Consider the following 57,671-nt stretch of genomic DNA (forward strand, 5'->3'; position numbering starts at 1 on the left):
CGCCACAGCGTTCTCCCGATGCCGACCGGGAGACCTGCTCGGCTGTGCAGGACTCGTCCTCGCTCGCCGAATGTCGGGTGGCTGACCGCTGAGTCCCCTGCTGCAATGGGGTCAGGCCACGCCGAGACCCGGGAGGAACAGGTGCGTGCTCGGTCCGTCTCCGTTCTCCTCGTCCTCGCCGTCGTCGCCTTGCTCGTCACGCCCATGCGTGTGGCTTCCGCCCCGATCCCGCTCGGCCCGCCGCCCGTGGAAAGCCTGCCGGAGGCGTCTCCGGGCGAGAGAGCAACAGTGCTTACCGCCCCCGCTGGTGTGGGCGCTGCGGTCTTCGACGAGGGGTTGGAGACGGCACACGCGGAGTCTCCGGTCGCACCGGGCCTGACGTTGCGGGAGTTCGACCGTTTCGACGCGAGGGGCTGGATTCGTGGCGACGTCCTGATGGTCGATCTCGACCAACCCGCACTGACCACCCGCTACCTCAACCCTGGCGTGGTCGCTGACCGGAAACCGCTCTCTCAGCAGGCGGCCGAAGCTGGAGTGGTTGCGGGTGTCAACGGCGACTTCTTCGACATCTTGGCCACCAGCGCGCCGGAGGGGATTGGCGTGTCGGCCGGCCGAATCCTGCACGGTGCGAGGAGCGGTCACAACACCGTCGTGGCGTTCGACGCCCGCCGGAGAGTTGGTCGCCTCGCCGAAGCCTTCCTCGAAGGAACCATCACTTTACCGGACAACGAGAAGATCGCTGTCAGCAACCTGAACTCGCCCCGCGTGGCCGAGAACGGTGTCGGGATCTACACGCCACTGTGGGGGTCGGCCTCCCGGCGAACGGTTGTTGTCGGGGCTGGGGCGGTCACCGAGGTGGAGGTTCATTCCGGCAAGGTGGAAGCGGTTCGCGACGGACCGCGGGACGGTCCGGTTCCGTTCGGGTCCGTCCTGCTCCTGGCGCGTGATGCGGTCGCTGGCTATCTGTCCGAGCTTCGTCATGGCGACTCGGTAGATGTCCGTTACCGGTTGCGGGCGCGGAACGATATCGACGTCGCCCTGGGCGGCATGCAGGTCCTGGTTCGGGACGGCGAGGTGAACCAGCTCGACGACACAGCGATGCATCCCCGTACTGCGGTCGGATTCTCGGCTGATGGAAGCCGGATGTTCATGGTCACCGTCGACGGTCGGCAACGCGACAGCCGAGGAATGACGCTGTTGGAACTCGCCCGCCTGATGCGATCGCTCGGGGCGGTCAACGCCCTCAACCTCGACGGCGGAGGTTCCTCGACACTGCTCGCCCGTCGAACAGGGGAGAGCGCAGCCGCGGTGCGGAACGCACCATCGGAGGGCGAGGAACGTCCTGTTCCCAATGGGTTGGGTGTTGACACTGCGCTCGGGAGCGGGAAGTTGCTCGGGTTCCGCGTCGCGCCCACAGTGGTGTCGGAACACTCCGACCGAGTGCTGACGGGCCTCACACGACGCCTCACCGCGTACGGACACGACGAGATGGGCGCTCCGGTCGTCTCATCCCCGCATTGGTACGTCGTTCCGAATTCTGGTGGAAAGGCGGTCGCCACGCGGGAGACGGCGGTGTTCCACGCCGAGCAGCACGGCACCGCGAGGGTGCATGTCAAACAGGGCCTCGTCAGTGGTGAGACGGAGCTGGCGGTGCTGGGAACTCTCTCCCGGGCCGAAGCGAGCCCGCAACGTGTCGCACTGTCCGGGCCTGGGGTGACGAGCCGATTCCAGGTTTTCGGCCAGGATTCCGAGGGGTTCGGTACCTGGATCGAACCCACCGACGTGACCTTGGACTACGACGAGACGCTGGTGCGGGTCAGCCCGGATCGGGACGGCTTCGAGGTCGTCGCGCTGAAGGCCACGGGTTCGACCACGGTGACGGTGCGGGTGGGGGACGTGACGTCCCGCCTCGCTATCACGGTGGGGACACGTGACCGGAGCCTATCCACAATGGATGATTTGGAGAGGTGGCAGGTCAGGGTCTATCCCGCTGTTGTGGGTGCTCACGTGTCGTTGGGGCGTGGGCATGACGACGGTAAGGCGCTCGTTCTCGACTACCGGCTCACCGGGACACGTGTCGCACGGGCCGCATACCTGAGCGCGGAGCCGCCAATACCGCTGCCTGCGGGGACTCAACGGGTAGGGCTCTGGGTGAACGGAGACGGGAAGGGCGCTTGGCTCCGGTTGACGATGGTCGACTCGACGAACACGGCCGCCACGGTTGACCTGGCCCGCCACGTTGACTGGACCGGATGGCGTTTCCTCGACGCTGCGGTTCCGTCCGCACTGGTGGGGGCAGTACGACTTGAGCGGCTGTACGTCGTGGAACCCGATGGGAACCGGCAGTACGAAGGTCGGATTGCGCTTGATGAGCTGACCGCGAAAGTGGCGCCGCCAACAGACCTGCCGCCCGCTCCACCGCACCGGGATCCCGCGGTGGTGACTCAGGGGGAGCTGCCGCCGGTGCCCGGCGCGTTGCGGGTCGCAGTGGTGAGCGATGCTCAGTTCACTGCGGACAACCCGCAAGGTCCCCTGGTGCAGCAGGCACGTCGTACCCTGCGCGAAGCGCTGGCGGCCAATCCGGACGTGGTGCTGATCAACGGCGATCTGGTCGATCGCGGAACCAACGCCGATTTCGTGCTTGCGCGACGGATCCTGGACGAGGAGCTCGGCGACCAAGTGCGCTGGTACTACCTGCCCGGCAACCATGAGACGTACGGTCCCGGTGATACGTCGGAGTTTCGCAAGGTGTTCGGCGAGACGTATCGGGTGGTTGACCTGGCTGGCTTCCGGATGGTCCTGCTCGATTCCGCTCTGGGCTCACTCCGTGCCGGAGGGTTCGACCAGATAAGGGAACTGCGAGCGGCATTGCGGGGCGTAGTGGAGAATCCCGCCGTACGGGGCGTGTTGGTCGCAATGCACCATCCGACGCACGACCCTGGACCCACCGGACAGTCCGCGCTGTCGGACAGTAAGGAGGCCAGGCTGGTCGAACGTTGGCTGGCCGAGGTTCGCGCCTCCGGGAAGCCGGCCGTGCTCGCCACCGCCCATGCCGGGCTCTTCCACGCGAGTCGGGTTGATGGCGTCTCCCGTCTTGTGAATGGCAATGCGGGTAAGTCGCCGTCCGTCGCTGCAAACAAAGGCGGCTTCACCGGGTGGACGCTCGTGCGGCTGGATCCTACGACGGGGGTGCGAGCGGAGATGCGGCCGCACGTTGACCAACTCGAGCTCGATGTTCCGGAACGGATGCGGGTGGGTGAGGTGCGTCCGGTGCGGGCCGATGTGGTGCAAGCGGGCCGGAGGGTGCCCGTCGCGTATCCCGTTAATGCGACGTGGAGCGGGTCCCCCGGCCTGCACGTCGGACCTCCGGCTGCGGCGGGGCCGCATCACGTCGCCGCCTTCGACCTGGAGACAGGCCACCTGGTTGCGCTTCGCCCGGGGAAAGCCGAGGTGAGGGTCACCGTCAACGGCGTCCGGCGCTCCGCTCCGGCGACCATCCAGTTCTGAAAGGCAGAGAGACAAATTCTACCAGGATGACAGGAATTCTTGACATGATCACCCATTAGTGAGTCGAGTTATCCACAACCCCCGAACTCCTCCACAGCCCAACAGGTCGCATTGGCCAACCGGCTTGCGGACGCGTCATCGTCGACCCATGACAACGCCCATCAAGCCACACCTTCGACTCAGCGATCTCGGCGACGTGATCGCCGCCGTACCGCACCTCCTCGGGTTCCATCCCGAGGAGTCGGTCGTCCTTGTCACCCTGTCCGGAGAACGACGGTCCCGAATAGGTATGTGCCTGCGGGTCGACCTGCCGCCACCCGAACACCATCAGGACCTGGCCGAGCAACTGCTGAAGCCGACGCTCACCTGCCGTGCCAACGCCGCGATGCTGCTGGTCGTCGGTGGCGGATCGGCCGATCCACCGGTGGACCTGCCCTATCGCGACCTTGTCGCCATCGTCGGCCGCGAGTTCGCCACCGCCGGACTACCGGTGATCCACTCACTGTGGGTCGCCTCGATCAGAAAGGGAGCCCACTGGTGCTGCTACTCCGAGCCGGACTGCGCCGGCGTCCTACCCGACCCGAGGTCCAGCGCGGCCGCGGCCGCGACAGCCGCGGCCGGCTGGGTCACCTTCGCAAACCGGAAGGAGCTTGCCGACCAGCTCGCCCCCGACGAGGACGAGGTACTCGCCCACCGGGCCGCGTTGCTTTCCGAGGCCCTGGAGACGACCGAGCAGGATCGCGCCCTCGCCGGCGGCGCCGCGGCGCGCCGTGACCTGGCGGTGGTGCACCGCGCCCTTCGCTCGATGACCGAGCACGGGCCACCCCTCGACGACGAGGAGATCGTGCGCTTGGGCCTGGCACTGTCCGACTTCCGCGTCCGCGACGTCTGCCTCGGCCTGACCGCAGGTGAGCACGCCCTGGCCGCCGAGCGGCTCTGGACGACACTGGTTCGGGCGCTGCCCGCACCCGAACGCGCCGAGCCGGCAATCCTGCTCGCCTTCACCGCATACCTGCGCGGAGACGGCGCGCTCGCGACCGTGGCGTTGTCGGTGGCCGACGAAGCCCGACCCGGCCATCACCTGGCCCGACTCATGATCCGCGCCCTCCAGGCAGGCATCACACCCGCACGCATGGCCACCCTCGCCCAGGACGCAGCCGCCGAAGCCCGCATCCGTATCGAGGAGGAGCCCACGTGGTGAGCAGCGTAACGAGCCGATCCGCTCGGCACGACGACCGGATGGTCGACTGCAGCGACCATCGCAACGCCAGCCATGACCAGGAAAGCCGAGCCCCGCCCGGACGGATCCGGCCACCACGGCCGTGCCATCCGCCGGGACGACAGCGACAACCGTCGAACCGGTAACCGGAAAGCCCGCGCACCACCTAACAGTGACCCGGGCCGGGCCAGGCTGGGGCGGACAGGGAAAGGGAAGGGGGCGGGGTGGGAGGGGAGGGGGAGGGGAGGCCCCCACCGCCCCCGAAGCTCACAGCTGTGGGACTCCAGAAGAGCCGGCGCACGTGATCTCCCAGGCATACGGGCCCTCCGGGCTGTCGAGCCGCAGCGTCTGCTTCCCGGCCGTGGCGGTGAGGCCGAATCGTTCCCACTTTGGTCGGCCGAGGTCCTCCCACAGCGTGTAGGCGTGTTCGATGTCGGTCCAGAGTGACCGGGGTCCCTCCTTCGGCGACCTGGCGCAAGTCCAGGCGCTCGGCCGGCAACGGCCACTGCGTTGAGGTAGCGGCGATCAAAGAAGCCGCAGCGCTGCGCGACAGTAAGAACCCGAGCGGCCCTGCTCTCGTCGTTGGGGCGGCCGCGTTCGGCGCGTTGATCGGGAGCATCAAGACCGGCCGACTCGACCTGAGCTGACCGGAAAATCACGGTGGGGGCCAGCGACGCTGGCCCCCACCGTCGCGTCTCAGCGCCCCCGCGTGCCGTCTCAGGAGAACTGCGACTGGGTGAAGCCCCAGGCGTCGCGCACGATGTCGGCCAGGTCGGCGCGCTGCGGCTTCCAGCCCAACTCGCTCTGCGCCAGCTCGCTGGAGGCCACCAGCACCGCGGGGTCACCGGCACGACGTGGCGCCACCACCGCCGGGATGGGGTGGCCGGTCACCTCGCGGCAGGTGTCAACGACCTGCCGGACCGAGAAACCGGTGCCGTTACCGAGGTTGTAGATCCGGTGTCGGCCCGCCACGGCCGTCTCCAGGGCGAGCAGGTGTGCCTCGGCCAGATCCAGCACGTGGATGTAGTCGCGGATGCAGGTGCCGTCCTCGGTCGGCCAGTCGTCGCCGTAGATCTGGATCTGCTCCCGCTGGCCCGTGGCGACCTGCAGCACGAGCGGGATGAGGTGCGTCTCGGTGGTGTGCCGTTCCCCAAACCGACCGTAGGCGCCGGCCACGTTGAAGTACCGCAGACTCGTCGCGGCGAGCCCGTAAGCCTCGGCGTAGGAGGTGATCGCCTGATCAATGGCCAGCTTGGTGGCGCCATAGGGGTTGGTGGGCCGCGTGGGTACGGTCTCCCGGATCGGCACCTGGTCCGGCTCCCCGTAAGTGGCCGCGGTGGAGGAGAACACCAGGCGCGGCACACCGGCGTCCCGCATCGCGTCCAGCAGACGCACCGAGGTCACCACGTTGCCGTGCCAGTACTTGCTCGGGTCCTGCACGGACTCACCGACCAGCGACTTCGCCGCGAAGTGCAACACCCCGTCGAAGCCCTCGGCGAGCAACACGCCAGCCTCGCCGACATCGCCCTGTACGAACCGGCAGTCCTCGGGCACCGCGTCCGCGTGGCCGGTGGACAGGTCGTCCAGCACCACCACCTCGTGCCCCGCCGCGAGCAGCCGCGCCGTGCACACGCTGCCGATGTAGCCGGCTCCGCCCGTCACGAGCAGCTTCACGCCATTCCCGCCTTCCTGGTTGCTCTGCTGCCGGTGGGTACCACCCACACCCGCCAGCGGTTGATGACTCGATCGTCGTACCGCGGTCACTCCTCGCGCCCCGCACCCGCAGCGGGCACCACGGTGAACAAGCGAGGCGCACCATAGCCGCGCTCGGCAAAGGCCACAGCCACCGCCCTCTCGACGCTCGCCAGCCCTGCCGTGGGCACCAACGCGATCGCCGAGCCCCCAAAACCACCGCCGGTCATCCGCGCGCCCGCGGCACCGGCCGCGAGCGCGCTGTCCACCGCCAGGTCCAGCTCCGGGCAGGACACCCGGTAGTCGTCGCGGAGACTCGTATGCGAGCCGGTGAGCAGTGGCCCCACCTCGTCCAGCCGGCCGGCCCGCAACGCCGCAACGGTCCGCAACACGCGCTCGTTCTCGGTCACCGCATGCCGGACCAGCGGCCGCAGCTCCGCCGGCAACCGCCCCAACGCCTCGTCGACGCCGGCGGGGTCGATGTCCCGGAGCGCGGGCACCCCGAGCAGCTCGGCCGCGTGTTCACACCCGCGCCGCCGGTCGGCGTAGCCGGACTCGCTGTGCGAGTGGCTGGCCCGGGTGTCGATGACCAGCACCGCCATCTCGTCCGCGGCCACGTCGAAGGGGATCTGCTCGCCACACCCGGAGCGGACGTCGAAGAAGAGCACGTGCGCGGCGGTACAGCACAGCGAGGCCGTCTGGTCGAGCAAACCGGTGGGGGCGCCCACGAAGTCGTTCTCGGAACGCTGTACCCACCGGGCCACCTCGGGCCGGCCCGGTGCGCCCTCGGCGCCCACCTCACGACCCGCGAGTCCGAGCAGGGCGAGCGCCACCGCGCACTGCAGCGCATGGGACGACGAAAGCCCGGCCCCGGCCGGGACATCGCTGGCGATCAGCAGCTCGACGCCGCCCACCGGCACCCCGGCCGTCCGTAGCGCCCACGCGACCCCCATCGGGTAGGCCGCCCACCCCGTCACCCGGCCCGGCCCCAGGTCGGACACGGCGACCGGTTCGGTCCGGTGCAGGCGCCCGTCGTCACCCAGGCTCGCCACCGACAACCGGCCGTCCGAGCGCGGTTCGGCCGCCACCGCGACCCGGTTCGGGAGGGCGAACGGCAGCACGAAGCCGTCGTTGTAGTCGGTGTGCTCACCGATGAGGTTCACCCGGCCGGGGGCGGACCACACGCCGACCGGTGCGTGGCCATGCGCCGCGGCAAAGGCCGCCGCGGCCCGCTGGCCCGGCCTCACCTGGTCAGCACCAGCACCGCGTGCGCGACCTCGGCCGGCAGCTCCACGGTGGTGTCGCCGTTACGCACCGACACCGGTCCGCCCGGGCCACCACCGGCCACCACCTCGACCGACCCGCCCGGCACCACGCCGCCCCGCCGCAGGTCGGACATCAGGTCTGGGTCGGGCTGCACGTGCTCGGCGATGCGGCGGATCTCCACCTTGCCGCCCCCGGCGCGGGCCACCTCGTCCAGCCGGCGCAGCTCCGGCTCGGCGGGCGGCGCCGGCTCGCCCACGCCCAGCTTGTCCAGTCCCGGGATGGGGTTGCCGTACGGCGAGGTGGTCGGGTGGCCGAGCAGCGCGATGAGCTTGCGCTCGACCGCCTCGCTCATCACGTGCTCCCAGCGGCACGCCTCGGCGTGCACGTGCTCCCACTCCAGTCCGATCACGTCCACCAGCAGCCGCTCGGCCAGGCGGTGCTTGCGCATGACCGCGATCGCCCGCGCCCGGCCGGCCTCGGTCAGCTCCAGGTGCCGGTCCTCGCCGACCACGAGCAGCCCGTCCCGCTCCATCCGCGCCACGGTCTGGCTCACCGTCGGGCCGCTCTGCTCCAGCCGCTCGGCGATCCTTGCCCGCAGCGGGACGACGCCCTCTTCCTCCAGCTCGTAGATCGTGCGGAGGTACATCTCGGTGGTGTCGATGAGCTCGTTCACGGCGCCATCCCCTGCCCTTGCCTTGCCTCACCGTCGATGCTAGTCGCCCCCACCGACACCGTGGTCGACCGCCACCGGCCCGAGCGTGCAGGATGGGCATCGTGTCGCCGTTGATCTCCACAGCCGACCTCGCGGACGCGCTGGCGGCCCCGAACCCGCCCGTCGTGCTGGACGTGCGGTGGTCCCTGGCCGGCCCGCCCGGCCGCGAGGACTATGACCGCGGCCACCTGCCCGGCGCGGTCTTCATCGACCTGGACACCGAGCTGGCGGCCCCACCCGGCCCCGCCGGCCGCCACCCGCTGCCCAGCCCCGCCGACCTGGAGCGGGTGCTACGCGCGGCGGGCGTGCGGGCCGGGAGCGCGGTCGTGGTCTACGACGCCAGTGACGGTTCGGTCGCGGCCCGTGCCTGGTGGCTGCTGCTCTGGAGCGGCCACGAGCAGGTGGCGGTCCTGGACGGCGGTTACGCCGCCTGGGTCGCCGAGAACCGCCCGATCAGCACTGCGGCCCCCACCCCGGAACCGGGTGACTTCCTGGTGCGGCCGCGGTCGCGGCCGGTGGTCGACGCCGAGGCCGCGGCCACCCTGGCCCGCACGGGCCTGCTGCTGGACGCCCGCGCGCCCGAGCGGTACCGCGGGGACGTGGAGCCGATCGACCCGCGGGCCGGCCACGTGCCGGGTGCGGTCAACGCACCGTTCTCTGCGCACGTCGACCAGACCGGGCACTGGCGATCCCCGCAGGAACTGCGGCAACGGTTCCGCGAGCTGGGCGTGACCGCGGAGCGGGTGACCGCCGCGTACTGCGGCTCCGGCGTCACCGCCTGTTCGGTACTGCTCGCCCTGGAGGTGGCGGGCCTGTCCGACCGGGAGCGACCCGCCGCGCTCTATGCGGGATCGTGGTCGAACTGGTCCGCAGACCCCTCCCGCCCGGTGGCGACCGGCGACCAACCGGGCTGACCGGCCCCGCAAACGGGAACGTTCCAGCCCGCGAGATCGGCTGCTCTCGACGCCGAAACCGTCCCGTACCCCGCATATCGCGAGTACGTTCACGACATGGGTGCACGGGCGGTCGTCGTGTGGGACGGGTCCTTCCTCGAGTACAAGCTGAGCGAGGACCATCCCCTCAACCCGATCCGGCTCGACCTGACCATCCGGCTGGCCCGCGAGCTGGGCGTGCTGGACGGTGTCGACCTCCTTCCACCCCGGCCGGCCGAGGACGAGGAACTGGAGCGGGTGCACGAGCCCGGCTACCTCGCCGCCGTGCGGGCCGCACCGGCCGCGGACTGGGACGTCGGCCACGGCCTGGGGACCCCGGACAACCCGGTCTTCGACCGCATGCACGAGGCATCCGCCCTGGTCGCCGGTGGCTCGGTGGCGGCGGCCGAGCAGATCCTCAACGGAAGTACTCACCGGGCGGTCAACATCGCCGGCGGCCTGCACCACGCCATGGCAGACCACGCGGCCGGCTTCTGCGTCTACAACGACTGCGCGGTCGCCATCGCCTGGATGCTGGCGCAGGGCGTGGAGCGCATCGCCTACGTCGACGTGGACGTGCACCACGGCGACGGCGTGCAGGCCGCCTTCTACGCCGACCCCCGGGTGCTGACCCTCTCGCTACACCAGAACCCGCTGACGTTGTGGCCGGGCACCGGTTATCCCGAGGAGCTCGGCCTGGACGGCGCCGAGGGCTGCGCCGTCAACCTGGCGCTTCCACCCGGCACCAACGACGAGGAGTGGTTGCGGGCGTTCCACGCCGTGGTGCCGTCGCTGCTCGCCCGGTTCCGGCCGCAGGTCCTGGTCACCCAGTGCGGCGCGGACACCCACCGGGAGGACCCGCTGGCCGAACTGTCCCTGTCGGTGGACGGCCACCGCACCATCTACCGGGCGTTGCGGGATCTCGCCGAGGAACACGCGCAAGGGCGGTGGCTGGCGCTCGGGGGCGGCGGGTACTCGCTGTTCCGGGTCGTGCCCCGCTCCTGGACGCACCTGCTCGCCACCGTGCTCGACCGCGACCTCGACCCGAACACGCCGGTGCCGGCGGGCTGGGTGGCGCGGACCGCACCGATCGTGCCGCACGTGCCGTTGCCGGCCAGCATGACCGACGGGTGCGACCCTGGCTGGGTGCGGTGGGAAGGAGCAGCCGACACACCGGTCGACCGAGCGATCCGGCAGACCAGGCGGGCCGTGTTCCCACTGCACGGCCTCGATCCGGACGACCCGCGCGACTAGCGACCAGGTGGACGGAGTCTGCTGTGGACGGTGTAGGACCCAACGGGGCGGCGGAGGCGCACACCCTCGCCGCGGGTGACGGCCGGACGGATGCCGCGCCCGCCGCATCGAATAAGGCGGAGCCCGGTACCCACGACTACCCCCGGCACTGGGAAGCCGACGTCGTACTGTCCGACGGCGGCACCGTCCACCTGCGCCCCATCACGCCCGGCGACGCCGAACGCCTCATCGCCTTCCACGGCAGGCTCAGCGAACGCACCCGCTACCTGCGTTACTTCGGCCCCTACCCGCGGATGCCGCAGCGCGACGTCCGCCGGTTCACCACGGTCGACTACCGGGACCGGGTCGCGCTGATCGCGTTGCTGGGCGACGACATCGTCGCGGTGGGCCGCTACGACCGGCTGGGCGGCGGCGACTCGGCCGAGGTCGCCTTCGTGGTGGCGGACGCCCACCAGGGCCGCGGCCTGGGCTCGATCCTGCTCGAGCACCTGGCCGCGGCCGCGCGCGAGTGCGGCCTGCGCCGGTTCGTCGCCGAGGTGTTGGCCGAGAACAGCCAGATGGTGCGGGTGTTCCGGGACGCCGGATACCGGGTCAGCCGCGCGTTGGAGGAGGGTGTGCTGCACCTGGAGTTCGCCATCGACCCCACCGAGGAGTCGGTCGCGGTGGCCAGGGCCCGGGAGCAGGCGGCCGAGGCACGCAGCGTGCACAACTTGCTGCATCCCCGTTCGGTTGCGGTGATCGGTGCATCGACCGACGAGTCCAAGATCGGTCACGCGGTGCTGCGCAACCTGCTGGCCGCCAACTTCACCGGCCCGGTCTACCCGGTCAACGCCGAGCACCGCTCGGTGCGCGGGGTGCGCGCCTACCCCTCGGTGCTGGACATCCCGGACGAGGTTGATCTCGCCGTGGTGGCGGTTCCGGCCGCCGGGGTGGACGAGGTGATGGACGCCTGTCTGGCCAAGGGCGTCAAGGCACTCGTCGTGGTGACGTCGGGGTTCGGGGAAAGGGGCCTGGACGGGCTGACGGCGGAGCGTCGCCTCGTGGCGGAGGCCAGGGCGCACGGGATGCGTGTGGTGGGCCCGAACGCGTTGGGCGTGGCCAACACCCACCCGGAGGTGCGGCTCAACGCCACACTGGCGCCGGTGCTGCCTGGCCGCGGCCGGGTCGGTTTCTTCGCGCAGTCCGGTGCCCTGGGCATCGCCATCCTCGCCGCCGCGGCCGAGCGCGGCCTGGGCCTGTCCACCTTCGTCTCCGCCGGCAACCGCGCCGACGTCTCCGGCAACGACCTGCTGCAGTACTGGGAGACCGATCCGGCGACCGATGTGGTCCTGCTCTACCTGGAATCCTTCGGTAACCCGCGCAAGTTCGCCCGGCTCGCCCGCCGGCTGGGCCGCAGCAAGCCGATCGTGGTGGTGAAGTCCGGTCGGCACGCGGTCAGCCCGGCGCTGGCGGCCACCGGCGTGGAGGTCGACGAGGCCAGCGTGCGGGCGTTGTTCGAGCAGGCCGGCGTGATCCGGGTGGAGTCGCTGGCCCAGCTGTTCGACACCGCGCTGCTGCTGGCGCACCAGGCGCTGCCGGCCGGGAACCGGGTGGCGATCGTCGGGAACTCCACGGCGCTGGGGGTGCTGGCGGCGGACGCCGCACTGGCCGGTGGGCTGGAGCTGGCCGCCGACCCGGTCGACGTCGGTTCCTCGGCCCGGCCCGCCGAGTTCGCCGCCGCGGTGCAACGCGCGGCGAGTCAGGACGACGTCGATGCATTGGTCGTCGTGTTCGTGCCGCCCATCGCCGTACCGGGCACGTCCTATGCGCGGGCCCTGCGCGTGGCGTTGCGCGGTTCGGGAAAGCCGGTGGTGTCGACGTTCCTGGCGGCGGAGGGCGTGCCTGCCGAGCTGGCCGTGCCGGGCCCGGACGGCTCACCCGGGCCGGGCTCGATCCCGTCCTATCCCAGCCCGGAGCGGGCCGTGCTCGCCCTCGCGCGGGTGGCCCGCTACGCCCGGTGGCGCTCGTCCCCACAAGGACACTTCGTGCGCCCGGAGCGGGAGATCCGGCCGCAGGCGGCACGCGCACTGGTCACCGACTGGATGTCCGACGGCGAGCGGCGGCTCACCGACGGTGAGGCCGTCGAACTGTTGTCCTGCTACGGAATTGATGTCGTTCCGTTCCGGGTCGTGTCCGATGTGGACGCTGCGCTGGCCGCGGCCGACTCGCTCGGTTACCCGGTGGCCCTGAAGTCGGCGAGCCCACGGCTCCGGCACCGCGGTGACCTGGTGGGGGTGCGGCTCGACCTGGACACCCCCGCGGCGGTGCGCACCGGCTACACCGCACTGCGCGAGGTCTCGGGCATCAACGAGGTGTACGTCCAACGCATGGCACCCAAGGGAGTGTCGTGCGTGATCGGCCTGCAGGACGACCCGTCGTTCGGAACCCTGGTGTCCTTCGGGCTCTCCGGCGTGGCCAGCGACCTGCTCGGCGACCGTGCGTACCGGGCCGTCCCACTGTCAGATGTGGACGTTGCGGCCCTGGTTCGGGCGCCCAAGGCGGCACCGTTGCTCACCGGCTACCGGGGCGCGGAGCCCGCGGACCTGGCGGCCCTGGAGAACCTCGTGCTCAGGGTCGCGACGTTGGCCGAGGATGTGCCGGAGGTCCGTTCGCTGGCGCTGGAGCCGGTGCTCGCCTCGGCCGCCGGCGCCTACGTCGCCAGCGCGCGAATCACCCTTGGTCCACCACCGTCGCGACCCGACACCGGACCCCGTCGGCTACGCCGGTCCTACTGACCGCAGCCGACCCACCGGTGCCGGCTCGCTGAACGTGGTGCTGTCGGAAGCGGATGAGCGCAGTGCGCGAACCGTGACTTTCACCTTGCGTGCAGGCCGGGCAGCCAACCGAGTGGGTCGGTGAGTGGAGGTAACTGGCCAGGGTGGGTTTCGTTGCTTGATGCCGCAGCCATGCGTTGACTTCTAGGCGTTGGTCACACCAACGAACTGGAGGTTCTGGATGGCTCTGCTCGCCCGCGCCGCCAAGGTTGCCGTCGTTGCCTTCGCGGCCGTCGCGTTCCCGCTCGCCGCCGCAACGCCCGCCCAGGCCGACCCGGAGATCATCTACTACTACCCGTACGGAACTTACGCCGTTGCGGTGGTCGACGGCGTGCCCGTCTACTACGCGCCCTACCTGCTGCTGATCTGATTCCCTCTCCGGTGGCCCGTCCGCGTGCCCGACGGGCGGGCCACCGGCCCGGGGACACTGCCGTGGTCCCCTGCGGGGCCGAATCCCCTACCGGGAGTGGCGCCTCCTCGCTAGCGTCACCGCATGTGGGTTCCCGAGCTGCTGACACCCAGGCTTCGGCTTCGGCCCCTCCGGCTCGCGGACAGCGGTGATCTTTACGAGCTGTTGCGGGAGCCGGCTGCTACGCGCTTCCTGCCGTTCGAGCCCACCCCGGAGTTGGTGTGGGAGCACGTCCTGGAGTCGGTCGCCGCGCGGTACACCCCGGGGATGGGCTCCTTCGTCTGGGAGGAGCGGGAAACCGGGAGATTCGTGGGGCACGGCGACCTGCGTCCATCGCAGGAAACCGAGGACGAGCGGATCGAGACAGGGTGGTACCTGATGCGGCGATACCGGGGGAGAGGACTGGCCGTGGAGGCGACGCGTGCCATCCTGCGGCACGCGTTCCGAACCATGGACCTGCCGGAGGTCATCGCGCTGGTGCACGAAGAGAACGAGGCATCACGACGAGTTGCCCGCCGGCTCGGCTTTCGCATCGAGCAATGCGGGACTTACTACGGGGGACCACACCTGCTGTACACGGTGGATAGTCGGAGTGGACAACAGGATCCTGAGGCGGTGCAGTGATCTCTGTCGACCCCTTGCCGTAATGGACGTCAGGCATGACCGCGATGTGTTTGACCACCCACGGCAGCGTCGCGATGTTTCGCAGCCGCTGCATCGCCTGCGATTCCACGTCATCGGCGCGGGTCTACAGCCGGATGTCCACGTGCTTGCCAGGGATGGTCTCGATTGCCATGCCACTACCGTAGGTAACTCGGTTCAGTGATTTTTCTTGCTGATAAACACTTTATGCGTTTCGTCGTCTTCTGTAGACGGTTCGTCCCGTCTCGCTTCCGGACGGTGTCCGGGCCTTTCCCGGCCTGAGGATCTTTCAGCGCCACCAGCAACGGAGATCCGTGCATACCACCTACGAAGTAGCGGTCTCTGGCTTGATGCCCGCCCCGCACCTGCGTCCGGCTCGAGGCGATCGTTGTGAAGGTGACGAGGCGCAACAGCACGAGTCTGCTGCGTCACGTTCCGTTCTGTGACGGTCATCCGCCATTGAGCTCCTGCACCGTGCAACCGAGTTCGGTTCGGGCACCGTCCTTGGGGCATGAGGAGGCTTGCGACCCTGATCGGTGCGGGCGGGCTGGTCCTGCTGGCCACGGCCTGTGCCAACGAACCGCGCGACGTCGGTTTCGGCGCCTCGCCCCCGCCGGTGACGAGCTCGGCGCCGTCCACGGAGCCCGAACTCGTCCCGAGACCGCCCGAGGGCGGCAATGAGGTCCCCAAGGGCCAGGTGGACGTCAGCGCGCTCCCCGAGGACTACCCGCGCCTGGTCTGGCTGCAGGGCGACGACCGGACGGTTGGCGTCCACGGCCAGGAGGGTGGCTGCGGCAAGGTCTCCGCTGCGGTGACCGAGCAGAGCGCGGAGAAGGTCCGGCTCCACCTCACGGAGAAGGTGCCGGCCAACAGCGGCCCCTGCACGATGGACCTGCGCTACCCGTCGCTGACGGTGTCGTTGGACCAGCCCCTGGGTGACCGCACGGTCGTGGTCACTGCGGAAACCGTCCAGGAGTAACCGAACGAGCGCATCCGAGCCCGGCGCGACCCTACTCACCGAGCTGGTTGTCCGCAGCGAGTGCCGTATTGCCAGCATGGGCACAGACCACCCGGGCCGCCGTTTCACGGCTATCGATGGCGAACGCGCTTACCGGAGCATCAGTCCGATTCCGCAGCACATGCGCTTCCGGTGAATGCTGGGCGCCAACACCGTGTCGATGCCTCGTGGCTGGACCGACGCCCCGGCCCAGCCACGAGGCACAGACCGGGTCAGCGCCGGAAGGAAATCTGCAGTGCCGGCTGCCCGGACTCGGCGAAGAAGTCGTTCCCCTTGTCGTCGACCACGACGAAGGCCGGGAAGTCCTCGACCTCGATCCGCCACACCGCTTCCATGCCCAGCTCGGCGTACTCCAGCACCTCGACCTTCTTGATGCAGTCCTGGGCCAGCCGGGCCGCCGGGCCACCGATCGAACCGAGGTAGAAGCCACCGTGCCGGGCACACGCCTCGGTCACCTGCCGGGACCGGTTGCCCTTGGCGAGCATCACCAGCGAGCCGCCGGCCGCCTGGAACTGCGCCACGTAGGAGTCCATCCGCCCCGCCGTGGTCGGACCGAACGAACCCGAGGCGTAGCCCTCCGGGGTCTTGGCCGGGCCCGCGTAGTACACGGGGTGGTCGCGCAGGTACTGCGGCATCTGCTCGCCGGCGTCGAGCCGCTCCTTGATCTTGGCGTGCGCGATGTCCCGCGCCACCACCAGCGGCCCGGTCAGCGACACCCGGGTCTTGACCGGCAGCGTCGCCAGCGTGGCCCGGATCTCGTCCATCGGCCGGGTCAGGTCGATCCGCACCACCTCGTCGGAGAGCTGGTCGTCGGACACCTCGGGCAGGAACCGGGCCGGGTCGCGCTCCAGCTGCTCCAGGAACACCCCCTCCGGGGTGATCTTCGCCCTGGCCTGCCGGTCCGCCGAGCAGGACACCGCGACACCCACCGGGCAGGAGGCGCCGTGCCGCGGCAGCCGGATGACCCGCACGTCGTGGCAGAAGTACTTGCCGCCGAACTGTGCGCCGATCCCGAACTGGCGCGTCATCTCCAGCACCTGTTGCTCCAGGTCGACGTCCCGGAAGGCGTGCCCGAGCGGGGAGCCCTCGGTGGGCAGCTCGTCGAGGTAGCGGGCCGAGGCCAGCTTGGCGACCTTGAGGTTGTACTCGGCCGACATGCCGCCCACCACGATGGCCAGGTGGTACGGCGGGCAGGCGGCCGTCCCGATCGAGCGCAGCTTCTCGTCCAGGAACCTGGCCAGCCGCGTCGGGTTCAGCAGCGCCTTGGTCTCCTGGTAGAGGAAGGTCTTGTTGGCGCTGCCGCCGCCCTTGGCCATGAACAGCAGTGCGTACTTCGGGTCGGTGCCCTCGGCGCTGTACAGCTCGATCTGGGCGGGCAGGTTGGTGCCGGTGTTGCGTTCCTCCCAGAAGGTGAGCGGCGCCATCTGCGAGTACCGCAGGTTGAGCTGCTGGTAGGCGTCGAACACCCCGCGCGAGAGGGCCTCGGTGTCGGTACCCCCGGTGAGGACCGTCTCGGTGCGCTTGCCGATCACGATGGCGGTGCCGGTGTCCTGACACATGGGCAGCACGCCACCCGCGGAGATGCAGGCGTTGCGCAGCAGGTCCGTGGCCACGAAGCGATCGTTGGGGCTGGCCTCCGGATCGTCCACGATCGCCCGGAGCTGGGCCAAATGCGAGGGCCGGAGCAGGTGCTGGATGTCCTGCACGGCCTCCCGCGCCAGCAGCGTCAGCACCTGCGGGTCCACCTCGAGGAAGCGGCGACCGGCGGCCTCGACCGGGCGCAGGCCCTCGGTGGTAACCAGGCGGTACTCGGTCTGGTCCGGGCCGAGCGGCAGCACGTCGGTGTGCTGGAACGTCGTGGTGGTGGCGGTCACGTCGCGAGCTCCCTTGCGCGCGTTCGGGTACCTGCTGGACCGTACCCCGCGCTCCCTCCGCCCCGGACGCTGCGGTGATGTGATCCCTGTCGGCCGCCGCCGGTCACGGACCGGTGGTTCGGAACTCGCCGATGTGACCGGCGAGCTACTGGGCGCGGCCGAAAGGCGGGACGGCAAGGGGATGCCGGCCATGGGCAGGTGTCCCGCGTGCGCTGCGCAACCGCCCCAATGTCCATGTGCACCAACAAAGTTCGGAGCCTGGGAGAACGGAGCTGGCCGGTGACGGTGGGGCCGGACGGCGGGGTACCGCCAGCACCAGATGATCATGGTGAGGCTTTGTCACGATTCGACATAGCTACAGTCGCCGATGTCTCCGTCAACGAAGGAAGGCCCGCATGACCGTCATCGAGGTCCCGCCCGCCCACCAGCCCGCCGACCGCATGGTCAACCTGCGCGACCTCGGCGGCCTGCCCACCGAGGACGGCGGCCGGACCCTGGACGGTGTGCTCTATCGCGGCGACGCCCCGCACCCGGGCGACCACACCCCGACGGGGCTGGCGCACTGGCCGCCCCGCGTGGTCGTGGACCTGCGCGCCACCATCGAGCACAACGGGCACCCGCACCCCTTGGCCTGCAACGGCACCCGGGTGCACCGGATCCCGCTGCTGGACGACATCGCGGCCGCACCGCAGGACACGCCGGTCACGTTGCCCACCCTGGTCACGATCTACACCCACCTGCTGGACGGGTCGGCCGTGGATCTCGCCCGCGTGGCCGGCATCGTCGCCGCGGCGGAGGGCCCCACCCTGATCCACTGTTCGGCCGGCAAGGACCGCACCGGTGTGGCGGTCGCGTTGCTGCTCCGCGCCGCCGGTGTCCGCCGGGACGCGGTGGTTGCCGACTACGTCCGGACCGATCGGAACATGCCTGGGGTGATGCTGCGGATGGCCGGCAACCCGATGCTCCCGCCGGGGGTGGACCCGCAGGCCGTCCGCGAGCTGATGTCCGCGCCGGCCGCGGCGATCGGGGTCGTGCTCGACCGGATCGACGCGCACCCGGGCGGGGCCTACGGCTGGCTGCGCGACCACGGCGCCCGCACCGCCGACCTGGACCGGTGGCGTGCCCGGCTGGTGGACGTTCACCGGCCGACGCGGCTGTCGACCCGGTGAGCGGGGCAGGAGCAACGAGAACGTCCCGCGAACCACCGGCGAAGAGCACGTGGGGAAACCAGCGAGAGAGCAACGGGAGAACGGGGCGCCTCGTGGGCGGTGTTGCCGTATGCCCACGAGGTGCCCGCAAAGTTCGGAAGGCCGGGCCGGCCCCCGACCGTCCCGACCTCCCGGGGGTGGCGACCGCGAAGGGTTGCTGATCCGTCGCGTCGCGTGGTCCATCGTCGACGCCCGACGTTGCCGTGACGACTGTCACAAGTCAATGCGGCCGTTCGTGTGAGTTCGCTGGGCGGTGCGGCGGCGGGGCGCCTGCCCCGTGCCTCCCCGGATCCGGGCCGTCAGCTGGCGTAGGCGCGCAACCGCTCGGCGCGGTCGCCCTGGCGGAGCTTCGCCATGACCTCGCGCTCGATCTGCCGTACCCGCTCGCGGGACAACCCGAACCGCTTGCCGATCTGGTCGAGCGTCTTGGGCTGGCCGTCGTCCAGCCCGTAGCGCATCCGGATCACGCTCTGCTCGCGCTCGTCCAGCGTCGCGAGCACCCGCCGCAGGTCGTCCTGCAGCAGGCCGGAGATGACGGCGTTCTCCGCGTCGGTGGCCTCGGCGTCCTCGATGAAGTCGCCCAGCGGGGCGTCCTCCTCGGCGCCCACCGGCATGTCCAGGCTCACCGGGTCGCGCGCGTGGTCGAGCAGGTCGGAGACCTTCTCCGCCGGGATGCCCGACTCGCTGGCCAGCTCCTCGTGCGTGGCCTCCCGGCCGAGCTGCTGGTGCAGCTCGCGCTTGATCCGGGCGAGCTTGTTCACCTGCTCCACCAGGTGCACCGGCAGCCGGATCGTGCGGCCCTGGTCGGCCATCCCGCGCGTGATCGCCTGCCGGATCCACCAGGTGGCGTAGGTGGAGAACTTGAAGCCCTTGGTGTAGTCGAACTTCTCCACGGCGCGGATCAGGCCGAGGTTGCCCTCCTGGATCAGGTCCAGCAGCGGCATGCCACGGCCGGTGTAGCGCTTGGCGAGGCTGACCACCAGCCGCAGGTTGGCCTCCAGCAGGTGGTTCTTGGCCACCCGGCCGTCGCGGACGAGCTCCTCCAGCTCGGCCCGGCGCCTGGGGGCCAGCTTGCGGGCGGTCTCCAGCATGTGCTGGGCGAACACGCCGGCCTCGATCCGCTTGGCGAGCTCGACCTCCTCCTGGGCGGTGAGCAGCTTGGTGCGGCCGATGCCGTTCAGGTACACGCGCACCAGGTCGGCTGACGGCCCCTGCGCGTCGAGGTCGACCTCGGGCATGATGACCTCAGGGTCGAAGGCGGTCTGCGGGACGGTCATCGAGCTCCCTCCCCGGTGCGGGCGGCAGGTGTGCGGGGCGTCGCACACCGGCGCTGCGCTGCGCGGTGAGCTTCGTCGCGACGCTCATCGCTGTTCGGCTGGACATCAGGGGAACGCCCGCGTTCGCGAAATCGTTCCCGAACCTTCTGTCTGCAGGACGTCGCGGCCGTCACAAGGGTTGCTCGCCCAAACCTGAAGAAAACCTGAGAGTGGGACCCCGGGTGGGGTTCGCCCCGCCGGGGCTTACACCTCGACCAGGACGGTGAACGGGCCGTCGTTGACGCTCTCCACCGTCATCATCGCGCCGAACCGGCCGGTCTGGACGTGGGCGCCCCGGGCCCGGAGCTCGGCCACCACCGTCTCCACGAGGGGCTCGGCGTGCTCCGGGCGGGCCGCCGCCGTCCACGATGGACGACGGCCCTTCCGGGTGTCTCCGTACAGAGTGAACTGGCTGACAACGAGCAGGGGAGCGTCGGTGCTGGCGCAGGACTGCTCGTCCCGCAGGATGCGCAGTTCGTGCAGCTTGCGAGCCATGGTGCTCGCGTTGTCTTTGTTGTCCGAGTGGGTGATTCCGAGTAGGACGAGCAAGCCCGGCTCCGCCAGCTCGCCCACGACCTCTCCGTCCACCGACACGCTGGCCCGCGTCACGCGGGTCACCACAGCCTTCACGCACGCTCCAACCACTCGGCCGGCACCAGCATGCCGTGCCGCACCAGCTCGCGGACGGCGGGCACCGCTGCGGCCGCGAGTGCGTCCGCCGGCTGGTCGTAGGCGGCGGAGAGCAGGGTGAGCAGGTCACCGACCGGAAGTGCTCCGTTGCACCCGGCGAGCAGTGCCTTGGCCAGCTCGTCGACCTCCTGCTGCCAGCCCGGGCCGTCGGTGCGGTGCAGCCGGCGCACCACCGGGGCCCAGCCCTCCGGCGAGGGATCGGAGACCTCCTCCAGCACCACCGACGGCGGCACCGCGAGCCGCGCGGCCAGCAGGTCGTCCGGGCCCGGGTGCAACCGCAGCCAGGACACCCGGTCCAGCCAGGCCGCGGCCTCCGGGCCCAGCGGGTCGTCGTAGGCGTGCCGCAGGTCCTCGCATACCACATCGCTGTCCGTCGCACCGTGGTAACGCAAGGTGACGAACCCGAACCCGATGCCCTCGACATCGTTGGCGTCGAACCAGTCCAGCCACCGCGCCGACTCCTCGGTGCCCAGCGGCGACCGCGGGTCCACGCCCGCGTCCCGCAGCCAGGTGCCCACGTAGTGCGCCGGGTCGGCCACGTCCCGCTGCACGAACCAGGCGTCGACTCCCGGCGGCAGCCACGAGGCCACCCGCTCGGCCCAGTCCTGGCCCCGGACGTGCAGCCAGGACGCCAGCATGTGGCCGCTGCCACCGTCGGTGAGGAAGGCGGGGAGCTGGCGCACGACGAGGGCGCTGGCGTAGTCACCGGCCAGCCCCGAGTCCCGGTAGACGTACTCCACGCGTGGCGGCCCCACGACGAACGGCGGGTTGCACACCACCTGGTCGAAGCGGCGCCCGCGGACCGGGGTGAACCACTCACCGCGCCGCAGCTCGACGTCGAGCCGGTTGAGCCGGAACGTCGCGGCGGCCAGGGTGAGCGCCCGTTGGGACACATCGGTCGCGGTGACCCGGTGGGCGTGCCGGGTGGCGTGCAGCGCCTGCACCCCGCAGCCCGTCCCGAGGTCCAGCAGCGTCCCCACCGGGCGGCGCGGGGTGGCGCGCACGAGGCTGAGTGACGCCTGCCCGATACCCAGCACGTGCTCGCTGGGCAGTGGCGCGCCGCGCTCGGCACCCGGCCCGCGGCGCAGCTCGGCGTCCTGGTCGGAGACCACCCACCAGGAGCCGCGGTCGTCGCCGTAGGGCCGCACGTCGAGCTTGGCCCGTAGCCCGCCCTCGGCGTCGGCGAGCAGGCCCGCGCTCACCGCGTCGTCCAGGTCGAGCGGAACCAGCGCCGCCCGCACGGCGCTCTCCGGTTCGACGTCGCCGAGCAGGAACATCCGGATCAGGGTGCCCAGCGCGCCCGCGTCCCGGGTCACCCGACGTACCGGCTCCGGCTCGCCCCGCCCCAGCGCGGCGTGCGCGGCGGGGCCGAGCAGCTTCAGCACTCCGTCCGCGTCGTAGCCAGTGGTCTCGAAGGCGTCGCGCAACCGGTCGCAACGCTCGTCGGTGAGTTCCGGAAGCATGTCGAAATCCTCACACGGCCGAAGTTGGGACGCGCTTCCTGACATTGTGAGCCTGGGCAGGTCAGGGGCAGGAAAGCGATCTCTGCGTGCTGGGGAAACGACGTGCGGGAGGCTGTCGCCGGTGCGGGCCCTTCGCGGTGCGCTGGTACCGACCACTGGGCGGGGACGGCGGTTCGAAGTGCATGGTTCGTGCTTGTTGGTCGATTAGGTCCGTTTTCTCACAGCGGGTGGAACGCCTCCATACGTCATGAGGAGCATTCGCGGCACAGCGGCCTTCTCGTACACCTCAACGCACGGGAGATGCCGCCGGCCTACCGGGGGAGTTCGGCGAATGTGGGGTGACGAACCCAAAAATCCCCGCACGATGCCATCCCACAGCACCGGCCTACGTCGGTCTCGACTGTCCGGTCTGTGAACGGCGCCGTGATCGGGCCGGGCAACAACGTCACGCCTCCAGGGGATTGCGAAATCCCGTCCCGTGAGCAGGTGAGTGGTGGTGGCCGTTCACGTGACCGAGTGGACGCTCCCAGTCGGCATGACTTTCCCCTGCCCCCACAAGGAAATTCCGCCTCGCAGCGAGACCGCACTTGTGGTCAACCGTCATGGAGGACAGCTGGACGCGGTAGCTCGACGGAACGGACGACCGCATATCGTGTCCGCGCCCACACGAGAGATGAGCGGAGTCGTGCGCGGGATCGACTACTACGAACTGCTCGGCGTGGACCGGACCGCGTCGTCGGCGGAGATCAAGTCTGCGTACCGGTCGCTGGCCAAGGTGATGCACCCCGACGCGGGTGGCACACCGGGAACCTTCCGCCTGCTGCGGGAGGCATACGAGACGTTGCGGGACCCGAGGCGGCGTGCCGCCTACGACCGCGGCAAGGACGACGGTGCGCAGGCGTCATCGCCGACACCTCCGTCACCTCCGACACCGCCACAACCCCGGCGCACCAGGGGAACCACGACCCGCCCCTGGATGGGGAGGACAACGGGCTTCGGCCGGCAGCGGGAGTTCGGCGTGGACCCGGATTTCGTGCCCACCCTGCCGCGGCTGGGACCGGAGGTGATCCCGTGGTGGCACGAGGTGGACCCGGGCGAGCGGGTGCGCTACGTGCCCTCGACCGCACCGAGCCCCGAGTCGGTGTTGGCGGCGCTCGGCGGATGGCTCCTGCTGCTGGTGGTCGGTCTTCTCGTCGATCTGTCACCGCTGCTGGTGGCCGTGTGGTTGGTGCTGGTGGCCGGGGTGACGACCGTGGTGGTCGGGCTCGGGCGGCGGCTGCTGGCCGCGCGGGGCGTCGACCGTGGCTTCGCCCTGGAGTTCGGCGGCCGGCGGGTGTTCGGCCGGCCCGCGGCCGAGCCGACACACCTGGCCGAGCAGCTCACCGCCGAGCTGCTGTCCCGCTACCTCACCCGGCTGCCGGGCGTGCGGATCTTCCACGGGCTCGCCTGGCCGGGTTCGGTGTTCGCCGATGTGGACCACGCCGTCCTGTGTGGGCGACGGCTCGTGCTCATCGAGTCGAAGACGTGGCTTCCCGGTCACTACACGGCCGACGAAACTGGAGCGTTGTGGCGCAACGGCCACCCGTTCCGCGGCGGTGCCGTGAGACTTCCGGATGGTGTCGCCGCCTACCGGGAACTGTTGCCCGACGTCGAGGTGCGCGGCGCCGTACTCGTCTACCCGAGCCGCGCCGGAAGCGTCACCACGGACGAGCCGGCCGACATCTCGGCACCGCCGATGAGCCCGGAGCTCTTCGTCGAGCACATCGGTGACTGGCTGGCCGAAGAACCGGCCACGGTCGACCGCAACCTTTTCCGCACGCTCCTCCGCCAGGTCGTCTCCGAGGAGCCCTACCCGGACTGCTGACCCTGCGACACCTCACTGCCGGAAGAGGAGGGACCGGAAGCCACGGGCGAGATTCCGAAGTTGCTCGCCGGCTTCCAGCCGGGTCGTGACACTGGCCGCCGCTGCGCTGCTGGTGGACCGCCACGTCGCGCCGAGGGTGGCGCCCACGCATGATCCCGCCATGTGGACCGCGCCTGGCGGAACCACTGGGTTCCCTGACCGCGTCCCGTGGGGCGTCCGATGCGTGCTGTGACGATTGTCCGGTACGACCAGGGCCGATGTGCGGTCGCGAGTGGACCGTGTCAGGCTTGCCCACCATGACCGCGAGGTTGTGTCTGGCGCAGGAACCGGGGGCTGACGCGTTGCTGACCCGGGAGCCCCTCGCGCTGCTTTTTGGGATGCTTCTGGACCAGCAGGTTCCGATGGAACGGGCGTTCGCGGCGCCGAAGCTGCTCGCGGACCGCATCGGCGGGCTGGACGCACACCGCATCGCCGCCATGAACCCCGACGAGTTCGCCGCCGCCTGCGCGGGACCGCCCGCGATCCACCGGTTCCCCGGCTCGATGGCGCGGCGGCTGCAGGCCCTGAGCGAGTACCTCGTCGAGCGCTACGACGGCCGGGTCGAGGCGCTGTGGTCCGACGGCGACCCCGACGGCGTCGAGGTGCTGCGACGGCTGAAGGACCTGCCCGGCTTCGGTGACCAGAAGGCACGCATCTTCCTGGCACTGCTGGGCAAGCAGATGGACGTGCAACCGGAGGGCTGGCGCGGGGCCGCGGGCCCCTACGGCGAGGACGGCGCCCGTCGCTCGGCCGCGGACGTGGTCGACGACCGGACCCTGCAGGAGGTCCGCGCCTTCAAGAAGCAGATGAGGACCGCCGCCAAGAAGAGCTAGCCGGAACTTCGCGCCATCGCCGACATTCCGCTGTCCAGCAACGCTCCCGGACCAAACGGGTGTACAGGCTGGCACGGCTGACCCATACTCGGCGCGTGGTCGCATCGCCACGGGACGCCACCGAGCGGTTGCGGGAGCTCCTCGCCCCCGGGACGGCCCAGCCACGGGCCCATCAGGGCTACCTCGACCTCCTCGGCGACGACACCCCGCTGCGCTCCGGGGTCGCGCAGCGCCTGATGGCCAGCCGGCTCGTACCGCTGATCTACGAGCGGTGGTGGCGCCCCGCGCTCGGTCGGGTCGCCAAGGGGCTGGCCGGGCCAAGTATGGCCGAGGAACACCGCTGGCTGACCGAGCAGCTCGCCCTCGAACCCGGCGCCCTCGTCCTCGACCTGGCCTGCGGACCCGGCAACTTCACCCGGCGCCTGGCACCCCTGGTCGGCCCGACCGGGCTGGTCGCCGGGCTGGACGCCTCGGCGACCATGCTCGCCGAGGCGGTCCGCCGGACCACCCAACCCAACGTCGCCTACCTGCGCGCGGACGCGGTGCGCCCGCCCCTGCGCGAGGGTGCCTTCGACGCGGTCTGCTGCTTCGCCGCGCTCCACCTGTTCGCCGAGCCGTTCCGCGCCCTGGACCACGTCGTCGGTCTGCTGCGCCCGGGCGGCCGGATCGCGCTGCTCACCAGTCGGCGTCGCCCGTCCGGACCACTCCGGGCGCTGGACCGGGCCCTGGGCGCGACCAGCGGCATGCGCATGTTCGATCCGGACGAGATCCGCGCCGCCCTGGCCGAGCGCGGGTTTTCCGGCCTTCGGCAGCGGGTCGCGGGGGCGACCCAGTTCGTCGCCGGCCAGCACCTAAGCTGATCAGATGAGGCGCTCGGGTTTGCCGTCCGCCGACCCAGTGGGACGATGAAGGCGGGAGGTGGTGTCGTGAAGGGCTCGCAGCGGGACGACACCCCGGTCCTGATCACCGAGGCGGCTCCGTCCTACGACGACCAGCACGCCGCGCGACGACGCAAGTACGCGATCATGATGTCGCTGCGGTTCCCGTTCCTGATCGCCGCCGGGCTCAGCTACCAGGTGCCGTGGCTGGCGGTGTTGCTGGTCCTGCTCTCGGTGCCGTTGCCGTGGATGGCGGTGCTCATCGCCAACGACCGCCCGCCGCGCAAGGCGGAAAAGGCGAGCTGGTTCCGGCGGCGCCAGAGCCGCGCGCTGGAAGCGCGGCAGCATCCCGTCATCAACACCTGAGGCGTTCGGTGGTCGCGCCGGCCGCAACGGCCGGCGCCGTCATTTCGCGCGTCGGCCACGCGCCAGCTCCACCGCCACCTCGGCCGCCAGCTGCGCGTTACCCAGCACCAACGCGGTGTTGGCCGCCAGGCTGGCGCCGCCGCTGCGCTCGTGGAAGTACGCGAGCAAGGCGGGGGTGACGTCCTTGCCGCGCACCCCACGCCGCCGCACCAGCTCCTCGCCCTCGACCAGCAGCCGGTCGTGCAGCTGGCGATCCATCTCGTGCTCCACCGGCACGGGGTTGGCCAGCAGCACCCCGGAACCGTTCGACGCCACCCGCCGGTGGGCCAGCACCGCCGCCGCGACCTCCTCCGGGCCCTCCGCCCGCCACGGCACCTCCAGGCCTGAGTCCCGCAGGTAGAAGGCGGGGAAGCGGTCGGTGCGGTAGCCGAACACGGGAACCGACCGGGTCTCCAGCTGTTCCAGCGTCGCCGGCAGGTCGAGCACCGACTTCGCCCCGGAACAGACGACGAGGACCGGGGTGTCGGCCAGCACGCCCAGGTCGGCGGAGACGTCCCAGACCGTGTCGCGGTGCACACCACCGAGCCCACCGGTGGCGAACACCCCGATGCCGGCCGCGTGCGCCAGCGCCACGCTGCCCGCGACCGTCGTCGCCCCGCTGGCCCCCGTCGCCATCGCCGGGCCCAGGTCCCGGCGGGACAGCTTCACCAGGCCGGCCGCGGGGTCGCAGACCCGGTCCAGCTCGGCCCCGGCCAGGCCGACCCGGGCTACCCCGTCCAGCACCGCGATCGTCGCGGGCACGGCACCGGCGTCCCGGACCGCCCGCTCCAACCGCGCCGCCACCTCCCGGTTCCGCGGCGCGGGCAGGCCCTGGGCCAGTAGCGTGCTCTCCAACGCCACCACCGGCCGGCCCGCCGCCACGGCCGCCGCCACCTCGTCCCGGACCTCGAGCACTTCGCCACCCCGCTTCGCTGGTCAGGCATCATGGTCCCGTGAGCACTGCCACCCAGACCTGCCCCGACGTCGACACCCGTCCCGAGGGCACCGACCAGACCGGGGACGACACCCCGAAGATGTTCCACTACGTGCGCAAGTCCAAGATTGCGGAGAGCGCGGTCATGGGCACGCACGTGGTGGCGCTGTGCGGCGAGGTCTTCCCGGTGACCCGCTCGCCGAAGCCGGGCTCCCCGGTGTGCCCGGAGTGCAAGCGGATCTACGAGTCGCTGCCGCACGGTGGCGACGGCGGGGAGTGACCAGCACAAGCAGCGTGGTTCCGGGCTGAGGGCTCGGGGACTGTTCCGCACCGGTTCCGGATCTGGTGGTGCGGGCGTGCCGCCCCGAGCGGCTCGCCCGTGCCCGGTGGCAGCCGGCCGGCTGCCACCGGAACATCGACACGGCCCCTCCGCGAGGACGGCGAAGCGCCGCTCGCGGAGGGGCAGGCCGTCCTTACCAGCCGTGATCACGGCATGGTCCACCCGTGAGCAGATCCCTCCTCGGAAAGGTGATCTTTCGTCCGAGTGGGGGCAGTGGTACCCGGTGATTTCCGGTCGAAAACGGCGCACTCCGTGAAGGAAAGTCTCCATCGGGTTGTCCCAACTCCACGACCGGTTGGGGTTGCCGGACGGGCCTCAAGCTCCCCGGGTGCCGCGCCCGATGTCGATCTGGTCGACCGGCGGTGATCTTCGCGTCACCGCACGGTTCGGCAGTCGCGCTCCGCGGCAGACGAACGGCGACCCCGACCGCCCCGCTCCGGTAGCCCGCGCCGTGCGTGCCGCGGGGATGGCGTCACACACCACGAAGACCCGAGGAGACACAACTTGCGTCCCTGGACCAAGCGCACCTTGCAGGCCGCGATGCTCGCCGCGGGGGTCGCCGCGATCGCCGTGCCGCAGGCGTCCGCGGCGCCGCACGCGCACACGCCGCAGCCGGGCAGCAACCCGGTCACCAACGCCGAGGAGCTGAAGCTGCTGCTACCGATGGACACCTGCAACCCGCCGGGCGGCCAGACCCCCGGCCACAAGCGGGTGCCCTGCATCGCCTCCGACGCTCACCTGGAGGCACCCAATCCCTCCGTCGCGGCCGATCCGGTGTCGGAGACGGTGAACGACTCCCTCACCGACGCCGGCTCCCAGATGGAGCACGACCTGCAGGCCGCCCCGCAGGCCCCGGCCGCCACCATCAGCGGTACCGGGGAGAACGTCAAGAACACCGGCCATGGGGTGGGCAACGAGCTCAAGGAGGAGCGCCCGCTCACCGACACCCACGGCCTGGAGAAGCTGCTGGACGCCATCGGCACCAACACCGGCGTACAGGACCGCGCCGCCCCGGAGCCCGCCCGTCCGGCCGCTGGCTTCAACACCGCCGTCGACAACGTCGGCATGCTCAAGGAGCCGGCCAAGGTGGCCGACGTGGAGGTCGGGCCGTACAACCCGCAGCGGCCGCAGGCCCTCGGCGTCGGCGACCAGGGGGTCACCGCCGAGGCCCTGCACGGTCAGCACGTGCAGCCGTTCGACAATCCGATCGGCAGCGGTGTGCTGGACCTTGGCGTCGTCGACGACCTGGCGCCCGCCAAGGAGCTGCCGGCCAACCAGGCGCTGCCGGCCGACCTGCACGAGGTCGGGCTGCCCACCGAGGAACTGGGCCACGTGGTGATGCCGGTAAGCAAGGGCCCGGTCGTCGACCAGTTCGACCCCGAGGCGCTGCCCGCCACCCCGCCCGGTGCCGAGGCCCTCAGTGTCAACCCGCTGGGCAACGCCCTCACCGGTGGCGCGGAGGCCGTGAGCGGTGCCGACACGCTGGGTGCCGGGTCACTCGGCAACGATCCCCTGGGCCTGAACCAGCTGACCGCCGGTGACCCGCTCGGCCTCGTCCCGCGGTCCGCCGAGCCGGAGCCGCGCGCCGGCAAGGTGGCCCCCGGCACCGGTGCACTGACCAAGAACGCGGCCCTGAAGCCGGTGACCGGCTTGCTCGGCGGCAACCCGCTGGGTGGCGGCAACCCGTTGAGCTCGCTGAACTCGCTCAACCCGCAACCACAGCGGCCCACCGGTGCTGTCCCGGTGGCCCAGCAGGAGCCGGCCGCCGAGTCGGCGAGCCCGGCCCCGGCGCCGACCGACTCGCTGCCGGCCGTGAAGACCATGCAGGGAAACAACACTGGTGACGTGCTCAAGGACGTCTCCGGCGCGCTGAACGGCAAGCGCTGACGGGTCGTCAGCGCCACGAACCCTCCTCCGGAGCGGGTGGTGATGGGCCCGGGACCCCGGTGGTCCCGGGCCCATCGGTTACCGCGGGGTCAGCGGTGGCGGATCCGCATCCGCAGTTCGGACTCGCCGAGCCCGCCCCACACCCCGTAGGTCTCGTGCACCCGCAGCGCGTGCTGCCGGCACTCGATCATCACCGGGCAGCGTCGGCACACTGCCTTCGCCCGTTCCTCCCGGGCCTGCCGCGCCGAGCCCCGTTCCGCTTCGGGATGGAAGAACAGGGTGCTGTCCATGCCTCGACAGGCAGCCTGCCGCTGCCAGTCCCAGGTCTCGCTCACCGGCTTGGGCAATCTGCGGATGTCCCCCACGGTGCCTCCTTCCGCCTCCGACCGTTCTGCTGCTTCCGGCGCCGTGGCATCGGCACATGACGCGCCGCCAACCAGGCGACCGCACCATCACCGACCGGGGCACCGGTGCCAGGGAACGAGTTCGCCGGTGGCCGGGACGTGCCGCGCGGGCCACTCACTGCCGGCGGTGATCGGCGAGTCGGGTCCGTGATCGGTCGCGGCTCGGATGCCCGGGACCTCCCCGCCCCAAACATGACGTCCCGATGCCCACAGTGCTCGGTTGACACGACGGTCGACATTGCGGAACGACGCGCTGGGGCGAGTTCCTGAGCGCTCCGATCCCGGGCGGGTCAGCCGAATACCTGCCGGCTGGGGAGAACGGGCTGGCTGATCGCCGGACACTGTGGACGCGTCCGCGGTCGACCCGGTGGGTCCCCAGTGCACTGACCACGCACGTTCACCGGCTCGGAGCTCGAATGCCATCCGGGAACCCGAATCCCGCACCAGCTGATGCCGGTGCGGCCGACCAACGACCGTGGCCGCGCCCGGTCGAACCGGACAGTCACGAGATGGCCACTAGTCGACGTGTTTCCCGGGTGGCGCGGAGTCGCGCGGGATCGGCTTGGTGTCGTGTGTGTCGGCGGGGGACGTGGCCTCTTCCGGCCCGTGCACCGGGTTCTGCGTTGGCCGCCCGGGTGGTTCGTCCCGTTCGCGGCGGAGCCGTTCGGCGGCCCGCTCCATTTCCAGGCGTCGCCACCGCCGGCGCTCCCGGCGGGTCATCCGGGCCGGCCACATCTCCTGGATGGTGTTGTTGAAGTGCGCGCCCAGCACGATCGCGAAGCCGATGAAGAAGGCGAACAGCAGGAAGGCGATGGGAGTGGCGAGCGCGCCGTAGGTGTAGCCGGTGCCGGTCACCCAGATCAGGTAGAGGCGCAGTCCGGAGCTGGTGAGCAGGAAGACGACCATCGCCAGCAACGCGCCGGGCATACCGCGGTGCCAGGGCAGCTTGCGAGGTAACGCGATCTTGTAGAGGGTGGTCAGGGCCAGCACGAGGAGCACCCCGGTGGCGGGGTAGTAGAACTTGTCGACGAGCCCGGCCACGGTCTGCTGCCAGGTGGTTGGGAAGACCTTGGGCAACAGGTCGGGCCCGAGCGCGATCAACGGCAGCACCAGCACCGCCGCGACCAGGCTCACCAGGTACATGAGCAGCGCCACGATGCGTTGCCAGACGACGTTGCGCACGTCGTACTGCCCATAGGCGACGGTGATCGCGTCGACGAACGACGCCATGGCCGACGATCCGGCCCACAGCGACAGCACGAAGCCGACCGAGACCACCTCGCCGCGTCCCTGGGTGAGGATGTCGGAGACCGTGGGCGCGATGATCCGGTCCACCACGTCGGGGGTGAAGACGGTACGGGTGAAGCCCAGGATCTTGGACTGCACCGCGTGCACGAGGTCCGGACCGAACCAGTCGCCGACGAAGCCGAGGCTGCCCAGCAACCCGAGCAACAGGGGCGGCAGGGACAGCGTGGTCCAGAACGCCGCCTCCGCCGACTCGGAGAAGATGTTGTGGTCCCAGGCGCGGGACAGGGTGCGTGTGAGCAGGCGCAGCGGCCCACGGGGTACCGGGTGATCCCGGGGTGCGGTGCCGTTGCGCCCGTCGTCGTTCGGCCGCGGACCCATCGTGACCCAAGCCTGCCGTATGGCTCCTGGGCCGGGCAGCACCGCCCTGGCCAGGGACGGCGTGTCGCCGGCGAGCAGGGCGTCGTGGGACCACCGCCACGGTCCCCGCCACGTCAGGTTTCGCAGGGACCGGACGAACGATGAGCCTGATCTCGACCAGCGGGTTGATCGCGGCTCCCTGGCCCGTGTCAGGCCAAGCCACTGCACGCCCACTCGCGGCGCCGCGCCACCCAGCGAACCTTCTCGGCGCGCCGTCGAGTCCCTTTCCCCACGGCGGGAAGGTCGTGACGGCACCGATGCCGTGCGTGACGGAGCTGATCGTCCGGGAAAAGGCCGCTGGTCACGCGCGGGAACTAGGGCAGATCTCCAGCGTCGCGCCAGCTCTCCGGTCACGCGTCACATCCGGAGGCGGTGGCCGTGTGCCGCGTCGCGACCGGTGCAGGTCGGTGCGGTGAGTTAGAGTGCCCAACGGCCCTCACCGCGAGTCCGGCGGGAGGGCATTCGCTTGTCAGACGTCAAGGGCCGCAACGCCGGTGCGTAGGCCGACCCGTGCCGTGGGGTCGTGCCCGGAGCGAGGAAGGAACAACGAGTCACCGTGGCCGAGCCCCTGCCCGACTCCCCGGTCCCTTCCGTCGCGTCGCGCCCGCTGCGGGCCTGGCAGCGGCGCGCCCTAACCAAGTACCTGGCCACGAAGCCGCAGGACTTCCTGGCGGTGGCGACTCCGGGCGCCGGAAAGACGACCTTCGGCCTGCGGGTGGCGGCGGAGCTGCTGGCCGACCGCACGGTGGAGCAGGTCACCGTGGTGACGCCCACCGAGCACCTCAAGCACCAGTGGGCGGCAGCCGCGGCCGCCACCGGTATCTCGATCGACCCGGAGTTCCGCAACTCCCAAGGCATTACCTCCAGCGACTACCGCGGGGTCGCGGTCACCTACGCCCAGATCGCCGCCCACCCGACCTTGCACCGGGTGCGCACGGAGCGACGCAAGACGCTGGTCATCCTCGACGAGATTCACCACGCGGGAGACGCCAGGTCGTGGGGTGAGGCCACTCGCGAGGCGTTCCTGCCCGCGGTGCGCAGGCTGGCGCTCACCGGTACGCCGTTCCGCAGCGACGACATCCCGATCCCGTTCGTGACCTACGAGCCGGATGCCGACGGCACGCAACGCAGCCGGGCCGATCATTCCTACGGCTACACGGATGCGTTACGAGACGGCGTCGTCCGCCCCGTGGTCTTCCTGGCGTACTCGGGCGAGGCGCACTGGCGGACCAGCGCGGGGGAGGAGTACACGGCGCGGCTCGGTGAACCGTTGACGCAGGAGCAGACTGCCCGGGCGTGGCGCACCGCGCTGGACCCGGCCGGCGAGTGGATCCCGGCGGTGCTGACCGCCGCCAACACCCGGCTGTCGCAGCTGCGCGCGGGTGGCGTGCCGGACGCCGGCGGCCTGGTGATCGCCTCCGACCACGTGTCGGCCAAGGCGTACGCGCAGATCCTGCAGCGGGTGACCGGACACGAGCCGGTGGTGGTGCTCTCCGACGACCCCAAGGCATCGGCGCGGATCGCCGAGTTCGCCGACTCCGACGAGCGTTGGCTGGTCGCGGTGCGGATGGTGTCCGAAGGTGTGGACGTGCCGCGACTCGCGGTTGGCGTGTACGCGACCAGTGCCTCGACGCCGCTGTTCTTCGCCCAGGCCGTCGGCCGGTTCGTGCGTGCACGTCGGCCCGGTGAGACGGCGAGCGTGTTCCTGCCGAGCGTGCCGGTGTTGCTGGAGCTGGCCAGCCAGCTGGAGACCCAGCGGGACCACGTGCTCGGCAAGCCGCATCGGGAAAGGGACGGCTGGGATGACGAGCTGCTGGCCGCCGCCAACCAGCGCCGGGACGAGCCGGGTGAGGAGGAGCGCGCGTTCACCGCGCTCGGTGCCTCCGCCGAGCTGGACCAGGTGATCTACGACGGGTCGTCGTTCGGCACCGCCATCCTGGCCGGTACCGAGGAGGAGCAGGACTACCTGGGGCTGCCCGGTCTGCTCTCGCCGGACCAGATGCGCGCCCTGCTGCGGCAGCGGCAGGAGCAGCAGCTCGCCCAGGCCACCAGACGCAAGGCGGAGGAGCAGCCGACGGCCGAGGCCTCGACCGCGCGACCGCAGGGCGTGCAGGAGCGGCTGGCACACCTGCGCCGCGAGCTGAACACCTTGGTGGCCCTCCACCATCACCGGACGGGCAAGCCGCATGGCAAGATCCACTCGGAGTTGCGCCGCCACTGCGGTGGTCCGCCGACGGCGATGGCCACCGCCGACCAGCTGGAGGAGCGGATCGCCACGCTGCGCTCGTGGTGAGGCACCGGCCACTGTTCGCCCGCGCGGCCGGTGACGAGTCGGACGGCGTCCGGCCGCCCAGCCGGCTGGCGGTGACCAGGAAGGCAGTCAAAGCGTCCCGGACCCTGGCGGGGCGGCACCGACGGACCGCCGGGAGTCTGCGTACGGAAGGGCGGTGCGGGCGCCAAGATGGGGGAACGGCCTGCGGCTGCTGAGCCGAGCGGCGGCGAGGGTTCCCGCCGGCGCCGGCTGGCCGGCGCCGCGTCGTGGCGTCGCCGGTGGTCGCGGGTCGCCGTGCAGGATCGACGGACCCGGTCACGTGCCCGCTACGCCGGGTCGAGAGGAACGGGGGCGATGGCCAGCCCACCCACCGGCACCCGGCCCGACGAGGTACGCCGGCACAACCGCGCCGCGTTGCTGCGCCGGCTGCATGTCGACGGCCCGTGTACACGCGCGGCCCTGGCCACGGAGCTCGGGCTCAATCGCAGCACGATCAAGACCCTGGTCGACGGCCTGGCCGAGGCCGACCTGGTCGTGGAACGCATCCCGAGCCAGCGGCACGGCGCGGGCCGCCCGTCGTTGCTGGTCGTGCCGCGGCCGAAGGCCGCGATGGTGCTCGCGGTCGACGTCGGGGTGGAGCAGCTCACCGTGGCCGCGGTGGGTATCGGCGGTGCCGTACTCGGCCGCCGCCGGTGGGGCCTGGTGCGGGGCGAGGTGCGGCCGGCCGACGTGGTCCAGCGGGTGGCCTGGGCCCGCCGGGAGTTGGCCGCGGAGCTGGGCGGGGAGCCGACCGCGGTCGGGGTGTCGGTGCCGGGCACTGCGCGCCGTTCGGACGGCCGGGTACACGAGGCACCCAACCTGCACTGGGCCGACGTCCCGCTGGGCGACCTCCTCACCGCCGCGTTGCGGCTACCGGTGCAGGTGGGCAACGACGCCGACCTCGGGGCGCTGGCCGAGCACACCCGGGGTGCGGCGCGGGACGCCGCGGACGCGGTGTTCGTGACCGCCGACGTCGGTGTCGGTGGCGGGGTGATCTCCGGCGGCGCCTCGCTGCGGGGCACCGCGGGATCGGCCGGCGAGCTGGGACACATGGTCGTCCGGCCGGACGGCCGGCAGTGCTACTGCGGGTGCCGTGGCTGCTGGGAGACCGAGGTCGGGGAGGACGCCGTACGGGAGGCGCTGGGCCTGCCGCCGGACGCGGGCCGGCCGGCCATCCTCGCCGAGCTGCGCGACATGGCGGACGAGCCGGAGCGGGCCGCCCGACGGCTGGCCGGTGTGCTGGACTGGCTGGCGTTGGGTCTGGCCAACGTGGTCAATGTGCTCGCGCCCGAGCTGGTCCTGCTGGGTGGGCTGCTGGCCGCGCTGCCGCCCCGGCTGATCGACCAGGTGGGTGCGGTGGTGCGGCGGCGCAGCATGGTGGCGCGGGCCTCCGGCGAGTTGCGGGTCGTCGCCGCGACACTGGGCGCGGAGGCGGCCCTGATCGGAGCCGCGGAGCTGGCCTTCGAACCGGTGTTGGCCGCATTGTGAGGAAGCAGAAACCGATTGTTGACATCGCCGCGCTCGTGCCCCGATGTGACAGGTGTCGCAGTTATTCGCGCGGTTTCCGGTCGTTTTCAGATGTGTGGCGGGAAAACGCGGCATCGCGACGGTCGGTGGTCGTGCGGTGACGCGGAGGAACCGCCCGAATCACGCCCAGGTCAACGCAAAGGATGCGGGCGGGGACTCCAAGTCCCCGCCCGCGCCCTTGCGTTCCGTACGCGGTCAGCCCTGCACGATCTCCGCGGCGAGTTCACGCAGCTTGGGCTCGTGCTCGCGGGCGTGGTGCCCGCAGAACAGCAGCTCTCCCCCGGAGGGAAGCACGGCGCGCACTCGGGCGGCGGCCCCACAGCGGTCGCAGCGGTCAGCAGCGGTCAGCTCGGGGCGGGTGAGCGTTCCAGGCATCCTTGTCTCCCTCCGTCCCGGCGCCGGCCGTGCCGACGCCCTCGTCCGGCCGCGACAACCTTCGGGTTCCCTGCGGGGTCCGCGGTAATCGCTGCCACCACTCTTGCAGACGCTGGGCGCCAAGTCAGTGTTCCCGTCCCACCAGGCGAGCCACGTCACGTCGAATGAACCCGGATGCAGCAATCGTCGCTGGTCATGCAGGATCACGAGGTGCCGAAACTGCCCCGTTCGCCCTCCGCGAAACACCTCCCCGCGCCGGTGTTGTTCCTCGCGGGCGGGGGATCGATGTACCTCGGTGCGGCGGTCGCGGTCGGTTTGTTCACCGAGCTTGACCCGGCCGGGGTCGCGTGGTTGCGGGTGTTCGGGGCGGGGCTGGTGTTGCTGCTGTGGCGGCAGCCCGGGCGGGTTGCGTGGCGGGGGCGCCGGCTCCTGCTGGCCGGCGTGTTCGGCACCACAACGGCCCTGATGAACGTGGCCTTCTACGAGGCGATCGCCCGGATGCCGATGGGGACGGCGGTCGCGGTGGAGTTCGCCGGCCCGGTGGCGGTGGCCGCCTTCGGCTCGCGCAGCCGGCGGGACGTCGGCGCGCTCGCCCTGGTGATCGTCGGCGTGCTGCTGATCGCCGACGTGCAGTGGCAGGGCAACCCGGCGGGCGTGCTGTTCGCGTTGGCCGCCGCCGCGCTGTGGGCCGGCTACATCCTGCTCGGTAAGCGGGTGGCGACGAAGGGTAGTGGCACCGACGACCTCGCGGTCGGGTTCGCGGTGGCGACCGTGGTGTTCAGCCCGCTCGCGCTCACCACCGGCCCGGCGTGGACCTCGCCCCGACTGCTGGTGCTCGGTGTCGGGGTCGGCCTGCTGGCCAGCGTGGTGCCGTATGCCCTGGACCAGGTGGTGTTGCGCCGCGTGGGGCAGGCGAGGTTCGCGTTGCTGCTGGCGCTGCTACCCGTTGCCGCAACGGTGATGGGTGTCCTGGTGCTCCGGCAGATCCCCACCACGGCCGAGATCCTGGGAATCGGGGCGGTCGTGGCCGGTGTGATGGCGCGTAGCCGCGAGCCGGTCCCCACTGCCGCGCCACCGGCCGAACCCGGCTGAGCGAGCCACTCAGGCGGCCGGAACGCGGGTGCGTGCGTCGTTGGCCAGCAGCGGCCGGACCACTGCCGAGCCGCGGGTTGACCCTCGCGGAGCAGACCGAGATCCGCTTCCCGCTCGGCGCGGGCCGACGAGTCACCGGAAGCCTGACGCGCCAACGGTTCCGACGCCGGTTCGGCGTGCTTCGCGCCAGCCACGGTCGTCCTCGTCGTCGCTCGCAGGCCAGGTCACGGGCCCCAAATTCCTTGCGACACAAGACAACTGCCCCGCCGACCACGCGGATCAGCGGGGCAGTTGGAAAAACCTCTGCTCAGTCCAGGTAGTCGCGCAGCACCTGGGAACGCGACGGGTGCCGCAGCTTCGACATCGTCTTGGACTCGATCTGCCGGATCCGCTCCCGGGTCACGCCGTAGACCTGGCCGATCTCGTCCAGGGTCCGCGGCTGGCCGTCGGTGAGGCCGAAGCGCAGCCGCACCACGCCGGCCTCCCGCTCCGACAGCGTCGCGAGCACCGACTGGAGCTGGTCCTGCAGCAGCGTGAACGACACCGCGTCCACCGCCACCACGGCCTCGGAGTCCTCGATGAAGTCACCGAGCTGGCTGTCGCCCTCGTCGCCGATCGTCTGGTCCAGCGAGATGGGCTCCCGGGCGTACTGCTGGATCTCCAGCACCTTCTCCGGGGTGATGTCCATCTCCTTGGCCAGCTCCTCCGGGGTGGGCTCGCGGCCCAGGTCCTGGAGCAGCTCGCGCTGGATCCGGCCCAGCTTGTTGATCACCTCGACCATGTGCACCGGTATCCGGATGGTGCGGGCCTGGTCGGCCATGGCCCGGGTGATGGCCTGCCGGATCCACCAGGTGGCGTAGGTGGAGAACTTGTAGCCCTTGGTGTAGTCGAACTTCTCCACGGCGCGGATCAGGCCGAGGTTGCCCTCCTGGATCAGGTCCAGGAACGCCATGCCGCGGCCGGTGTAGCGCTTGGCGAGGCTGACCACCAGCCGCAGGTTGGCCTCCAGCAGGTGGTTCTTGGCCCGCTCGCCGTCCCGCACGATCCACCGCAGGTCGCGGCGCAGCTGCGGGGAGAGCTTCTCGCCCTCGTCCTCGGCCCTGCGCAGCCGCTCCGCCGCGTACAGCCCGGCCTCGATCCGCTTGGCGAGCTCGACCTCCTCCTCGGCGTTGAGCAGCGCGACCTTGCCGATCTGCTTGAGGTAGGCGCGCACCGAGTCGGCCGAGGCGGTCAGCTCGGCGTCCTTGCGGGCCTGCCGCAGCGCCTCGGACTCCTCCTCGTCCCAGATGAAGTCGCCGTCGCCCGGCTTCTCCTCGTCCTCGCCCTCGGCGGCCGCGGCGTCCTCACCCAGCTCGGCGTCGAGCTCGGCGAGGTCCACGTCCTCCAGCTCGACCGACTCGAGCTCGGCCTCCTCGGCCTTGCCCTTCTTGCCGCCCTTGGCCGCGGCGGTCTTGGTGCCCTTCTTCGCGGTGCTCGACCGCGACGCCCGGGTGGTCTTCCCGGTGGCCGCCTTCTTCGCCGTGCCCCTGGCACCGGTCGACCTCGACGCGGCGGTGGAGCCCTTGCGGGTCGAGGTGGTCTTCGGGGTCTCCTCGGCCTCGACGTCGGCCTGGGCAGCCGGCTTCCTGGTCGAAGCGGCCCGGGCCGGCTTGGCACCGCCCGTGGTGGCGGAGCTGGAGCGTCGGGTTGCGGTTTCTGCGGCTGCCACGTACGCCCTTTCGCGACGGTCGATGCTCGGCTGCTCCGCTGGGACAGGCCAGAGGGCGCGAATCCTCGGCCACCAGCGGTTTCGGGGAGGCCCGTGGTCGGTGTCGCCACGGACGCGTTCCATTGTAACGACGCCGACCTGCCCGGGTTGCGCCGCGAGCCCGGCAATTCGCCCGACCCGCGGCCGCAGCCGCCGCCCGACCCAACCGCCGTTCGCCTCGTCGGCGCTGGTCAGAGGGCTGATCGGCGGTCGGTGTGAGGCACCGCTACACCGGGTTACACCGTCAGCTGTTCGGCCGAGGCCACCGCCGCGCCCACGATGCCGGCGTCGTTCTTCAACACGGCCGGCACCACCTCGGTGCGCGCCTCGAGCAGCGGCAGCCACTTGTGGGCCTTCTTGCTCACCCCGCCACCGGCGATGACCAGATCCGGCCACAGCAGGTCCTCCAGTACCCGCAGGTACCGGCTCACCCGGGCGGCCCACTCCTCCCAGGACAGCTCCAGCTCGTCCTTGACCGAGGCGGCGGCCCGCGTCTCCGCGTCGTGCCCGTCCACCTCCAGGTGGCCCAGCTCGGTGTTGGGGACCAGCGCGCCGTCGCGGAACACCGCGCTGCCGATGCCGGTGCCGAAGGTGAGCAGCACGACCGTGCCGGCCCGGTTCAGCCCGGCCCCGAACCGCGTCTCGGCCATACCGGCTGCGTCCGCGTCGTTGAGCACGAGCACGTCGTCGGGGTTGCGGCCTAGCCACTCGGCGAACAGCCCCCGGGCGTCGGTGCCGATCCAGCTGTGGTCGATGTTCGCGGCGGTGTGCGCGACCCCGCGCTTGACCACGGAGGGCAGCGTGACGCCGACCGGGCCGTCCCAGCCGAACTTGGCTACCACCTCGGCTACCACCTCGGCCACGGCGTCCGGCGTCGAGGGTTGCGGCGTGGGGACGCGCAGCCGTTCCCCGTCCAGCGCGCCAGCCTCGACGTCCACCAAGCAGCCCTTGATCCCGGACCCCCCGATGTCGACCCCGAACCCGCGGGTAGTGCCCATCCCGGTGGCCTTCCTATTCGATTCAGACGAGAACAGTTGCGGAGACGATAGGACATACCACCCGCTGGGACATCCTCGCGCCGGCCTGCGTCACATGTGGTCGGATGGGGTCGTGCGATCCGTGGAGCAAGCGTTGGACGTGTCGGAGCTGCGCCGGGTGGCGGTGACGGTGGCCACCGAGGCCGCCGAGCTGGTCCGCCGGGTACGGGAGGAGGCCGTCACCGAGGTCGACACCAAGAGCAGCGAGACGGACGTGGTCACCGCGGGTGACCGCGCCGCCGAGCGGCTGATCCGCGCCCGGCTGGCGGAGCTGCGGCCGGACGACGCGGTGCTGGGTGAGGAGGAGGGCGGCGCGACCGCCACCGCCGCCGGCCTGTGCTGGGTGGTCGACCCGATCGACGGCACCGTGAACTACCTCTACGGCTACCCCTGGTACGCGGTCTCGGTCGCACTCTGGCTCGACGGGGAGCCGTTCGCCGGCGCCGTGGTGGAGCCGGTGAGCGGCCGGGTGTGGAGCGCCGCCCGGGGACACGGCGCCGAGCTGGACGGCCACCCGTTGCGGGTGTCCGCGGCGCGACGCTTGGACCTGGCCCTGGTCGGTACCGGGTTCTCCTACTCCGCGCAGCGGCGGAACCGGCAGGCCCGGGTGGTGGACGGGCTGCTGGGCCGGGTGCGGGACCTGCGCCGGGCGGGCTCGGCGGCGCTGGACCTGTGCGGGGTGGCCGCCGGGTGGCTGGACGCCTATTACGAGCACGGGCTGAGCCCGTGGGACTGGGCGGCGGGCGCCCTCGTCGCGCGGGAGGCGGGCGCCGTGGTGCGGCTGCCCACCGCGGACCCGGCCGACGGGCTGGGGGAGGCGACCGTGGCCGCGGCTCCGGGTATCGCCGACGAGCTGCTGGTCACCCTCCGGGAGATCGGGATCGCCGACGTGTGAGGACGCCGTTGCCGAAGGGCGACCCCGACGCCGAGGGGGCCAGGCCACACGGGAGAAGGGTCGATTGCTGCATTCGGCCTGGTCCCGCGGGGTGCGGCTACCGAGAGGGCGCGCGTTGCTCGGCGGTCGGCACACTAGCTCCCCGCAGCGTGGCCGTCCCTGCCTCGGCCTCGGTCGGGGCCCGCTCGTGACCGGATTGTCGGCCGCCAGCGTTCGCCGAACACGGTTCGGGTGGGGCCGTCGCCTACCCCTTACGGGGCCCTCGATAGCCCACAAGGGTTAATTGCGGTCCAGGCTTTTCATTCCGCGTTGGTTTCGAGAACGACGGAAAGCGGAGGAAATCCCGTTCGGCCGTGGGGTGGGGTGGCGGTGCCGGCCTCAGCAGTGCACCTCGCGCACCCGGTTCAGCGTCTGGTGGTCGACCGGGGGCCGGCCCGCCTCCGCGACCTGGCCACCTTCCTGGCCGGGCTGCCGCTCGCCCCATTCCTTCAGCGTCGTCAGCACCTTCTTGGTCTCGTTGCCCGGCTTGATGTCGGTGAACCTCTCGCCGAGCGCCAGGTCGACGGTGGCGTCCTGCCGGTCGTCCCGGACGAGCTCGGCGCAGGGCACCAGCAGGCTGAGCGTGCGGGCCGGGCCGGCGCCGGCCGGGCCGAATCGGATCTGCGCGTGGCAGTGGAGGTCGAAGTCGGGGTAGATCGGGTCGTTGGCGGGGTCACCGGCCTTGTTCAGTCCCGCCGAGTACAGCTCCTCGGCCACCAGCGTTGCCTGGTTGCGCTGGCCGTTGGCATTGAGCACCCGGACCAGCACCCGGCCTGGTGGGACCGGGTCGGTTCGGTCCAGCGCGTCCCGGCCCAGCTGCTGGCCCAGCACGACGGGCTGCTGGCCGTCGGCCGCGGCCGACGGCGGCGTCTTGGGCGGGTTACAGCGGGTGGCTTCCTCGATGTCCGCGGCCGAGCTGAACACCTTGGTCCAGACGAAGACCGACAGCACCCCGAGCACGGCGAGCAGCACCATGGCGGGGACCGGCCGGCGCCGGCGGTAACGCGGCAGCCTGTTGCCCTTCGCGGTCACGGCAGACACGGTTTCCCGCCTCCTCGGGCTGCGCCCTATCACACCCCATTACACCCGTGCTGATCAGCCTAGACCCTCGATCGACCGGCCCGCGCGGCAATCCCACGTGCGGCCCGCCCGGGGCGATCGCTTTCCGCATTCATTGCGTAGCTCAGCGTCACAACCGTGCATCGCACCACGTGGCGGGCGGTCCGGCAAGGTGACCAGCGCACCCGGATGGCCGGTCGGGCCGGGCGGGGGTGTGGCCGCCGGCCCGGTTTCCGGGGGACCGGTCCCCGTCTGGGCGTGGGACGTGGAGCGGGCGCGGATGGGGAACCCTGTTGCGGGGTGTGGTTGCAGGGCGTGGTTCCGGACTTGGTTGCAGAGTGCAACACACCACAATTGAGTGACCGGATGGGTGAGGGCTTGCGTGGTGGGCTACCCTCTCGGCGCTTCGGCCTCCGGACACCTGGTCGCGAATCGATTCGGTAGGCGTTTCGGACGAGGGGGAGAACCGAGACCACCGTCACTGGGACGGCGGGCACAAACCGGCTCGCTGGAACGTTGACCAGCGGCACGAACCACAGTTGTGAAGTTGACGCAGGGGTGAACCACGATGGCGACCGACTACGACGCTCCGCGCCGCGGCCAGGAGGAGGACCTGGCCGAGGACTCGCTGGAGGAGCTCAAGGCGCGGCGTAACGAGACGCAGTCCGGAGTGGTGGACGTCGACACGGACGCGCCGGACGAGAACTTCGAGCTCCCCGGCGCCGACCTCTCCGGCGAGGAGCTCACCGTCAAGGTGCTGCCCAAGCAGGAGGACGAGTTCACCTGCGGGCGCTGCTTCCTGGTGCACCACCGCAGCCGGCTCGCGGAGGAGCGCGGCGGGCAGATGATCTGCCGCGACTGCGCCTGACCAGGAGGACGTGATCCGGACGCGGGGGCGGCCGGATCACGGATACCGGCACACACGGGGCCGCCTGCAACGCAGGCGGCCCCGTGCCGCATCACACGCAGGGCATCACACGCAGGGGTGTGGCGGGCCTGGCCGGGGCGGCTCAGCGCTGCCGCAGCACGTCCACGAGCTTCTCCGGGTCGCGCACACTGAACAACCAGTAAGGCGTGGGGTCGTCGGGGTCGGCGAGATGGACCCGAACCATCGGCCCCACCCAGCCCCGGTGCACCAGGAACGCGGCGGGGTCCAACCCGGGCCCGAGGGCCACGCGCTTCGCCTTGGCCGGCACGACCTCCACGTCGCCGACGAACCGCAGCGGTAGGTGCGCGTCGCCGACCCACAGCTCGTCGTCGACCACCCGCACCCGCAGCCGGCCGAGCCACAGCGCGATCACGATCACCACGCCGACCGTGATGACGTAGGGCAGCCACGACCGGACACCGGGGTAGCCGCGGTGCACGGTGGCCCCCATGAGCACCGCGCCGAGCAGCGGCAGCGGGTACCAGGTGAGCGGCACCGACAGTCGCTGGTCGAACCGGACGCGGCCGCCAGGCCTCCCGGCGTTTCCCTGCCGTGCCACCTGGCCGCCACCTTCGGGGGAAGCGGCCGTACCCGCGTTCTCGGTCACGACGTCAGGGTAGTCTCGCCGCTCGTGTCCGAGCCTGCCGTCCCCGGGGTCGAGGTGCTGCTCAGGCGCCTCGACCCGGATGTCCCCCTACCGTCGTACGCCCGGCCCGGTGATGCCGGCGCCGACCTGGTGACCACCAGCGACCTGGAGCTGCCACCGGGGGAGCGCGCGGTGGTCGGCACCGGGGTCGCGATCGCGCTGCCGGTGGGCTACGCCGGCTTCGTGCACCCGCGCTCCGGCCTGGCCGCCCGGGTCGGCCTCAGCGTGGTGAACACACCGGGCACGATCGACGCCGGTTACCGTGGCGAGATCAAGGTCTGCCTGGTGAACCACGACCTGCACGAGCCGGTGGTGCTGCGCCGCGGCGACCGGATCGCCCAGTTGGTGGTGCAACGAGTGGAGCATGTCCGCTTCCGGGAGGTCGGCGAACTGCCAGACTCGTCTCGTGGGGCCGGTGGCTACGGCTCCACCGGTGGGCACGCGGTGCTGAGGGCGGCGCAGGCCGCTGACGGAGCGACGGAGGGCTGAAGGGCATGTTCGGATGGCGTCGCCGACGCGAGCGGGAGGCGGCCGAGCGGGCCGCCGAGACAGAGCTCGACCGGGTCGACGGCTCAGACCTCGCGGGACCGTTCGACTCCGAGGAGGCGCCCGCGGACGAGCTGGCCCGACTGGACCTCGGCTCGGTGCGGGTCCCGGTGCCGGACGGCGCCCAGCTGCAGGTCGAGGTGGACCCGGCCGGCCCGGTGCGGGCGGTGCACGTGGTGACTCCGATCGGCCGGCTCACCGTCAACGCCTATGCGGCGCCGCGCAGCGGCGGGCTGTGGCGTGAGGTGTCCAAGGAGCTGATCGAGCAGCTGCGTTCCGATGGCGCGCGGGTGATCCGCGAGCGCGGGGAGTGGGGCGAGGAGCTGGTGGCGTCCTCGCCGGAGGTGGCGTTGCGGTTCGTCGGTGTCGATGGTCCTCGCTGGCTACTGCGCGCGGTGGCCGCGGGGCCGGCGCAGCACGCGGCCGAGCTGGCCGAGCTGCTGCGGGACACCGTGCGGGACACGGTCGTGGTGCGGGGCAAGGAGCCGCTGCCGGTGCGCACCCCGCTGCCGGTGGAGTTGCCGGAGGCCATCGCCCAGCACATCCGGCAGGCCCAGGAGGGGCACACGATCCACGAGGCCGAGCAGATGCGCTGACGGCGCACGGTTTTCGTCGGGCCCGGCGGGGTTCTCCCGCCGGGCCCGCTTTGGTGCCGGCGTGATCGCGGTTGCCCTGGGCGCCGTCCGCCTGAAGCGCCCCGTCCCGATCCACATCACCCGGATTCATCCACAACCCGTGATCTCGTTCTTGATCGACGTTGTCCCAGCTCAGTACGCTCGACGCGGGGCGTCAGCCCCCGAGGAGGGCGGGGGACTGTCCACTCTGGGGCCGCGGTCCGTCACCGGGTGTCGATCTTGGTGTGTCGGGCGTGCCCTACCCCCTGCCATGGCCCCGACCAGCATTTACGCTGCCCTCCTGTGACATTGGTGGTCAGGCTCCGCTCGCTGGGGCAACGGATCTTCGCGCAGCTCGACCGGCCGGCCCGCGTCGTCGTGGTGGCGTTCGGCTCGGCGCTGGTCGTGGGCACGCTGCTGCTGGCTCTTCCGGTGGCCACCGAGAGCCGCGAGTCCGTCTCGCTCGTCGTCGCGTCCTTCACGGCCGCGTCGGCCATCTGCGTGACCGGCCTGGTCGTGGTGGACACCCCGACGCATTGGTCCACCTTCGGCGAGCTGGTGATCCTCGGTCTGGTCCAGGTGGGCGGGTTCGGGATCATGACCCTGGCATCGCTGTTCGGCCTGCTGGTCACCGGCCGGCTCCGGTTACGTACCCGCCTGGTGACACAGGCGGAGACCAAGTCCCTGGGTCCGGGCGCGGCCCGCCGTGTCGTGGTCGGGGTGGTGCGGACCAGCCTGCTGTTCGAGGCCGCCACCGCCCTGGTGCTGATTCCGCGGCTGGCCCTGGGTTACGGCGAGCCCTGGGGCCGGGCCACCTACCTCGGCGTGTTCCACGCGATCTCGGCGTTCAACAACGCCGGCTTCTCGCTCTACCCCGACAGCCTGGAGCGCTACGCCGCCGACCCGTGGATCCTGCTTCCGGTGGCGCTCGCGGTGATCGCGGGCGGGCTCGGCTTCCCCGTGCTGCTGGAGTTGCGCCGCGAGCTGCTCAAGCCGGCGAAGTGGTCGATGCACACCAAGATCACGCTGGGCACGTCGGGCCTGCTGCTGGCGCTGGGCATGCTGGCGATCACGGCCGCGGAGTGGACGAACCCGCACACCCTGGGCGGGATGTCGATCCCGGCCCGGCTGCTGAACGGCTTCTTCCACGCGGTCATGCCCCGGACCGCGGGCTTCAACAGCGTCGACGTCGGCGACATGCACCCGGGCACGTGGCTGTTCACCGACGTGCTGATGTTCATCGGGGGCGGCAGCGCCGGGACCGCGGGCGGCATCAAGGTGACGACGTTCGCGTTGCTGGCCTTCGTGATCTGGGCGGAGCTGCGGGGCGAGCCGCACGTCAACGTGGGGCGGCGCCGGCTGCCCGAGGACATCCAGCGGCAGGCGCTGGCCATCGCCCTGCTGTCGGTGGGCGCGGTGATGGCGTGCACGCTGATCCTGCTGGCCATCACGCCGTTCACCCTGGACAAGGTCCTGTTCGAGGTGATCTCGGCCTTCGGCACGGTGGGCCTTTCCACCGGCGTCACGCCCGAGCTTCCCGCGGTCGGTCATGTCATGCTGACCGCACTGATGTTCCTCGGCCGGCTGGGCCCCATCACGCTGGGTGCCGCCCTCGCCCTGCGGTCGCGAGCCCGCCGTTACCAACTCCCGGAGGAGAGGCCCGTCGTTGGCTGAGCAGAAGGACAACGCCGTCGTCGTGATCGGCCTGGGCCGGTTCGGCACCGCGCTCGCCCTCGAGCTGGTCGAGCGGGAGGTCGAGGTGCTGGGGATCGACAGCAACCCGCGGATCGTGCAGGGCCTGGCCGGGTCCCTGACCCACGTGGTGGCCGCCGACTCCACCGAGCTGGAGGTGCTGCAGCAGCTCGGCGTCGACGAGTTCCGCCGCGCCGTCGTCGGCATCGGCACCGACATGGAGGCCAGCATCCTCACCACGTCGCTGCTGACCGACCTCGGGGTGCCCGACATCTGGGCGAAGGCGATCAACCGCCAGCACGCCCGGATCCTGCACCGCATCGGCGCCCACCACGTCGTGCAACCCGAGCACGACACCGGGAAGCGGGTGGCGCACCTGGTCACCGGGCGCATGCTCGACTACATCGAGTTCGAGGACGGCTTCGCGCTGGTGAAGACCGCCGCCCCGACCTGGGCGGAGGGCAGGTCGCTGGCCGAGTCGCAGATCCGCTCCCGCTACGGGGTCACGGTGGTGTGCGTGAAGCGTCGTGGTGAGGACTTCACCTACGCCACCGCGGACACCGTCATCAACCCCGACGATCTGCTGATCGTGGCGGGCAAGAGCGGGAAGGCCGAGCGCTTCGCCAACCTGACCTGACGCGCCCCGATCGGCGGGACTCACCTCATCGGGGTAGGTGTGCTTCCTCACGTCCGGTGCACGCCCGGTTCTGGCGTTTCGCGTGTCTCTTCGCGTATCGCGCGTTCTCCCGGTTCACCAACCGGTCTCGCGCGGTCCCGGCAGGGCGGCGCGGAGCCAGGCGAGGACGGCGGCTCGGCCCAGTGACTCGGGGTCCGCACCGAGCGTCTCCAGGGTGATCGAGCGGAGCACGGCGCGGGGGAGTGCCGCCGCCCATCGCCGCGCGACCTCCACCGGGTGTACCGGATCATCCCGGCATGCGGCCAGGCCGGCGGGCACGGTGAGCCGGCCGAGGTCCGTTTCGGTGGGCGCGGGGTGGGCGGCGCCGGCCAGCAGGGAATCGGCCAGGTCGCGGCCGTGCCGACGCCAGGCGCCGGTGAGTTCCGTCGCGAGCCAGCCCGGTGCCTCGGCGGTCGCGACCCGCAGCGCCCCGTTCGTGCCCAGCCGCAGCACCGTCTCGGCGCTGGTACGGGCGGCGACGGCCGCTGGCGCGTCACCGGGGGGTCCACACCAGGCGGGCATCGCGAGCAGCAGGCCGTCGCAGCGGGAGCGCAACGCCCACTCGGCCGCCAGGTGCGCGCCCAGCGACACCCCGCCGACCAGCAGCGGGCCCTCCGCCTCGGCGGCCACCGCGTCCAGCGCCGCCAGGTGGGCATGCACCAGGTCGGGGCCGGGTAGCGGGGGCACCGCGACCAGGCGGAAGCCCACCGCGGCGAGCGGGCCGGCGAACACCGCCCGCACGAAATGATCATCCGATCCGGTACCGGGTATGACCACAGCCACGCCGCCACGCTGGCGCTTCCCGACGACCACCCACCGATCATCCCCCGACGGGCCCACCGGCTGCTCCCGGAGGTGGCTACGCTGACGGTGCACGGGCTGTTCAAGGGAGAAGGCCCCGAAGCGCACGGGAGCGCGACATGGGAGGCACCGGACGCGGCTACTGGAGTCGCCTCGTCCGCCGGCTCACCAGCGACGCCAGCGAGCTGGACGCCGACGACCTCTGCCGCAGGGCCGACGCGGTGGGCGCCCGGCGCGCCGCCGACTGCCGGTCCGGGGAGGAGGTGACCGTGCTGGGACGGCTCCGCAGCGTCGAGTTGTGCCCCCGGGACGCGGTGGCGACCCTGGAGGCCGAGCTGTTCGACGGCACCGAGGGCGTCACACTGGTCTGGCTGGGCCGGCGCCGCATCCCCGGCATCGAGCCCGGGCGCACGATCAAGGCGCGTGGCCGGATGGCCCTCCGGGACGGCCGCAAGGTCCTCTACAACCCCTACTACGAGCTGCAGACGACGAGCGCATGAGCGAACCCTCCGCCGGCCCGGCCGAACCGGCCGCCCCGCCCGCCCATTCCCGGCCCGCGTCCCCGACGCCGCCGGCCGACACCGAGGACGGCCCCCGCCAGCAGACCCTGCTGGAGATGATGGGCGGCGTCCACGGCCTGATCTACTCCACCGTGCCCGTCCTGGTGTTCATCCTGGTCAACGTGCTGGCCGGGCTGACCCCCGCGATCTGGGCCGCGGTCGGCTCCGGGGTGGCGATCGCCGGCTGGCGGCTGGTCCGCCGCGAGCCCGTGCAGCCGGCCGTCTCCGGGCTGTTCGGCGTCGCGATCGCGGCCTTCATCGCGCACCGCACCGGCGAGGCCAAGGGCTTCTTCCTGTTCGGGATCTGGGTCAGCCTGGTCTACGGCGGGGCGTTCGCGCTCTCGGCGCTGGTGCGCTGGCCGCTGGTGGGCGTGGTGTGGTCGGTGCTCAACGGCAGCGGCTTCGCCTGGCGCTCCGACCGGCGCGTCCTGCTCGCCTACGACCTGGCCACGCTGGCCTGGGTCGCGGTGTTCGGGGCGCGGTTCGTGGTGCAGAACTGGCTGTACGAGACCGACCAGACGGGCTGGCTGGCGGCGGCGCGGATCGGCATGGGCTGGCCGCTGGCCGGGCTGGCCTTCCTCGTCACCATCTGGGCCGTGCGCCGGGACAGCGCCGCCCGACGAGCCGCGACCGCGGAGGGCTGACGCCCAGCTCGGGCGGCAGTCCCTACTCCACGGCTATGACGGCCCCACCGCCGTGCCGCCACAGGTGCCGTCGGTTCCTGCCCCCAGCAGGCACGGCCTTGCCGGCAGCGCGGGCGTCATCCGGGCAGAGCATCTCTCTCGCCCGCCGGGCAGCCGTTTTCGAGGCCGCACCAATCCCGGCGCGGCTCGGGCTCAGCAGCCCAACGCGTTGCGGATCTGCTGCTCCACGTCGGCGGCGGCCACGAACAGCAGCTCGTCGCCGGCCTCCAGGGGGTCGTCCGGCTGTGGGACGATGACCCGTCCACCGCGCAGGATCGTCACCAGGGCGGCGTCGCGGGGCAGGTCGAGCGCCCGGACCGGGCGGCCGGACAGCGGGGTGTCCTCCGGCAACGTCACCTCGACCAGGTTCGCCTGGCCCTGCCGCAGCGTGAGCAGCCGCACCAGGTCGCCGACGCTGACCGCCTCCTCGACCATCGCGGCGAGCATGCGCGGCGTGGACACCGCGACGTCCACGCCCCATGCCTCGGTGAACAGCCACTCGTTGCGCGGGTCGTTCACCCGGGCGACGACCCGCCGCACCGCGAACTCGGTCTTGGCCAGCAGCGCCACCACCAGGTTGACCTTGTCGTCCCCGGTGGCGGCGATGACCACGTCGCACAGCTCCATGCCGGCCTCCTCCAGGGAGGACAGCTCGCAGGCGTCGGCGTGCACCCACTCCGCTTGCTCGACGCTGTGCGGGTCGAACTGCGCCCGGTCCCGCTCGATGAGCATCACCTGGTGCCCGGCGGCCAGCAGCTCCTGGGCAATCGACCGGCCGACGGCGCCGGCCCCGGCGATCGCGATACGCATCAGTGCGCCTCCTCGGGCGGCTGGGCGGCGGCCGCGCAGACCTCGGTGACGGTGCCGGACAGCGCGGCGACGTAGACGACGTCGTCGGCCTGGACCAGGGTGCCGGGCTCGGGCAGCACCCCGGTGCCGAACCGCATGATGAACGCCACCCGGGTCCCCACCGTCTCCTCCAGCTCGGCCACCCGACGGCCGACCCAGCCCTCGTGCAGCGGCAGCTGGAGCACGGCCACCGTGCCGGACGGATCGCGCCACGCGCTGGCCTCACCCTCCGGGATCAGCATCCGCATCAGGCGGTCGGTGGTCCACGGCACGGTCGCGACGGTGGGGATGCCGAGCCGCTCGTAGACGGCGGCCCGCTTGGCGTCGTAGATGCGTGCCACCACGTGGTGCACGCCGAAGGTCTCCCGGGCCACCCGCGCCGAAATGATGTTCGAATTGTCCCCATTGGACACCGCGGCGAACGCCCCGGCCCGCTCGATCCCGGCCTCGACGAGCACCTTGCGGTCGAAGCCGATGCCGACCACCTGCTGCCCGTGGAAGTCCCCGCCCAGGCGACGGAACGCCTGGGCGTCCTTGTCGATCACGGCCACCGAGTGTCCGAGCCGCTCGAGGGCCTTGGCCAGGGAGGACCCCACGCGGCCGCAGCCCATGATCACGACGTGCACGACGTGCCCCTCCTCGTCGACGTGGGCTGTCGCAACCTACCTGCCGGCCCGGGCGCTGTCGTCCCGGGCGCGCCCAGTGTGCCGCTGCCCACGTCAGCCGGCCCGGGATGCCCCGTTGAGGGGAACCGAGCGCCTACGCTACGCGTCGTGTCCAAGCTCGCTACGGCGGCGAAGCGCATCCTGGTCGGGCGACCCTTCCGCAGCGACCGGCTGGCGCACACGCTGCTCCCCAAGCGGGTCGCCCTACCGGTGTTCGCCTCCGACCCGATGTCCTCGGTCGCGTATGCGCCGGAGGAGATCCTGCTGACGCTGTCGCTGGCCGGTGCGTCGGCCTACGTGTTCAGCCCGTGGATCGGGCTGGTCGTGGTGGTCGTCATGCTCGCCGTGGTGGCCTCCTACCGGCAGAACGTGCACGCCTACCCGTCCGGCGGCGGGGACTACGAGGTCGCCACCGTCAACCACGGGCGGAACTGGGGCCTGGTGGTGGCCAGCGCCCTGCTGGTGGACTACGTCCTCACGGTCGCGGTGTCCATCTCCTCGGCGGCGGCGAACATCGGCTCCGGGATCCCGTTCGTGGCCACGCACAAGGCGGCCTTCGCCGTCGGTGCGATCGTCCTGCTGACCGCCATGAACCTGCGTGGCGTGCGGGAGTCGGGCACCGCGTTCGCGATCCCGACCTATGCCTTCGTGGTGGGCATCCTCGGCATGATCGCGTGGGGACTGTTCCGGGTTTTCGTCCTCGGCGACGAGATCCGCGCGGAGAGCGCGGACATGCAGCTGGTGGGTGGGGACGAGCAGCTGGCCGGGGTCGCGCTGGCCTTCCTGGTGCTGCGCGCGTTCTCCTCCGGCAGTGCGGCGTTGACCGGCGTGGAGGCGATCAGCAACGGCGTGCCGGCATTCCGGAAACCCAAGTCCCGCAACGCCGCGACGACGCTGCTGATGATGGGCCTGATCGCCGTCTCGATGTTCATGGGCCTGCTCATGTTGGCCCAGCTCACCGGGGTGAAGATCGCCGAGCACCCGGCTGACCAGCTGCTGAACGCACCGCCGGGCTACGAGCAGAAGACACTGGTCGCCCAGCTGGCCAATGCGGTGTTCGCCGGGTTCTCCCCCGGTGTCTGGTATGTCCTTTTCTTCACGGGCCTGATCCTCGTCCTGGCCGCGAACACCGCGTTCAACGGTTTTCCGGTGCTGGGCTCGATCCTGGCCCAGGACCGGTACCTGCCGCGCCAGCTGCACACCCGGGGCGACCGGCTGGCCTTCTCGAACGGGATCCTGTTTTTGGCCGGCTTCGCGATCGTGCTCGTCGTGGCGTTCGACGCCGAGGTCACCAAGCTGATCCAGCTCTACATCGTCGGCGTCTTCATGTCCTTCGTGCTCAGCCAAAGTGGCATGATCCGGCACTGGAACCGCTTGCTACGCACCGAGAACGACCCGGTGGCGCGGCGGCGGATGCGGCGTTCCCAGGCGATCAACACCTTCGGGTTGACCATGACGTCGATCGTGTTGTTGATCGTGTTGGTCACGAAGTTCACCCACGGCGCGTGGATCGCGCTCGCCGCGATGGCCGCGATTTTCGCGTTGATGACGGGGATCCGCCGGCACTACGACCGGATCGCCGAGGAACTGGCGCTGGCCGAGGAGACTCCGGTACTGCCGTCCCGCAACCACGCCATCGTCCTGGTATCCAAGCTGCACCGGCCAACGCTGCGCGCGCTCGCCTACGCCCGGGCGACCCGGCCCGACGTGCTGGAGGCGGTCACGGTCAACGTGGACGAGGCCGACACCAGGGCGTTGGTCGCCGAATGGGAACGTCGTGACATTCCGGTGCCGCTGAAGGTGGTGGAGTCGCCGTACCGGGAGATCACCAGACCGGTCCTCGACTACGTGAAGCGGGTGCGCAGCAACAACCCCCGTGACGTCGTCACGGTCTTCATCCCCGAGTACGTGGTCGGCCGCTGGTGGGAGCAACTGCTGCACAACCAGAGCGCGTTGCGGCTCAAGGGACGCCTGCTGTTCCAGCCTCGGGTCATGGTCACCAGCGTGCCGTGGCAGCTGGTGTCCTCGAAGCTGGTCCACGAAACCACGGCGGTGCCACCCGGGGCGGTGCGCCGTGGCCTGGACGTCGACCGGCCCGCGGCAGTAGGGGAGAAGAAGTGACCACGGTGGAGACCCGGCCGAACTGGACCGGACGCTACCTGGAGGTCGAGGTCGGCCCACCCGCGCACGGCGGGCACTGCGTTGCCCGGTACGAGGGTCGGGTGGTGTTCGTCCGGCACGCGTTGCCCGGTGAGCAGGTCACGGTGCTGGTGACCGAGGACCACGGCGGCGCGTTCTGCCGGGGCGACGCCGTCGAGGTTCACCGGGAGTCGGCGGACCGGGTCACCCCGCCCTGTCCGGTGGCGCGGCCCGACGGGTGCGGTGGCTGTGACTGGCAGCACGTCAGCGGCTCCGCCCAGCGCGCGTTGAAGGCACAGGTGGTGGCCGAGCAGCTGCGCCGCATCGCCGGGATCGACCTGTCGGTGACGGTGGAGGAGCTGCCCGGTGACCTGCTCGACTGGCGCACCCGGGTCCGGCTGGCCGTGGACCGCGCCGGGCGGCCCGGATACCGCAAGCACCGCAGCCACCAGATCGTGCCCGTCCAGGACTGCCCCATCGCGGTCCCGGGGGCGGTGGAGGCCGTGTCCGGCCAGCGCTGGCATCGCGGTGCCGAGCTGGAGGTGGTTGCCGACACCGTTGGCCAGCTGCACGTCAGCGAGCTGCGGCCGGACCGTCGGCCCCGCCTGGTGCGCGGGGGAGAGGTCGTCGAACGGGCCGCCGGCCGGGAGTGGCGGTTGCCGCCCGGCGTGTTCTGGCAGGTCCACCGGGCCGCCGCCGATACCCTCGCCGCCGTGGTGGGGGAGTGGGCCCAGGCGCCAACCGGTGGGGTGGCCTGGGACCTCTACGGCGGGGTCGGGCTGTTCGCGGCCGTGCTGGCCGCGCAGGTCGGGCCGGAGGGCTCGGTGCTGGTCGTGGAGTCGGTTCGGCGCGCGGTGGAGGCCGGCGCGGCGAACCTGGCCGATGTGCCGCAGGTGCGGTGGCGGACCGGCCGGGTCGAGCGGGTTCTGGGCGAGCTGGGCGACGAGCGCCCGGACGTGGTCGTTCTCGACCCACCGCGCAAGGGCGCCGGCCGGGCCGTCGTGCAGGCGGTGACCGACCGCGACCCCGCGCGCGTGGTGCACGTGGCCTGCGACCCCGCGGCGCTGGCCCGCGACCTCGGGCTCTTCCTCGACCAGGGCTACCGGTTGTCCGGCCTGCGGGCCCTCGACGCGTTCCCGATGACCCACCACGTGGAGTGCGTCGCCCTGCTCACTCGCTGACCCGGTGGGTCAGCGAAGCCGAGCACTGAGGTCATAGGTGGGACCGGCTGGCCTTCCTAGCGTCAGCGACCATGGGCGAAGCGTTCATCCTGGACGCGGTGCGCACTCCGCGCGGCAAGGGCAAGCGTGGCGCGCTGCACCCCGTCAAACCCGTGGAACTGGCCGCGACCACGCTGCGGGCGCTGGCCGCACGCAACGAGCTCGACACCAGCAGCGTCGACGACGTCGTGCTGGGCTGCGTCACCCCCATCGGCGAACAGGGCGCGGACATCGCGCGGACGGCGGTGCTCGCCGCGGGCTGGGCGACCGAGCCGGCCGGGGTGCAGATCAACCGGTTCTGCGCGTCCGGGCTGGAGGCGGTGAACCTGGCCGCGGCCAAGGTGGCCGCCGGGTTCGAGGACCTGGTGGTGGCCGGCGGCGTCGAGTCGATGTCCCGGGTGCAGATGGGCTCCGACGGCGGTGCCTGGTTCGGCGACCCCGACCTGAACCTGCGCACCGGCTTCGTGCCCCAGGGCATCTCCGCCGACCTGATCGCCACGCTCGACGGCTACACCCGCTTCGGCATCGACGCCTACGCCGTGCGCTCGCACCAGCGCGCGGCCGTCGCCCGCGACGCCGGCTACTTCGAACGCTCGCTGGTGCCCGTGCACGACCGGATCGGCGCGGTGCTGCTGAAGGAAGACGAGAACATCCGCCCTGACACGAGCCCGGAGTCGCTGGCCAACCTCAAGCCCAGCTTCGCGGCCATGGGCGAGGCCGGGTTCGATACCGTCGCCATCGACAGGTACCCGACGGTGGAACGAATCGAGCACGTCCACACCGCTGGCAACTCCTCGGCCATTGTGGACGGTGCCGCCGCGATGCTGTTGGGCAGCGCCGAGGGCGCGAAGTGGGCCGGGCTCAAGCCACGCGCCCGCATCGTGACGACGGCGGTGGTGGGCACCGAGCCGACCATCATGCTCACCGGCCCGGCCCCGGCCGCGCGAAAGGCGTTGGCGCGCGCGGGAATGACGGTGGACGACATCGACCTGTTCGAGGTGAACGAGGCGTTCGCCGCCGTGGTGCTGCGGTTCCTGCGCGAGACGGGCGTGTCCGAGGACCGGGTCAACGTCAACGGCGGGGCCATCGCGATGGGCCACCCCCTCGGCGCCACCGGCTGCATCCTGGTGAACACCCTGCTCGACGAGCTGGAGCGCAGGGACCTGCGGACCGGGCTGGCCACGCTGTGCGTGGGTGGCGGCATGGGCATCGCCACGATCATTGAGCGGGTGTGAGGGAGACCAGATGAGCGACGGGATCTTCCGCTGGGAGCAGGATGGCGACGGCGTGGTCACGCTGACCATGGACGCGCCGGGCAGGTCCGCCAACACGCTCGACACCCCGTTCCGGGAGGCGTTCGCCGAGACCGTGGCCCGGCTGGAGGCCGAGCGGGACGACATCCGCGGCGTCATCATCACCTCGGCGAAGAAGACCTTCCTGGCCGGCGCCGACCTCGACGAGCTGCTGGCGGTCACCGACGAGCACGTGGCGCGGCTGGCCGCCGAGGTGGACCAGTTCAAGGACCTGCTGCGCCGGTTGGAGACGCTGGGGCGGCCGGTGGTGGCCGCCATCAACGGCGCCGCGCTCGGCGGCGGCTTCGAACTGGCCCTGGCCTGCCACCGCCGCATCGTCGTGGACGCCCCCGGCGTCCAGGTCGGCCTGCCCGAGGTCATGCTCGGCCTGTTGCCGGCAGGTGGTGGCGTGACGCGCTACGTCCGGTTGCTCGGCCTCGGGGCTGCTCTGCCGTTGCTGGGCGAGGGCACGCGGCTCAAGCCGCAGCGGGCCCTGGAAACCGGGCTGGTGCACGAGCTGGCCGAGAACATCGAGGACGTGCTGGACAGGGCGCGCGAGTGGATCCTGGCCAATCCCAACGCGATCCAGCCCTGGGACGCTCCGGGTTACACGATTCCGGGCGGTGACCTGTCGAACCCGTTCGTGCAGCAGCTGATCATCGCCGCCCCGGCGATGCTGCGCAAGCGGACCCACCGTACTCTGCCGGCACCGGAACGCATCCTGTCGGCCGCGGTGGAGGGGGCCGCGGTGGATATCGAGACGGCGCAACGGATCGAGACCCAGTACTTCGCCGACCTGGTCACCGGCCAGGTCGCCAAGAACATGATCACGACCTTCTGGTTCCAGATGAACGACGTCAACGCGGGGCGCTCCCGCCCGGAGGGCGTTGCTCCCCGCCGGGCCAAGAAGGTCGGCGTGCTCGGCGCGGGCATGATGGGGCACGGCATCGCCCAGGTGACCGCACGAGCCGGAATCGAGGTCGTGCTCAAGGACGTCTCGGCCGAGGTGGCCGAGCGGGGCAAGCAGAAGATCGCCGCCGACCTGGACAAGGCGGTGGCCCGCGGCCGGCTCACCCCGGACGCGCGCGACGAGGTGCTCGCCCGGATCACGCCCACCGGCGACGACGCGGAGCTGGCCGGGTGCGACCTGGTCATCGAGGCGGTGCCGGAGATCCGGGACCTGAAGTACAAGGTGCTCGCCGTGGCCGAGGAACACGCCGCGGAGGACGCCTTCGTCACGTCGAACACCTCGACGCTGCCCATCACCGGTCTTGCCGGGGCGGTACGGCGCCCCGAGAGGTTCTGCGGGCTGCACTTCTTCTCACCGGTGCCGAGGATGCCTCTGGTGGAGATCATCCGGGGCAAGGAGAGCGGCGACGAGGCGCTCGCGGCGGCCTTCGACTACGTACGGCAGATCAAGAAGACCCCGATCGTGGTCAACGACGGCCGCGGCTTCTTCACGTCGCGGGTGTTCCGCACCTACGCCCTCGAAGGCATCGCCATGGTGGCCGAGGGGGTGTCCCCGGCGCTCGTGGAGAACCAGTCCCGGCTGGCCGGATGCCCCGTTGGTCCGCTGGCCGTCTCCGACGAGGTGTCGCTGACGTTGATGTGGGACGTCTACGAACAGACCCGCGTCGACCTGGAGGCAGAAGGGCAGGAGCTGCCGCCGCACTCCGCCTACGCCGTCATCGACCTGATGGCCAACGAGCTGAAGCGGGTGGGCCGTGCGGGCGGGGCCGGCTTCTACGACTACCCGGCCGACGGGCCGAAGCGCATCTGGCCCGGGCTCCTCGAGCGGTTCCACCGGCCCGAGCTCGACGTGGACGGGCAGGAACTGCGGGATCGGTTGCTGTTCGTGCAGGCACTGGAAACCGTCCGCTGCGTGGAGGACGGAATCCTCACCTCGACGGCGGATGCGAACATCGGCAGTATCATGGGGATCGGCTTTCCGCCGTGGACCGGTGGCGCGCTGCAGTTCCTCAACGGCTACGGCCTGGACAAGGCGGTCGCGCGTGCCGGGGAACTGGCGGCCAGGCACGGCGAGCGCTTCGAGCCGCCCGCGCTCCTGCGCGAGCACGCCGCCAACGCCCAGCCGTTCTGACCGCGGACGTAGTCGCAAGTCCCAACGACATCCGGATCGACCCTTCCCTTTTGTTCAGCTCCAGGTTGATCTCCCGTTCCGCACCGGAAACCATCTGTTAACGAAGTTGGCCAGCATTGCCATCCACATCGTGGGGCCGCAGGTCCGACCCGGGCGAGCTACCACCCCGAGAGTCGGCCGCCGCCACACCGGAACCAACACGACCCGCTTTGTCGGGAGGCCAGCCCATGCCGAACGGAGTTCAGCTTGGTCGCAACGGCTGTCGATCTCGGTATGATCACGACAGGATCGTCCCCTCGGTGATTCCGGCGGACGATTCGACGAGGATCACCCGTACGCGCTCGAGCGCGCTGTGCTTGACACGGTAGGAGGAGGGTCCGGAAACACATGACTTTCGTTCCCTTGGCCAGTGTTCAACCAGCGGGTGGTTGATCTTCACTCGAACGAGACCGGCCAACGAGATATTCCTGATCGTTCCACGCAAGCTGGGACCTGCTCTTCGGAGCGCAACCGATCGACCTGGATTCGTTGATCAACTACGTTCTCCCGTTGATCGGGTTGTTCCTCCTGCTCGTTGTGTCGATCTACGTGGTCGTGGCGTGCCGGGGCACGGGAGTGCCGCTCGGTGTCTTCGGAATTGTGTCGATCGTGATGTTCACGCTCAACAGCAACCTCATCTCGGTGCACCGGTACGTGCTGCCCTGCCTCGTGCTGTACGTAACTGGGGCGCTCATGGTGGAGCGACGTCGGTTGCTCGCGCCACCGGTGTTCGCTGCAATATTTTTTGGAGTTGTGCTCCAGTCGATCCTGTTCACACTGTTTGTCGCGGGACGCTGGGCAGGCTGATCTCCAGGTTGGTACCAGCTGGTCGAGCGGACGTGAGCGGCGGGGGACCGGGGTCCTCCGCCGCCCG

General features: G+C 71.2%; 51 protein-coding genes and 1 pseudogene. 32 read left to right on the top strand and 20 right to left on the bottom strand.

All coding sequences use genetic code 11. The features are described 5' to 3' along the window. The first annotated feature begins 105 nt into the window (after positions 1-105). The 3 genes from IEY55_RS13320 (at position 106) to IEY55_RS13330 (ending at position 5,373) form a co-directional block, all read left to right on the top strand. Positions 106-3,507 carry a phosphodiester glycosidase family protein gene (locus IEY55_RS13320; RefSeq protein WP_189057599.1) on the top strand — a complete coding sequence of 1,134 codons (3,402 nt, stop codon included), beginning with the start codon at positions 106-108 and terminating at the stop codon, positions 3,505-3,507. Positions 3,508-3,655: 148 nt separating this feature from the next. Continuing rightward, on the top strand, positions 3,656-4,708 hold the full coding sequence (locus IEY55_RS13325; RefSeq protein WP_189057601.1) for a DUF4192 domain-containing protein: 1,053 nt from the start codon (positions 3,656-3,658) through the stop codon (positions 4,706-4,708). 461 nt (positions 4,709-5,169) lie between these two features. Further along, a complete protein-coding gene (locus IEY55_RS13330; RefSeq protein WP_189057603.1) occupies positions 5,170-5,373 on the top strand; it encodes a DUF397 domain-containing protein in 204 nt (67 codons plus the stop codon). Positions 5,374-5,443: 70 nt separating this feature from the next. Here IEY55_RS13330 and galE read toward each other — a convergent pair whose 3' ends face one another. The 3 genes from galE to IEY55_RS13345 form a co-directional block, all read right to left on the bottom strand. Beyond that, positions 5,444-6,400: a UDP-glucose 4-epimerase GalE gene (gene galE, locus IEY55_RS13335; protein ID WP_189057605.1), complete on the bottom strand. Its 957-nt coding sequence runs from the start codon at positions 6,398-6,400 to the stop codon at positions 5,444-5,446. 86 nt (positions 6,401-6,486) lie between these two features. Continuing rightward, positions 6,487-7,665, bottom strand: a complete 1,179-nt coding sequence (gene galK / locus IEY55_RS13340; protein ID WP_189057607.1) for a galactokinase — start codon at positions 7,663-7,665, stop codon at positions 6,487-6,489. Further along, a complete protein-coding gene (locus IEY55_RS13345; protein WP_189057609.1) occupies positions 7,662-8,357 on the bottom strand; it encodes an iron-dependent transcriptional repressor DtxR in 696 nt (231 codons plus the stop codon). The genes galK and IEY55_RS13345 overlap by 4 nt, the downstream gene beginning before the upstream one ends. 101 nt (positions 8,358-8,458) lie before the next feature. Between IEY55_RS13345 and IEY55_RS13350 the strand changes: the two genes are divergently transcribed. From IEY55_RS13350 to IEY55_RS32035, 5 genes are all read left to right on the top strand, one after another. Continuing rightward, positions 8,459-9,310, top strand: coding sequence for a sulfurtransferase (locus tag IEY55_RS13350; RefSeq protein ID WP_189057611.1), 852 nt, complete (start codon positions 8,459-8,461; stop codon positions 9,308-9,310). Between the two features lie 96 nt (positions 9,311-9,406). Beyond that, entirely contained in the window at positions 9,407-10,582 is a 1,176-nt protein-coding gene (locus IEY55_RS13355) for an acetoin utilization protein AcuC (RefSeq protein WP_189057613.1), read from the top strand. A gap of 167 nt (positions 10,583-10,749) precedes the next feature. Further along, entirely contained in the window at positions 10,750-13,356 is a 2,607-nt protein-coding gene (locus IEY55_RS13360; RefSeq protein WP_229686359.1) for a bifunctional acetate--CoA ligase family protein/GNAT family N-acetyltransferase, read from the top strand. Between the two features lie 220 nt (positions 13,357-13,576). Beyond that, positions 13,577-13,765 (top strand): hypothetical protein, encoded by a 189-nt coding sequence (locus IEY55_RS13365; protein WP_189057617.1) that lies wholly within the window; start codon positions 13,577-13,579, stop codon positions 13,763-13,765. Positions 13,766-13,888: 123 nt separating this feature from the next. Then, a complete protein-coding gene (locus tag IEY55_RS32035; protein ID WP_229686330.1) occupies positions 13,889-14,428 on the top strand; it encodes a GNAT family N-acetyltransferase in 540 nt (179 codons plus the stop codon). Positions 14,429-14,432: 4 nt separating this feature from the next. Here the strand turns inward: IEY55_RS32035 and IEY55_RS32040 are convergent. After that, positions 14,433-14,600: pseudogene (locus tag IEY55_RS32040) on the bottom strand (RtcB family protein); the annotation flags it as partial. Positions 14,601-14,957: 357 nt separating this feature from the next. Here IEY55_RS32040 and IEY55_RS13375 point away from each other — a divergent pair. Beyond that, positions 14,958-15,425 (top strand): hypothetical protein, encoded by a 468-nt coding sequence (locus tag IEY55_RS13375; protein WP_229686332.1) that lies wholly within the window; start codon positions 14,958-14,960, stop codon positions 15,423-15,425. Between the two features lie 251 nt (positions 15,426-15,676). On the opposite strand, the gene IEY55_RS13380 is transcribed toward IEY55_RS13375, so the two are convergent. Next, positions 15,677-17,338, bottom strand: a complete 1,662-nt coding sequence (locus tag IEY55_RS13380; protein ID WP_189057619.1) for a fumarate hydratase — start codon at positions 17,336-17,338, stop codon at positions 15,677-15,679. Between the two features lie 395 nt (positions 17,339-17,733). Between IEY55_RS13380 and IEY55_RS13385 the strand changes: the two genes are divergently transcribed. Beyond that, positions 17,734-18,507 (top strand): tyrosine-protein phosphatase, encoded by a 774-nt coding sequence (locus IEY55_RS13385; protein ID WP_189057620.1) that lies wholly within the window; start codon positions 17,734-17,736, stop codon positions 18,505-18,507. A gap of 338 nt (positions 18,508-18,845) precedes the next feature. Here the strand turns inward: IEY55_RS13385 and IEY55_RS13390 are convergent, their stop codons facing one another. From IEY55_RS13390 to IEY55_RS13400, 3 genes are all read right to left on the bottom strand, one after another. Further along, complete coding sequence (locus IEY55_RS13390) at positions 18,846-19,823, bottom strand: sigma-70 family RNA polymerase sigma factor (protein ID WP_189057622.1); 978 nt, start codon at positions 19,821-19,823, stop codon at positions 18,846-18,848. 243 nt (positions 19,824-20,066) lie between these two features. Beyond that, positions 20,067-20,492, bottom strand: coding sequence for a D-aminoacyl-tRNA deacylase (dtd, locus tag IEY55_RS13395; protein ID WP_189057624.1), 426 nt, complete (start codon positions 20,490-20,492; stop codon positions 20,067-20,069). Further along, positions 20,489-22,015, bottom strand: coding sequence for a DUF7782 domain-containing protein (locus tag IEY55_RS13400; RefSeq protein WP_189057626.1), 1,527 nt, complete (start codon positions 22,013-22,015; stop codon positions 20,489-20,491). The genes dtd and IEY55_RS13400 overlap by 4 nt, the downstream gene beginning before the upstream one ends. Before the next feature lie 673 nt (positions 22,016-22,688). Here IEY55_RS13400 and IEY55_RS13405 point away from each other — a divergent pair. After that, positions 22,689-23,879, top strand: a complete 1,191-nt coding sequence (locus tag IEY55_RS13405; protein WP_189057628.1) for a J domain-containing protein — start codon at positions 22,689-22,691, stop codon at positions 23,877-23,879. Between the two features lie 12 nt (positions 23,880-23,891). Here the strand turns inward: IEY55_RS13405 and IEY55_RS32545 are convergent, their stop codons facing one another. After that, on the bottom strand, positions 23,892-24,026 hold the full coding sequence (locus IEY55_RS32545; protein WP_268239306.1) for a hypothetical protein: 135 nt from the start codon (positions 24,024-24,026) through the stop codon (positions 23,892-23,894). 149 nt (positions 24,027-24,175) lie between these two features. Between IEY55_RS32545 and IEY55_RS13410 the strand changes: the two genes are divergently transcribed. The 3 genes from IEY55_RS13410 (at position 24,176) to IEY55_RS13420 (ending at position 25,995) form a co-directional block, all read left to right on the top strand. Then, on the top strand, positions 24,176-24,751 hold the full coding sequence (locus IEY55_RS13410) for an HhH-GPD-type base excision DNA repair protein (protein WP_189057630.1): 576 nt from the start codon (positions 24,176-24,178) through the stop codon (positions 24,749-24,751). A gap of 95 nt (positions 24,752-24,846) precedes the next feature. Beyond that, positions 24,847-25,611: a class I SAM-dependent methyltransferase gene (locus IEY55_RS13415; RefSeq protein ID WP_189057632.1), complete on the top strand. Its 765-nt coding sequence runs from the start codon at positions 24,847-24,849 to the stop codon at positions 25,609-25,611. Positions 25,612-25,656: 45 nt separating this feature from the next. Further along, positions 25,657-25,995, top strand: a complete 339-nt coding sequence (locus tag IEY55_RS13420; protein WP_189057634.1) for a DUF3099 domain-containing protein — start codon at positions 25,657-25,659, stop codon at positions 25,993-25,995. A 39-nt stretch (positions 25,996-26,034) separates the two neighbouring features. Here IEY55_RS13420 and IEY55_RS13425 read toward each other — a convergent pair whose 3' ends face one another. After that, entirely contained in the window at positions 26,035-26,949 is a 915-nt protein-coding gene (locus IEY55_RS13425; RefSeq protein ID WP_189057636.1) for a pseudouridine-5'-phosphate glycosidase, read from the bottom strand. A 38-nt stretch (positions 26,950-26,987) separates the two neighbouring features. Between IEY55_RS13425 and IEY55_RS13430 the strand changes: the two genes are divergently transcribed. Continuing rightward, a complete protein-coding gene (locus IEY55_RS13430; protein WP_189057638.1) occupies positions 26,988-27,248 on the top strand; it encodes a DUF3039 domain-containing protein in 261 nt (86 codons plus the stop codon). 564 nt (positions 27,249-27,812) lie between these two features. Further along, the gene (locus IEY55_RS13435) at positions 27,813-29,195 is read left to right on the top strand and encodes a hypothetical protein (protein WP_189057640.1); all 1,383 of its coding nucleotides are present in this window, start codon (positions 27,813-27,815) and stop codon (positions 29,193-29,195) included. Between the two features lie 89 nt (positions 29,196-29,284). Here IEY55_RS13435 and IEY55_RS13440 read toward each other — a convergent pair whose 3' ends face one another. Continuing rightward, positions 29,285-29,560, bottom strand: a complete 276-nt coding sequence (locus IEY55_RS13440; protein ID WP_189057642.1) for a WhiB family transcriptional regulator — start codon at positions 29,558-29,560, stop codon at positions 29,285-29,287. 555 nt (positions 29,561-30,115) lie between these two features. Next, entirely contained in the window at positions 30,116-31,225 is a 1,110-nt protein-coding gene (locus IEY55_RS13445; RefSeq protein WP_189057644.1) for a YihY/virulence factor BrkB family protein, read from the bottom strand. A 595-nt stretch (positions 31,226-31,820) separates the two neighbouring features. On the opposite strand from IEY55_RS13445, the gene IEY55_RS13450 reads away from it, so the two are divergent. Then, on the top strand, positions 31,821-33,557 hold the full coding sequence (locus tag IEY55_RS13450) for a DEAD/DEAH box helicase (RefSeq protein WP_189057646.1): 1,737 nt from the start codon (positions 31,821-31,823) through the stop codon (positions 33,555-33,557). A gap of 333 nt (positions 33,558-33,890) precedes the next feature. Beyond that, a complete protein-coding gene (locus tag IEY55_RS13455) occupies positions 33,891-35,063 on the top strand; it encodes an ROK family transcriptional regulator (RefSeq protein ID WP_189057648.1) in 1,173 nt (390 codons plus the stop codon). Between the two features lie 234 nt (positions 35,064-35,297). Here IEY55_RS13455 and IEY55_RS13460 read toward each other — a convergent pair whose 3' ends face one another. Beyond that, positions 35,298-35,477 carry a DUF7455 domain-containing protein gene (locus tag IEY55_RS13460; RefSeq protein WP_189057650.1) on the bottom strand — a complete coding sequence of 60 codons (180 nt, stop codon included), beginning with the start codon at positions 35,475-35,477 and terminating at the stop codon, positions 35,298-35,300. Positions 35,478-35,762: 285 nt separating this feature from the next. Here IEY55_RS13460 and IEY55_RS13465 point away from each other — a divergent pair, with 285 nt between their 5' ends. Further along, a complete protein-coding gene (locus IEY55_RS13465; RefSeq protein WP_189057867.1) occupies positions 35,763-36,569 on the top strand; it encodes an EamA family transporter in 807 nt (268 codons plus the stop codon). Positions 36,570-36,876: 307 nt separating this feature from the next. Here the strand turns inward: IEY55_RS13465 and IEY55_RS13470 are convergent, their stop codons facing one another. Then, positions 36,877-38,277 carry an RNA polymerase sigma factor gene (locus tag IEY55_RS13470; protein WP_189057652.1) on the bottom strand — a complete coding sequence of 467 codons (1,401 nt, stop codon included), beginning with the start codon at positions 38,275-38,277 and terminating at the stop codon, positions 36,877-36,879. Positions 38,278-38,552: 275 nt separating this feature from the next. Then, complete coding sequence (gene ppgK / locus IEY55_RS13475; protein ID WP_189057654.1) at positions 38,553-39,314, bottom strand: polyphosphate--glucose phosphotransferase; 762 nt, start codon at positions 39,312-39,314, stop codon at positions 38,553-38,555. A 94-nt stretch (positions 39,315-39,408) separates the two neighbouring features. Here ppgK and IEY55_RS13480 point away from each other — a divergent pair, with 94 nt between their 5' ends. Beyond that, positions 39,409-40,248: an inositol monophosphatase family protein gene (locus IEY55_RS13480; RefSeq protein WP_189057656.1), complete on the top strand. Its 840-nt coding sequence runs from the start codon at positions 39,409-39,411 to the stop codon at positions 40,246-40,248. Positions 40,249-40,626: 378 nt separating this feature from the next. Here the strand turns inward: IEY55_RS13480 and cei are convergent, their stop codons facing one another. After that, positions 40,627-41,328, bottom strand: coding sequence for an envelope integrity protein Cei (cei, locus tag IEY55_RS13485; protein ID WP_229686335.1), 702 nt, complete (start codon positions 41,326-41,328; stop codon positions 40,627-40,629). Positions 41,329-41,914: 586 nt separating this feature from the next. Between cei and IEY55_RS13490 the strand changes: the two genes are divergently transcribed. Continuing rightward, positions 41,915-42,214, top strand: a complete 300-nt coding sequence (locus IEY55_RS13490) for a DUF4193 domain-containing protein (RefSeq protein WP_189057658.1) — start codon at positions 41,915-41,917, stop codon at positions 42,212-42,214. A gap of 142 nt (positions 42,215-42,356) precedes the next feature. Here the strand turns inward: IEY55_RS13490 and IEY55_RS13495 are convergent, their stop codons facing one another. Further along, positions 42,357-42,833: a DUF3093 domain-containing protein gene (locus tag IEY55_RS13495; RefSeq protein ID WP_189057871.1), complete on the bottom strand. Its 477-nt coding sequence runs from the start codon at positions 42,831-42,833 to the stop codon at positions 42,357-42,359. Positions 42,834-42,905: 72 nt separating this feature from the next. Here IEY55_RS13495 and dut point away from each other — a divergent pair, with 72 nt between their 5' ends. The 4 genes from dut to IEY55_RS13515 all read left to right on the top strand — a co-directional run bounded on the left by dut (position 42,906) and on the right by IEY55_RS13515 (position 46,409). Continuing rightward, the gene (gene dut, locus IEY55_RS13500) at positions 42,906-43,409 is read left to right on the top strand and encodes a dUTP diphosphatase (RefSeq protein ID WP_189057660.1); all 504 of its coding nucleotides are present in this window, start codon (positions 42,906-42,908) and stop codon (positions 43,407-43,409) included. Positions 43,410-43,414: 5 nt separating this feature from the next. Next, the gene (locus IEY55_RS13505; RefSeq protein ID WP_189057662.1) at positions 43,415-44,062 is read left to right on the top strand and encodes a DUF3710 domain-containing protein; all 648 of its coding nucleotides are present in this window, start codon (positions 43,415-43,417) and stop codon (positions 44,060-44,062) included. Between the two features lie 321 nt (positions 44,063-44,383). Next, positions 44,384-45,754: a TrkH family potassium uptake protein gene (locus IEY55_RS13510; protein WP_229686336.1), complete on the top strand. Its 1,371-nt coding sequence runs from the start codon at positions 44,384-44,386 to the stop codon at positions 45,752-45,754. Continuing rightward, positions 45,747-46,409, top strand: a complete 663-nt coding sequence (locus IEY55_RS13515) for a potassium channel family protein (RefSeq protein ID WP_189057664.1) — start codon at positions 45,747-45,749, stop codon at positions 46,407-46,409. Before IEY55_RS13510 ends, IEY55_RS13515 begins: the two co-directional genes overlap by 8 nt. A 114-nt stretch (positions 46,410-46,523) precedes the next feature. On the opposite strand, the gene IEY55_RS13520 is transcribed toward IEY55_RS13515, so the two are convergent. Continuing rightward, positions 46,524-47,225, bottom strand: a complete 702-nt coding sequence (locus IEY55_RS13520; RefSeq protein WP_189057875.1) for an alpha/beta fold hydrolase — start codon at positions 47,223-47,225, stop codon at positions 46,524-46,526. A gap of 143 nt (positions 47,226-47,368) precedes the next feature. Here IEY55_RS13520 and IEY55_RS13525 point away from each other — a divergent pair, with 143 nt between their 5' ends. Next, on the top strand, positions 47,369-47,749 hold the full coding sequence (locus tag IEY55_RS13525; RefSeq protein ID WP_189057666.1) for an OB-fold nucleic acid binding domain-containing protein: 381 nt from the start codon (positions 47,369-47,371) through the stop codon (positions 47,747-47,749). After that, positions 47,746-48,453, top strand: coding sequence for a DUF3159 domain-containing protein (locus IEY55_RS13530; protein WP_189057668.1), 708 nt, complete (start codon positions 47,746-47,748; stop codon positions 48,451-48,453). Before IEY55_RS13525 ends, IEY55_RS13530 begins: the two co-directional genes overlap by 4 nt. A 192-nt stretch (positions 48,454-48,645) precedes the next feature. Here IEY55_RS13530 and IEY55_RS13535 read toward each other — a convergent pair whose 3' ends face one another. Together IEY55_RS13535 and IEY55_RS13540 are read right to left on the bottom strand one after the other, a co-directional pair. Next, positions 48,646-49,302 carry a potassium channel family protein gene (locus IEY55_RS13535; protein WP_189057670.1) on the bottom strand — a complete coding sequence of 219 codons (657 nt, stop codon included), beginning with the start codon at positions 49,300-49,302 and terminating at the stop codon, positions 48,646-48,648. After that, positions 49,302-49,967: a potassium channel family protein gene (locus IEY55_RS13540; protein WP_189057672.1), complete on the bottom strand. Its 666-nt coding sequence runs from the start codon at positions 49,965-49,967 to the stop codon at positions 49,302-49,304. The genes IEY55_RS13535 and IEY55_RS13540 overlap by 1 nt, the downstream gene beginning before the upstream one ends. 147 nt (positions 49,968-50,114) lie before the next feature. Here IEY55_RS13540 and IEY55_RS13545 point away from each other — a divergent pair, with 147 nt between their 5' ends. The 5 genes from IEY55_RS13545 (at position 50,115) to IEY55_RS13565 (ending at position 57,604) form a co-directional block, all read left to right on the top strand. Beyond that, on the top strand, positions 50,115-52,127 hold the full coding sequence (locus tag IEY55_RS13545) for an APC family permease (RefSeq protein ID WP_189057674.1): 2,013 nt from the start codon (positions 50,115-50,117) through the stop codon (positions 52,125-52,127). Positions 52,128-52,132: 5 nt separating this feature from the next. Beyond that, positions 52,133-53,326 (top strand): class I SAM-dependent RNA methyltransferase, encoded by a 1,194-nt coding sequence (locus IEY55_RS13550; protein WP_189057877.1) that lies wholly within the window; start codon positions 52,133-52,135, stop codon positions 53,324-53,326. Between the two features lie 71 nt (positions 53,327-53,397). Further along, positions 53,398-54,600, top strand: a complete 1,203-nt coding sequence (locus tag IEY55_RS13555; RefSeq protein ID WP_189057676.1) for an acetyl-CoA C-acetyltransferase — start codon at positions 53,398-53,400, stop codon at positions 54,598-54,600. A 10-nt stretch (positions 54,601-54,610) separates the two neighbouring features. Continuing rightward, the gene (locus tag IEY55_RS13560; RefSeq protein ID WP_189057678.1) at positions 54,611-56,758 is read left to right on the top strand and encodes a 3-hydroxyacyl-CoA dehydrogenase NAD-binding domain-containing protein; all 2,148 of its coding nucleotides are present in this window, start codon (positions 54,611-54,613) and stop codon (positions 56,756-56,758) included. A gap of 528 nt (positions 56,759-57,286) precedes the next feature. Then, entirely contained in the window at positions 57,287-57,604 is a 318-nt protein-coding gene (locus IEY55_RS13565; RefSeq protein WP_189057680.1) for a hypothetical protein, read from the top strand. Positions 57,605-57,671 lie beyond the last annotated feature (67 nt).

This window comes from Longimycelium tulufanense, assembly GCF_014645795.1.
Lineage (GTDB): Bacteria > Actinomycetota > Actinomycetes > Mycobacteriales > Pseudonocardiaceae > Longimycelium > Longimycelium tulufanense.

Bases quoted from the DNA above. Each gene is read 5' to 3' on its own strand.
- IEY55_RS13320 (WP_189057599.1), top strand. From the start codon at position 106: ATGGGGTCAGGCCACGCCGAGACCCGGGAGGAACAGGTGCGTGCTCGG.
- IEY55_RS13325 (WP_189057601.1), top strand. From the start codon at position 3,656: ATGACAACGCCCATCAAGCCACACCTTCGACTCAGCGATCTCGGCGAC.
- IEY55_RS13355 (WP_189057613.1), top strand. From the start codon at position 9,407: ATGGGTGCACGGGCGGTCGTCGTGTGGGACGGGTCCTTCCTCGAGTAC.
- IEY55_RS13365 (WP_189057617.1), top strand. From the start codon at position 13,577: ATGGCTCTGCTCGCCCGCGCCGCCAAGGTTGCCGTCGTTGCCTTCGCG.
- IEY55_RS32035 (WP_229686330.1), top strand. From the start codon at position 13,889: ATGTGGGTTCCCGAGCTGCTGACACCCAGGCTTCGGCTTCGGCCCCTC.
- IEY55_RS13375 (WP_229686332.1), top strand. From the start codon at position 14,958: ATGAGGAGGCTTGCGACCCTGATCGGTGCGGGCGGGCTGGTCCTGCTG.
- IEY55_RS13385 (WP_189057620.1), top strand. From the start codon at position 17,734: ATGACCGTCATCGAGGTCCCGCCCGCCCACCAGCCCGCCGACCGCATG.
- IEY55_RS13390 (WP_189057622.1), bottom strand. From the start codon at position 19,823: ATGACCGTCCCGCAGACCGCCTTCGACCCTGAGGTCATCATGCCCGAG.
- IEY55_RS13400 (WP_189057626.1), bottom strand. From the start codon at position 22,015: ATGCTTCCGGAACTCACCGACGAGCGTTGCGACCGGTTGCGCGACGCC.
- IEY55_RS13405 (WP_189057628.1), top strand. From the start codon at position 22,689: ATGAGCGGAGTCGTGCGCGGGATCGACTACTACGAACTGCTCGGCGTG.
- IEY55_RS13410 (WP_189057630.1), top strand. From the start codon at position 24,176: ATGACCGCGAGGTTGTGTCTGGCGCAGGAACCGGGGGCTGACGCGTTG.
- IEY55_RS13420 (WP_189057634.1), top strand. From the start codon at position 25,657: ATGAAGGCGGGAGGTGGTGTCGTGAAGGGCTCGCAGCGGGACGACACC.
- IEY55_RS13445 (WP_189057644.1), bottom strand. From the start codon at position 31,225: ATGGGTCCGCGGCCGAACGACGACGGGCGCAACGGCACCGCACCCCGG.
- IEY55_RS13455 (WP_189057648.1), top strand. From the start codon at position 33,891: ATGGCCAGCCCACCCACCGGCACCCGGCCCGACGAGGTACGCCGGCAC.
- IEY55_RS13460 (WP_189057650.1), bottom strand. From the start codon at position 35,477: ATGCCTGGAACGCTCACCCGCCCCGAGCTGACCGCTGCTGACCGCTGC.
- IEY55_RS13465 (WP_189057867.1), top strand. From the start codon at position 35,763: ATGTACCTCGGTGCGGCGGTCGCGGTCGGTTTGTTCACCGAGCTTGAC.
- ppgK (WP_189057654.1), bottom strand. From the start codon at position 39,314: ATGGGCACTACCCGCGGGTTCGGGGTCGACATCGGGGGGTCCGGGATC.
- IEY55_RS13480 (WP_189057656.1), top strand. From the start codon at position 39,409: ATGTGGTCGGATGGGGTCGTGCGATCCGTGGAGCAAGCGTTGGACGTG.
- IEY55_RS13490 (WP_189057658.1), top strand. From the start codon at position 41,915: ATGGCGACCGACTACGACGCTCCGCGCCGCGGCCAGGAGGAGGACCTG.
- IEY55_RS13505 (WP_189057662.1), top strand. From the start codon at position 43,415: ATGTTCGGATGGCGTCGCCGACGCGAGCGGGAGGCGGCCGAGCGGGCC.
- IEY55_RS13525 (WP_189057666.1), top strand. From the start codon at position 47,369: ATGGGAGGCACCGGACGCGGCTACTGGAGTCGCCTCGTCCGCCGGCTC.
- IEY55_RS13530 (WP_189057668.1), top strand. From the start codon at position 47,746: ATGAGCGAACCCTCCGCCGGCCCGGCCGAACCGGCCGCCCCGCCCGCC.
- IEY55_RS13535 (WP_189057670.1), bottom strand. From the start codon at position 49,302: ATGCGTATCGCGATCGCCGGGGCCGGCGCCGTCGGCCGGTCGATTGCC.
- IEY55_RS13555 (WP_189057676.1), top strand. From the start codon at position 53,398: ATGGGCGAAGCGTTCATCCTGGACGCGGTGCGCACTCCGCGCGGCAAG.
- IEY55_RS13560 (WP_189057678.1), top strand. From the start codon at position 54,611: ATGAGCGACGGGATCTTCCGCTGGGAGCAGGATGGCGACGGCGTGGTC.